Source organism: Saccharopolyspora taberi, assembly GCF_039534165.1.
Taxonomy (GTDB): domain Bacteria; phylum Actinomycetota; class Actinomycetes; order Mycobacteriales; family Pseudonocardiaceae; genus Saccharopolyspora_D; species Saccharopolyspora_D taberi.
This window is the reverse complement of record NZ_BAAAUX010000018.1, coordinates 1-45,024: the sequence shown is the minus strand read 5'-3', so window position 1 is coordinate 45,024 and position 45,024 is coordinate 1. Positions and strand designations below refer to the sequence as shown.

Annotated in this window: 44 protein-coding genes; 24 read left to right on the top strand and 20 right to left on the bottom strand. The window is 70.8% G+C overall.

Annotated elements, in window-relative coordinates:
• Together ABD691_RS21620 and ABD691_RS21615 are read right to left on the bottom strand one after the other, a co-directional pair.
• Window positions 1-424, bottom strand: a 424-nt coding sequence (locus ABD691_RS21620) for a DAK2 domain-containing protein (protein ID WP_344682510.1), incomplete at its 3' end; no start/stop codon positions are given.
• A gap of 20 nt (window positions 425-444) precedes the next feature.
• Complete coding sequence (locus tag ABD691_RS21615; RefSeq protein ID WP_344682508.1) at window positions 445-1,437, bottom strand: dihydroxyacetone kinase subunit DhaK; 993 nt, start codon at window positions 1,435-1,437, stop codon at window positions 445-447.
• Window positions 1,438-1,592: 155 nt separating this feature from the next.
• Between ABD691_RS21615 and ABD691_RS21610 the strand changes: the two genes are divergently transcribed.
• Both ABD691_RS21610 and ABD691_RS21605 read left to right on the top strand, forming a co-directional pair.
• Window positions 1,593-2,333 carry an IclR family transcriptional regulator gene (locus ABD691_RS21610; protein ID WP_344682506.1) on the top strand — a complete coding sequence of 247 codons (741 nt, stop codon included), beginning with the start codon at window positions 1,593-1,595 and terminating at the stop codon, window positions 2,331-2,333.
• Window positions 2,334-2,381: 48 nt separating this feature from the next.
• Window positions 2,382-5,297 carry an NACHT domain-containing protein gene (locus ABD691_RS21605; RefSeq protein ID WP_344682504.1) on the top strand — a complete coding sequence of 972 codons (2,916 nt, stop codon included), beginning with the start codon at window positions 2,382-2,384 and terminating at the stop codon, window positions 5,295-5,297.
• A 41-nt stretch (window positions 5,298-5,338) separates the two neighbouring features.
• Here ABD691_RS21605 and ABD691_RS21600 read toward each other — a convergent pair whose 3' ends face one another.
• Window positions 5,339-5,728 (bottom strand): RidA family protein, encoded by a 390-nt coding sequence (locus ABD691_RS21600; RefSeq protein WP_344682502.1) that lies wholly within the window; start codon window positions 5,726-5,728, stop codon window positions 5,339-5,341.
• Window positions 5,728-6,498, bottom strand: a complete 771-nt coding sequence (locus tag ABD691_RS21595) for an IclR family transcriptional regulator (protein WP_344682499.1) — start codon at window positions 6,496-6,498, stop codon at window positions 5,728-5,730. The genes ABD691_RS21600 and ABD691_RS21595 overlap by 1 nt, the downstream gene beginning before the upstream one ends.
• A 79-nt stretch (window positions 6,499-6,577) precedes the next feature.
• Between ABD691_RS21595 and ABD691_RS21590 the strand changes: the two genes are divergently transcribed.
• From ABD691_RS21590 to ABD691_RS21535, 12 genes are all read left to right on the top strand, one after another.
• Window positions 6,578-7,888: an amino acid deaminase gene (locus tag ABD691_RS21590; RefSeq protein ID WP_344682497.1), complete on the top strand. Its 1,311-nt coding sequence runs from the start codon at window positions 6,578-6,580 to the stop codon at window positions 7,886-7,888.
• Window positions 7,889-7,905: 17 nt separating this feature from the next.
• Entirely contained in the window at window positions 7,906-9,516 is a 1,611-nt protein-coding gene (locus tag ABD691_RS21585; protein ID WP_344682495.1) for an N-acyl-D-amino-acid deacylase family protein, read from the top strand.
• A 13-nt stretch (window positions 9,517-9,529) separates the two neighbouring features.
• Window positions 9,530-10,921, top strand: coding sequence for a GntP family permease (locus ABD691_RS21580; RefSeq protein WP_344682493.1), 1,392 nt, complete (start codon window positions 9,530-9,532; stop codon window positions 10,919-10,921).
• 131 nt (window positions 10,922-11,052) lie between these two features.
• Complete coding sequence (locus tag ABD691_RS21575) at window positions 11,053-12,216, top strand: lactonase family protein (RefSeq protein ID WP_344682491.1); 1,164 nt, start codon at window positions 11,053-11,055, stop codon at window positions 12,214-12,216.
• Between the two features lie 98 nt (window positions 12,217-12,314).
• Window positions 12,315-13,607, top strand: coding sequence for an extracellular solute-binding protein (locus ABD691_RS21570; RefSeq protein ID WP_344682489.1), 1,293 nt, complete (start codon window positions 12,315-12,317; stop codon window positions 13,605-13,607).
• Window positions 13,608-14,489, top strand: coding sequence for a carbohydrate ABC transporter permease (locus ABD691_RS21565; protein ID WP_344682487.1), 882 nt, complete (start codon window positions 13,608-13,610; stop codon window positions 14,487-14,489). It abuts the gene before it with no gap.
• The gene (locus ABD691_RS21560) at window positions 14,486-15,328 is read left to right on the top strand and encodes a carbohydrate ABC transporter permease (protein ID WP_344682485.1); all 843 of its coding nucleotides are present in this window, start codon (window positions 14,486-14,488) and stop codon (window positions 15,326-15,328) included. Before ABD691_RS21565 ends, ABD691_RS21560 begins: the two co-directional genes overlap by 4 nt.
• Complete coding sequence (locus tag ABD691_RS21555) at window positions 15,325-16,845, top strand: beta-N-acetylhexosaminidase (protein ID WP_344682483.1); 1,521 nt, start codon at window positions 15,325-15,327, stop codon at window positions 16,843-16,845. Before ABD691_RS21560 ends, ABD691_RS21555 begins: the two co-directional genes overlap by 4 nt.
• Before the next feature lie 82 nt (window positions 16,846-16,927).
• On the top strand, window positions 16,928-17,875 hold the full coding sequence (locus tag ABD691_RS21550) for a pentapeptide repeat-containing protein (protein WP_344682481.1): 948 nt from the start codon (window positions 16,928-16,930) through the stop codon (window positions 17,873-17,875).
• A gap of 206 nt (window positions 17,876-18,081) precedes the next feature.
• A complete protein-coding gene (locus ABD691_RS21545; protein ID WP_344682479.1) occupies window positions 18,082-18,351 on the top strand; it encodes a hypothetical protein in 270 nt (89 codons plus the stop codon).
• Complete coding sequence (locus ABD691_RS21540) at window positions 18,344-18,955, top strand: DUF6879 family protein (protein ID WP_344682477.1); 612 nt, start codon at window positions 18,344-18,346, stop codon at window positions 18,953-18,955. Before ABD691_RS21545 ends, ABD691_RS21540 begins: the two co-directional genes overlap by 8 nt.
• Window positions 18,956-18,965: 10 nt before the next feature.
• On the top strand, window positions 18,966-21,278 hold the full coding sequence (locus tag ABD691_RS21535) for an ATP-binding protein (RefSeq protein WP_344682475.1): 2,313 nt from the start codon (window positions 18,966-18,968) through the stop codon (window positions 21,276-21,278).
• Between the two features lie 2 nt (window positions 21,279-21,280).
• Here ABD691_RS21535 and ABD691_RS21530 read toward each other — a convergent pair whose 3' ends face one another.
• From ABD691_RS21530 to pqqA, 12 genes are all read right to left on the bottom strand, one after another.
• Entirely contained in the window at window positions 21,281-22,129 is an 849-nt protein-coding gene (locus ABD691_RS21530; RefSeq protein WP_344682473.1) for an ABC transporter permease, read from the bottom strand.
• Window positions 22,126-23,115, bottom strand: coding sequence for an ATP-binding cassette domain-containing protein (locus tag ABD691_RS21525; RefSeq protein WP_344682471.1), 990 nt, complete (start codon window positions 23,113-23,115; stop codon window positions 22,126-22,128). Before ABD691_RS21525 ends, ABD691_RS21530 begins: the two co-directional genes overlap by 4 nt.
• Before the next feature lie 5 nt (window positions 23,116-23,120).
• Entirely contained in the window at window positions 23,121-24,023 is a 903-nt protein-coding gene (locus tag ABD691_RS21520; RefSeq protein ID WP_344682469.1) for a Nif11-like leader peptide family natural product precursor, read from the bottom strand.
• A 48-nt stretch (window positions 24,024-24,071) separates the two neighbouring features.
• Complete coding sequence (locus tag ABD691_RS21515; protein WP_344682467.1) at window positions 24,072-27,248, bottom strand: type 2 lanthipeptide synthetase LanM family protein; 3,177 nt, start codon at window positions 27,246-27,248, stop codon at window positions 24,072-24,074.
• 114 nt (window positions 27,249-27,362) lie between these two features.
• Window positions 27,363-27,599, bottom strand: coding sequence for a cinnamycin family lantibiotic (locus ABD691_RS21510; protein WP_344682465.1), 237 nt, complete (start codon window positions 27,597-27,599; stop codon window positions 27,363-27,365).
• 32 nt (window positions 27,600-27,631) lie between these two features.
• Window positions 27,632-27,982, bottom strand: coding sequence for a DurN family substrate-assisted peptide maturase (locus ABD691_RS21505; protein ID WP_344682463.1), 351 nt, complete (start codon window positions 27,980-27,982; stop codon window positions 27,632-27,634).
• Between the two features lie 66 nt (window positions 27,983-28,048).
• Complete coding sequence (locus ABD691_RS21500; RefSeq protein ID WP_344682461.1) at window positions 28,049-28,870, bottom strand: AfsR/SARP family transcriptional regulator; 822 nt, start codon at window positions 28,868-28,870, stop codon at window positions 28,049-28,051.
• A 143-nt stretch (window positions 28,871-29,013) separates the two neighbouring features.
• Window positions 29,014-29,901 (bottom strand): pyrroloquinoline quinone biosynthesis protein PqqB, encoded by an 888-nt coding sequence (pqqB, locus tag ABD691_RS21495; RefSeq protein ID WP_344682459.1) that lies wholly within the window; start codon window positions 29,899-29,901, stop codon window positions 29,014-29,016.
• Window positions 29,898-30,959, bottom strand: a complete 1,062-nt coding sequence (gene pqqE / locus ABD691_RS21490) for a pyrroloquinoline quinone biosynthesis protein PqqE (protein ID WP_344682457.1) — start codon at window positions 30,957-30,959, stop codon at window positions 29,898-29,900. The genes pqqB and pqqE overlap by 4 nt, the downstream gene beginning before the upstream one ends.
• Entirely contained in the window at window positions 30,956-31,210 is a 255-nt protein-coding gene (gene pqqD, locus ABD691_RS21485) for a pyrroloquinoline quinone biosynthesis peptide chaperone PqqD (RefSeq protein ID WP_344682455.1), read from the bottom strand. Before pqqD ends, pqqE begins: the two co-directional genes overlap by 4 nt.
• Complete coding sequence (gene pqqC, locus ABD691_RS21480) at window positions 31,207-31,896, bottom strand: pyrroloquinoline-quinone synthase PqqC (protein ID WP_344682453.1); 690 nt, start codon at window positions 31,894-31,896, stop codon at window positions 31,207-31,209. The genes pqqD and pqqC overlap by 4 nt, the downstream gene beginning before the upstream one ends.
• Complete coding sequence (gene pqqA, locus ABD691_RS21475; protein WP_344682451.1) at window positions 31,897-31,986, bottom strand: pyrroloquinoline quinone precursor peptide PqqA; 90 nt, start codon at window positions 31,984-31,986, stop codon at window positions 31,897-31,899.
• A gap of 196 nt (window positions 31,987-32,182) precedes the next feature.
• On the opposite strand from pqqA, the gene ABD691_RS21470 reads away from it, so the two are divergent.
• Both ABD691_RS21470 and ABD691_RS21465 read left to right on the top strand, forming a co-directional pair.
• Entirely contained in the window at window positions 32,183-33,217 is a 1,035-nt protein-coding gene (locus ABD691_RS21470) for a PQQ-dependent sugar dehydrogenase (protein ID WP_344682449.1), read from the top strand.
• A gap of 25 nt (window positions 33,218-33,242) precedes the next feature.
• Window positions 33,243-33,617 (top strand): MmcQ/YjbR family DNA-binding protein, encoded by a 375-nt coding sequence (locus tag ABD691_RS21465; RefSeq protein WP_344682447.1) that lies wholly within the window; start codon window positions 33,243-33,245, stop codon window positions 33,615-33,617.
• Between the two features lie 297 nt (window positions 33,618-33,914).
• On the opposite strand, the gene ABD691_RS21460 is transcribed toward ABD691_RS21465, so the two are convergent.
• Both ABD691_RS21460 and uvrA read right to left on the bottom strand, forming a co-directional pair.
• Window positions 33,915-34,358 (bottom strand): SRPBCC family protein, encoded by a 444-nt coding sequence (locus ABD691_RS21460; protein WP_344682445.1) that lies wholly within the window; start codon window positions 34,356-34,358, stop codon window positions 33,915-33,917.
• Between the two features lie 122 nt (window positions 34,359-34,480).
• Window positions 34,481-37,333, bottom strand: a complete 2,853-nt coding sequence (gene uvrA, locus ABD691_RS21455; RefSeq protein ID WP_344682443.1) for an excinuclease ABC subunit UvrA — start codon at window positions 37,331-37,333, stop codon at window positions 34,481-34,483.
• 515 nt (window positions 37,334-37,848) lie between these two features.
• On the opposite strand from uvrA, the gene ABD691_RS21450 reads away from it, so the two are divergent.
• Genes ABD691_RS21450 through ABD691_RS21440 form a run of 3 tightly spaced genes read left to right on the top strand, consistent with a single transcriptional unit; the run spans window position 37,849 to window position 39,739 of the window.
• Entirely contained in the window at window positions 37,849-38,631 is a 783-nt protein-coding gene (locus ABD691_RS21450; RefSeq protein WP_344682441.1) for a maleylpyruvate isomerase family mycothiol-dependent enzyme, read from the top strand.
• A gap of 56 nt (window positions 38,632-38,687) precedes the next feature.
• A complete protein-coding gene (locus ABD691_RS21445; protein WP_344682439.1) occupies window positions 38,688-39,356 on the top strand; it encodes an MBL fold metallo-hydrolase in 669 nt (222 codons plus the stop codon).
• Complete coding sequence (locus ABD691_RS21440) at window positions 39,335-39,739, top strand: DUF4440 domain-containing protein (RefSeq protein ID WP_344682437.1); 405 nt, start codon at window positions 39,335-39,337, stop codon at window positions 39,737-39,739. The genes ABD691_RS21445 and ABD691_RS21440 overlap by 22 nt, the downstream gene beginning before the upstream one ends.
• A 24-nt stretch (window positions 39,740-39,763) precedes the next feature.
• Here ABD691_RS21440 and ABD691_RS21435 read toward each other — a convergent pair whose 3' ends face one another.
• On the bottom strand, window positions 39,764-40,405 hold the full coding sequence (locus ABD691_RS21435; RefSeq protein ID WP_344682435.1) for a M15 family metallopeptidase: 642 nt from the start codon (window positions 40,403-40,405) through the stop codon (window positions 39,764-39,766).
• A gap of 84 nt (window positions 40,406-40,489) precedes the next feature.
• Here ABD691_RS21435 and ligD point away from each other — a divergent pair, with 84 nt between their 5' ends.
• The 4 genes from ligD (at window position 40,490) to ABD691_RS21415 (ending at window position 44,110) form a co-directional block, all read left to right on the top strand.
• Window positions 40,490-41,494, top strand: a complete 1,005-nt coding sequence (gene ligD, locus ABD691_RS21430; RefSeq protein ID WP_344682433.1) for a non-homologous end-joining DNA ligase — start codon at window positions 40,490-40,492, stop codon at window positions 41,492-41,494.
• Between the two features lie 386 nt (window positions 41,495-41,880).
• Window positions 41,881-42,324, top strand: coding sequence for a YciI family protein (locus ABD691_RS21425; RefSeq protein WP_344682431.1), 444 nt, complete (start codon window positions 41,881-41,883; stop codon window positions 42,322-42,324).
• Window positions 42,321-43,532: an RNA polymerase sigma factor gene (locus ABD691_RS21420; protein WP_344682429.1), complete on the top strand. Its 1,212-nt coding sequence runs from the start codon at window positions 42,321-42,323 to the stop codon at window positions 43,530-43,532. The genes ABD691_RS21425 and ABD691_RS21420 overlap by 4 nt, the downstream gene beginning before the upstream one ends.
• Window positions 43,533-43,633: 101 nt before the next feature.
• Window positions 43,634-44,110: a hypothetical protein gene (locus ABD691_RS21415; RefSeq protein ID WP_344682427.1), complete on the top strand. Its 477-nt coding sequence runs from the start codon at window positions 43,634-43,636 to the stop codon at window positions 44,108-44,110.
• A 42-nt stretch (window positions 44,111-44,152) separates the two neighbouring features.
• Here the strand turns inward: ABD691_RS21415 and ABD691_RS21410 are convergent, their stop codons facing one another.
• Window positions 44,153-44,656: a hypothetical protein gene (locus ABD691_RS21410; protein WP_344682425.1), complete on the bottom strand. Its 504-nt coding sequence runs from the start codon at window positions 44,654-44,656 to the stop codon at window positions 44,153-44,155.
• A gap of 161 nt (window positions 44,657-44,817) precedes the next feature.
• Between ABD691_RS21410 and ABD691_RS21405 the strand changes: the two genes are divergently transcribed.
• Window positions 44,818-45,024: hypothetical protein (locus tag ABD691_RS21405; RefSeq protein ID WP_344682423.1), on the top strand; the 207-nt coding region annotated here is incomplete at its 3' end.

Below are 45,024 nucleotides of genomic sequence, written 5' to 3'. Positions count from 1 at the left end.
CGTCGCTCAGCGCCGCGGCGGCGGGGACCATCGCGTCGACCATCGTCTTGTGCCCGACCTCGGCTTTGCCGAGGCGCTGGACGACGGCGGCGGCGTTGGTCGCCGCTTCGCTCAGGGCCTCGGTCCCCGCTCCCGAGGTCACCGCCTTGGCGAACTCGCGGAACCACATGCCGAACAGCGGGCCGCTGGTGCCGCCGGTGTTGAGGAAACCGTTGGACACCGCGGTGAACACCGCTTCCGGGGTGTCGGTCGGGCCGGTTTCCAGGTTGGCTGTCGCGCGGCGCAGGGCCGAGCGGAGGTTGGTGCCGTAGTCGCCGTCGCCCGCGCGGCGGTCGAGTTCGGTGAGTTCGGCGAAGCGCTGCTCGACGGTCGTGGTGAACCGGTCGATCCAGGCCCTGGTGCCTGCTGCGGTGAAGGTCTGCACTGCTCTGCTCCGTTCGTGGGTCACCAGGTGAGGGCGGGGGTGCGGACCGGGGCGTCCCACAGGTCCAGCAGTTCGTCGTCGGCGCGCACCAGCGTGATCGACAGGCCGCGCATGTCCAGCGCCGTGACGTACGGGCCGACCAGCGAGCGGGCCAGGTCGATGCCGAGGCCCTCCAGCAGCTCGGCCAGTTCGCGGTGCGCCACCGACAGTTCCAGGGCGTGCGTCGAGCCCAGGCCGTTGACCAGGGCGATCACCTTCTCGCCCCGGACCAGCCCGAGTTCGGCGACCAGCGGCGTGGTCAGCTCGGTGACCAGTTCGCGCGCCGGGCCGAACGGGCGGCGGCCGACGCCGTGCTCGCCGTGGATGCCGACGCCGAACTCGACCTCGTCGGCGGCGAGGTCGAACGACGGCCGGGTCTGGCCGGGGTGGGTGCACGACTGGAGCGCGAGCGCGAGGGTGCGGGCGGAGCCGACGACGCGGCGGCCCAGGTCGGCGAGCTCGCTCAGCTTGGCGCCCTGCTCGGCGGCGGCGCCGCAGATCTTCTCCACCGCGACCACCGCCGCGGTGCCGCGCCGCCCCGGACCGTCGTCGCTTTCGGTGGCGAGGTCGTCGTCGACCAGGACGATCTCGACCTCGATCCCGTCCTCGCGGGCGAGTTCGGCGGCGATGGTGAAGTTCAGGACGTCGCCGGTGTAGTTCTTGACGATCAGCAGCACGCCGCGGCCCTGGTCGGCGGCCCCGATCGCGGCCCGGATCTGGAACGCCGTGGGGCTGGCGAACACCGCGCCCGGCACCGCCGCGTCGAGCATGCCCGCGCCGACGAACCCGGTGTGCAGCGGCTCGTGCCCGGACCCGCCGCCGGAGACCAGCGCGACCTTCGGCGTCGGCTCGGCGCGCACCACGTAGGCGGGATCGGGATTGCATCGGACGAGCGCGGGATGTGCGAGCTGGAGCCCGCGCAGCGCTTCGGCGACGAAGTCGTCGGGGTCGTTGATGAACTGCCGCACCGACATCCAGCGCACTCCTCACGGGTTCGGGCGCGCCGTCGCGCCCGCCGTATCGTCGAACTCCATTCGACATGGTCGAATGTTTTGCGCACCATACGACGTGGTTTCCCTGCTGTAAAGTGCCCGCCAGCAGCAGGCCCACCAGCAGCGAAGAGGACGTGATGATCCAGTCCGTGGACCGGGCGATCCGCGTCCTGAGCGTGCTCCAGGGCGCCCGGCGGCTGAGCCTGTCGGAGATCGCCGCGCGGCTGGAGCTGCCGCCCTCGACGGTGCACGGGATCATCAAGACCCTGCTCGCGCACGGGATGGTCGTCCAGGACCGCGGCACCGCCCGCTACCGGCTCGGCCCGGCCGTGCTCAAGCTCGGCAACGTCTACCTCGACACCCTCGAACTGCGCTCGCACACGCTGTCCTGGTCGTCCGAGCTGGCCCGCCGCACCGGCCACGCCGTGCGCACCGGCGTCGCGCTGGCCGACGAGGTGATGATCATCCACCACGAGCCGCGGCCGGACGGCTCCCGCCAGATGCCCGAGGTCGGCATCGTCATCCCGATCCACGCCGGCGCGCTGGGCAAGGCGATGCTGGCCTACTCCCCCGAGCTGCTCGACGCGGTCGGCGACCTGCGCAGCATGACCGGCGACACCATCACCGACCGCGACGCCCTGCGCGCCCAGCTCGCCGAGGTCCGCGCCGCGGCCCTGGCCACCGAGCAGGAGGAGGCGGTGCTCGGCGAATGCGGCCTGGCCGCACCGATCTTCGACTCCTCCGGGACGGTCGCGGGCGCGATCGGCGTGGTCGTGCCGATGCTGGAGTGGCCCGCGCCGGACACCGCCGCGACCGCCGTGCGGGAGGCGGCCCGCAACATCTCCCGCGAACTCGGCGCCGCGCGCTGGCCTTCCTGACATCGATAACACATCAGAACTTCAGGCTGTTTTGCCATACTCGGGTTCGTGCCCGATCCGATCACCGCCTCGCTGGTCGCCCTGCTGGAGGCGTCCTTCGAAGGTCTCGTCGGCAACCTGCTCACGCTCATCGGCAAGCACGGCCACAACCGGCACAACCGCCGGGCCCTGACCGATCCGGAATCCGCCGTGCGCGGCGCCGAGCACAAGCTCGCCGAGCTGCGCCGGACCGAGCTGGCGGGCATGGACGAGGGCGAGTGGAACGCCGCCGCGCACGCGGTGCGGGACTCCTTCCAGGCCGTCACGCCGATCGACCTCGACCGCGTCGGGGTCCTCGTCGCGCTCGACGCCGGACGGCTCCGCGACCACGTGGCGGGCTCGTCGCGCGACATCGTGCGAGCGGCGGCGCTGTCCCGGGCCGGTCTCGTCGCCTACGACCGGCTGCTGGCGCTGAGCTGCGAGCACATCGTGGAGCGCGCCCGCCATGTCCGCGAGCTCGCGCCGCTGTTCCGCCGCGACGTCCTTCTGCAGCTGGAGGAACTGGCCGCCAACGACCGGCGCGTGATCGAACTGCTCACCCGCCTGGTGCGCGGATCGGCGGCGGAGCTGACCGCGGGCGACGAGTTCGGCCGCCGCTACCGGGAGCAGGTCCGGCGGGTGCTCGGCGGTTTCGAGCTGTTCGGCGTGACCAGGGGCAGGCTGCCCAAGCGGCAGTCGTTCACCCGCTCCTACGTGCCGCTCGCGGTGGCGCGGGCCGGTCTCGACCGGGAGAACGGGGTGGAGCTCAGCGGCGCCGGGGTCGGCGCCGCACGGGCGCTGGCAGGCAGCGCGCGGGTGCTGCTGCGCGGCGGCGCGGGCGCGGGCAAGACGACGTTCCTGCGCTGGATGATCTCCCGCACCGGGGAGTCCGAACAGGACGGTTCGCTGCCGTTCTTCGTGCCGCTGCGGCAGTTCGCCGACCGGGACTTCCCGGCGCCGAGCGAGATGGTCGCGGTGGTGGCCGGGGTGCTCAGCGACGAGATGCCGTCCGGCTGGGCGGCGGCGCAGTTCCGGCAGGGCCGGGCGCTGCTGCTGGTCGACGGCATCGACGAGCTGGTGCACGAGCGCCGCGCCGCCGCCCGCGAGTGGCTGGCCGAGCTGGTCACCGCGTATCCGGACGTGCGCTGCTTCGTGACGACCCGGCCCGCCGCGGTCGGCGAGGACTGGCTGGCCGAGTTCGGCTTCGACACCTACGACCTGCTCCAGATGAGCAACGACGGCGTCCGCCGCTACCTCGCGAGCTGGCACGAGGCCGCGCGCGAGGACAACGCCGACGACCCGGAAACCCAGGCATGGCTCGACGAATGCGAGCAGAAGCTCGCCAGGGCCGTCGAGGAGCGCGAGGACCTGCGGCGGCTGGCGTCGAGCCCGCTGCTGTGCGGGCTGCTGTGCCTGCTGCACCGCGACCGCGACGCCGACCTGCCGCGCGACCGCCACCGCCTGTTCGACGAGGCGCTGGACCTGCTGCTGCGGCGCTGGGACGAGCAGCGCGGGGTGCGGCGCGAGTCGGATCGCTGGCTGGGTTCGGAAGAGCAGACCGTGCTGTTGCAGCGGCTGGCCTATTCCTTCGTCCGCAACCGGGAAATCCTGATCCCGCGCGAGCAGGCCGCGCAGCGGCTCGGGCACGCGCTGCACGGGATGCGCGCGCAGGTCGACTCCGACACGCTGCTGCAACACCTGCTTGAGCGCACCGGAGTCCTGCGCGAGCCCAGCCCCGGGCACGTGCAGTTCGTGCACCGCACGTTCCGCGACTACCTGGCCGCGCACGAGGTCGTCAGCGCGGGCGATCTGGGGCTGCTGCTCGCCAACGCCCACCACGACGAGTGGCTGGACGTGGTGGTCATGGCGGTGACGCTGGCCCGCCCGCGCGAGCGCGCCCGGATCCTGCAGGGCCTGCTGGACGGCAACGACGACGCCCGGCGCGATCCGCGGGTGGCCGACCGGCTGCGGCTGCTGGCGGTGGCGTGCCTGGAGCAGGCCAGCGTCATCGAACCGGACGAGGTCCGGGACAAGGTCCGCGCCGCGGCGGCCGACCTGATCCCGCCGGACAGCCCGCAGTCGGCGGAACTGCTCGCCGAGGCGGGCACCTTCGTGCTCGACCTGCTGCCCGGCCCGGCCGAACTGTCCGAACAGGACGCGGCGAACGTCATCCGCACCGCGGCGCTGATCGGCGGGCCCGCGGCGGTCCGCAAGATCGGCGAGTTCACCTCGGTCGACCAGACCCTGGTCATCGACGAGCTGCTGCGGGCGTGGCGCTACGCGCAGAACCCCGAGGACTACGCCAGGACCGTGCTGGCCGATGTCGACTTCGGCGACCGGCAGGTGGACATGGGCAGCTGGCGGCGCATCCAGCACGTCCGGCACCTGACCAAGCTGCGGTCGATCCGATGCCGAGGCAGCGTGGACGCGCTGGAGGCGCTGGTCGCCGCGCCCCGGCTGCGGCACCTGGAGTTCATGCAGAACGAGATCCTGCGCGACCTCGGACCGCTGCGGAAGTGCGAGACCCTGCGCAGCCTGGTGCTGACCCAGTGCACCGGGCTGCGGGATCTGTCGCCGTTGCGCGACACCCGGATCGAGGAGCTGTCGCTGCACTTCGGCGCGGCGGACCTGGCCAGCCTCCAGGGCGCGCCGATCCGCAAGCTCTCGATCCGCCACCGCGGGCTCGACGGCGGTCTGCACCCGCTGCCCGAGGACCTGCCGCTGGAGGAGCTGGTGCTGGACAGCCGGTTCGACCGCCGCGTCCTGGACGGGATCCAGCGGTGGAGCGGGCTGCGCCGGGTGCGGCTGCACGGCGAGCCGACGGAGGCGGAAACCCGCCTGCTGCGGGAACTTCCACAGCTCGCGCAGTTGCACGTCTACGCGCCGGGCTCGGCCGAGCGGATGGCCGCCGTCCGCGAGGAACTCCCCGGCGTCGAGGTCGTCTGACGGGGCTCGCGCGGAACCCGGGTCCCGCGCGAGCCGCGGGGTCAGTCGCCGATGACGGCCAGGGCGTCGATCTCGACCAGCAGCCCGGCGGGCAGGCCGACGTAGACGGTGGTCCGCGCGGGGAAGGGCTCGCCGACGACGCGCGCGTAGGTCTCGTTCATCTCGGCGAACTGCGAGACGTCGGTCAGGTAGACGCGCAGCATCAGCACGTCCTCCAGCGATCCGCCGCCCGCCTCCAGCACCGCGATGACGTTGCGCAGGCACTGCTCGGTCTGCTCCGCGACGCCGCCCTCGACGAGCTTGCCGGTCTCCGGGTTCACCGCGGTCTGCCCCGAGACCTGCAGGATGTTGCCCTTGCGGATCCCCTGCGACAGCGGGATGCTCGCCGGCGGCGTGGGGGCGTTGTTCGTGCTGACCACGGTCCTGGCCATCAGACTTCCTTCCTGTTCGTTGCGGTTTCCCGCCTGCACCCCAGTTCGGCGGAGATCCGCCCGGCGGTGCGCAGCAGGTCGTCGACGAGCCCCAGCAGGCCGTCGAAGTCGAGCAGCATGTCGGGCACCGACAGCGACACCGCGGCGACTACCTCGTCCCGGTCGTCCCGGACGGGCGCGCCGATGCAGTGGATGAAGTCCTCGTGCTCGTTGCGGTCCACCGCGTAGCCCTGTTCGCGGACCCGGTCGAGCTCGGCCAGGTAGCGCTGCACCGAGGTGATCGTGTTCGCCGTCATCGCCGGATAGCCGATCCGCCCGGCGATCTCGCGGCGCTGCGCGGCGGGCCGCCCGGCCACCAGGACCTTGCCGACCGCGGTGCAGTGCAGCGGCGCGCGCTTGCCGATCCGGGAGTACATCCGGACCGCGTGGCGGCTGTCCACCTTGTCGATGTAGACGACCTGGTCGCCGTCGAGGGTGGCCAGGTGGACCGTGTGCCCGCTGATGCCGCCGAGCTCGACCAGGTGCGGCCGGGCCACGGCGCGCACGTCCAGGTCCTCCAGCGCGAGGTGCGCGAGCTCGAACAGCGTGCTGCCCAGCCGGTAGTGGTGCACGCCGTCCCGGCGGACGAAGCCGGCGGACTCCATCGTGCGGACGAGCCGGAGCACGGTGGACTTGTGCACGCCCAGCCGCTCGGCGAGCCGGTCCAGGGTCTGCGGACCGTCGGCCAGCGCGGTCAGCACGGTCAGACCGCGTTCGAGGCTCTGGCTCATCCACCTCTCCTTCGTTGACGTGCTGCCGAGCGGATGCTACACACCCCAGGAGCATTTTGCGCAACCAGCGTTGCACTACATGCAATGGGAGGCCGCGGTGGCGGTAGCGGGGATCGACGGAGCCGCAGTGCGGGCGCTGCGCGACGAGCGGATCGACTGGCGCTTCAAGGGGATGCCGTCCACGGCGTTCGGCCGCACCGTCGGGGAGTTCCTGGCGCAGCGGCCGAGGATCTTCGAGTCCGGTTTCGTGGGGCCGCTGCTGGTGCTCGACCACCACGCGCTGGAGCACAACCTGCGGACCATGGCCGGGTGGTGCGCCGAGCACGGCCTGCACATCGCACCGCACGGCAAGACCACGATGGCTCCGCAGCTGTTCCAGCGGCACTTCGTGCACGGCGCCTGGGGCATGACCGCCGCCAACATCAGCCAGCTGCGGGTCTATCGCGCGTTCGGCGTCCGCCGGGTGCTGCTGGCCAACGAGCTCGTCGACCCGAACGGGCTGGCGTGGCTCGCCGGTGAGCTGGGCGAGGACTTCTCGGTGGCGTGCTGGGTCGACTCGGTCCGGGGCGTGGAGCTGATGACCGCCGCTCTTGCCGGTGCCGCACGCCCGCTGGACGTGCTGGTCGAGCTCGGCGACGCCAACGGCCGCACCGGAGCCCGCACCGTCGAGCAGGCCGTGGAGGTCGCCCGCGCGGTGGCCGCCAGCCCGGCCCTGCGGCTGGTCGGTGTCGCGGGCTACGAAGCCGCCTCCGCGCACGACCTGACCGAACACGATCTGTCCATCGTGGACTCCTACCTGGGCCGGGTGCGCGAACTGGTCGCGGCGCTGGACCGGCAGGGGTACTTCGCGGACCTGGACCAGGTGATCGTGACCTCGGGCGGCAGCTCCTACTTCGACCAGGTCGCCGAAGCGCTGACCAAGCCGTGGGAGATCAGCCGCCCGGTGGTCCCGGTGCTGCGCAGCGGCGGCTACCTGACCCACGACGACGGCCTCTACCGCAAGATGTCGCCGTTCGGCCGCGCGCACCGGCTCACCGGGCGGGAACCGGCGTTCCGGTCCGCGCTGCGGATCTGGGGGCAGGTCGTCTCCCGGCCCGAACCCGATCTCGCGCTGCTGACGATGGGCCGCCGCGATGTCTCGTTCGACCAGCACCTGCCCGAGCCGCAGGTCATCCGCGCCGAGGACGGCTCGGTCCGGCCGGTCGACTGGGAGGTCACCGAACTCGCCGACCAGCACGCGTTCCTGCGCGTCGGCACCGGTGCGCGGCCCGCGGTCGGCGACTGGGTCGGGTTCGGCCTGTCCCACCCCTGCACGGTCTTCGACAAGTGGACGCTGATCCCGGTGGTCGACGGGGACGAGGTCGTCGACCTGGTCCGCACCTTCTTCTGATACCGGAGGAGTCCACGATGGACATCGCAGTGCGCGGCGCGTGGCTGGTCGACGGGGACGGCGGTCCGCGCCGCCGCGCCGACGTCGGCATCGAGGGCGACCGGATCGCCGCGATCGGCGAGCCGGGGACGCTCGGCGGGAAGCGGGTGCTCGACGCCGACGGACTCGTCCTCTCCCCCGGTTTCATCGACATGCACGCCCATTCCGACCTCCGGCTGCTGGCCGATCCGCCGCACCTGGCCAAGGTCTCCCAGGGCGTGACGCTGGAGGTGATCGGCCAGGACGGCCTGTCCTACGCGCCGGTCGACGACGACACCCTGGCCGCCCTGCGCGCGCAGCTGACCGGGTGGAACGGCGATCCGCCGGGATTCGACTGGAACTGGCGCAGCGTGGCCGAATACCTCGACCGCCTCGACCGGGGCATCGCCACCAACGCCGCCTACCTGGTGCCGCAGGGCACGCTGCGGATGCTCTGCGTCGGGCACGACGACCGGCCCGCCACCGACGCAGAGCTGGACCGGATGCGCGAAGTCCTCGCCCGCTCGCTGGACGAAGGCGCGTTCGGCATGTCCTCGGGCCTGACCTACACGCCCGGGATGTACGCGAGCACGGACGAACTGCGGGAGCTGTGCGAGGTCGTCGCCGCGAAGGGCGGGTTCTACAGCCCCCACCACCGCAGCTACGGCGCGGGCGCCCTGGACGCCTACGCCGAGATGATCGAGGTGTGCCGGAGCGCGGGCTGCGCCCTGCACCTCGCCCACGCCACCATGAACTTCGAGGTGAACCGGGGACGCGCGGCCGAACTGCTGTCCATTTTGGACCAGGCGTTGGACGAGGGCTGCGACATCACCCTGGACACCTACCCGTACCTGCCCGGATCGACCTCCCTGCACGCCCTGCTGCCCAGCTGGGCCGCCGAAGGCGGCGTCGGGGCGACGCTGGAGCGGCTGCGGGATCCCGTGCAGCGGCAGCGGATCCGCGAGGTCATGGAGATCGACGGCGCCGACGGCTGCCACGGCGTTCCGGTCGACTGGGACGCCATCGAGATCAACGGCGTGCGCCGCCCGGAGCAGAACGGGCACCTCGTGGGCAGGACGGTCGCCGAATCCGCCCGCAGCGCGGGGAAACCGCCCGCCGAGCTCTACTTCGACGTGCTGCTCTCGGAAGAACTGGGCACCTCCTGCCTGATGCACGTCGGCCACGAGGAGAACGTGCGGGCGATCATGCGGCACCGGGTGCACACGGCCGGAAGCGACGGCCTGCTCGTCGGCGAGCGCCCGCACCCGCGCGCGTGGGGCACCTTCCCCCGCTACCTGGCGCATTACGTCCGGGAACTCGGCGTTCTCGGCCTGGAGGAATGCGTCGCGCACATGACCGGCCGGGCCGCCGACCGCCTCGGGCTGACCGACCGCGGGCGCGTCCGCGAGGGCTACGCCGCCGATCTCGTGCTCTTCGACCCGGACACCGTGACCGACACCGCGACGTTTGACGAACCCCGCAGGCAGGCCACCGGAATTCCGCACGTGTTCGTCAACGGCGTGGCCGTCATCTCCGACGGCCGCCGCACGGACGACCTCCCCGGCCGCGCGTTGCGCAAGCGCTCAACACCATTAGGCCAGACACCATGACGCTGGAGCCGCAGTGGACGCTTTCCTGAACTGGCTGCACCACGACACCGCCGGCCTGCTCACGCTGTGCGCGGCGGGGATCGCGGTGCTGTTGCTGATGATCATCCGGCTGCGGATCGAACCGTTCATCGCGCTGATCATCACCGGGCTGCTGATCGCGCTGGCCGCGGGGCTCCCGGTGTCCGAGATCGTCGGGTCCGCGCAGTCCAGCAGCGACTCGCTGCTGGAGGGCGGGTTCGCCTCGATCCTCGGGCACATCACCGCGATCGTCGGTCTCGGCACGATCCTGGGTGCGCTGCTGGAGTCCTCGGGCGGCGCGCAGCTGCTCACCCGCAAGCTGCTCGCGGCGTTCGGGGAGAACCGCGCACCGCTGGCGATGGGGCTGTCCGGCCTGGTGTTCGGCGTCCCGGTCTTCTTCGACATCGGCATCTTCGTGCTCGCGCCGCTGGTCTACGTCGCCGCGCGCCAGGGCGGGCGGTCGATCCTGCTCTACTGCCTGCCGCTGGTGGCCGGGCTGTCGATGACGCACGCCTTCCTGCCACCGCACCCCGGGCCGGTGGTCGCGGCCGGGCTGCTCGGTGTCGACCTGGGCTGGCTGATCCTGATGGGCGCGGCGTGCGGGATTCCCGCGTTCGTCGTCAGCGGTCTGCTCTTCCCCGCCTGGATCGGCAAGCGCATCCACCTGCCGGTCCCGGACGAGATCCCGGCCACGAGCGACGAACCGGACGAGGACGCACCGCGGCTGGCCACGGTCGCCCTGGTCATCGCGGTTCCGCTGGTGCTGATCCTCGGTGCCACCTTCGGCAGCATCCTGCTCCCGAAGGAGAGCGGGCTGTTGCAGGTGCTCACGTTCATCGGCAACCCGACCGTCGCGCTGACCGTCGCCGTGCTGCTGGCCTACTGGCTGCTCGGGCTGCGGCGCGGCAAGAGAGGCCGCGAGCTGTCCGCGCTGACCGCGAACGCGCTGCGTCCACTGGGGATGATCCTGCTCGTGGTCGGCGCGGGCGGGTTCTTCGGCAAGGTGCTGTCGGCCACCGGCGTCGGCGACGCGCTCGCGACCTCGTTGCAGGCCGGCGGGCTGCCGATCCTGGTGTCGGCGTACGTGATCAGCAGCGGGCTGCGGATCGCGCAGGGTTCGGCGACCGTCGCGATCGTGACCACCGGCGGGATCATCGCGCCGCTGGTCGCCGGAGCCGGTTACTCCCAGCCGGAGCTGGCGCTGATCGCGGTCGCGATCGCCTCCGGGTCGATCATCGCCTCGCACGTCAACGACGGCGGTTTCTGGATCATCTCGCGCTACTTCGGCATCCCGGTCAAGGAGATGCTCAAGACCTGGACGGTGCTGGAGACGATCCTGTCGCTGACCGGGTTCGGCATGGCCGCCCTGCTCACCGCACTGGTGTAGTCCGACCGCAGCAGCGGGTGCTGATCCGATCCGCCGAACACGGCGGTGTCCGGCAAGACTGCTCCATTTTGGTCTAGTCCAATCGGGAAAACCGGGGCACACTGGCCGAAACCCAACGAAGGGAGCCGACCTTGCCGGAGAACTCGTTGCAGCGCCGCACGTTCCTCACCGGACTCGCCGCTGCCGGAACCGCCGCCTTCCTCGCGCCGCAGGCGGCCTGCGCGTCGCAGGCGCCCGCGCACCCGGCACCCGCGCACCCGACTCCCGCCCATGCAGCGCACGCGGCGATGCTGATGGCGCTCATCGGCAGCTACACCTCGTCCACCCCGGCGGGCCACGGCCTGGAGGTCGCCCACCGCGCCGACTCCGGCGCACTGGAACCGTCCGGCGTCGTCGAGGGCGTGCCGGACGCGTCCTGGCTCGCCTGGTCCCCGGACCACCAGTACCTCTACGTCACCAACGAGGTCCCGCAGGGCACCGTGACCGCGGTCGACCTCACCTCGCACACGCCGAAGGTGATCAACACCCAGCCCACCGGCGGCGCCGGGACCACGCACGCCTCGGTGCACCCGGACGGGAAGTTCCTGTTCACCGCCAACTACTCCGACGGCACGGTCTCGGTGCACCGCCGCAACGACGACGGCAGCATCGGCGAGGCCACCGACCTGGTCAAGCACCCCGGCGACCAGCCGCACGCCCACCAGGTGCTGGTCGACATCAGCAAGCGCTGGGTGATCGCGGTCGACCTCGGCGCGGACTCGGTGTTCGTCTACGCGCTCGACCCCGCGACTGGGAAGCTGACGCAGAACCAGCAGCTCGCGCTGCCGCCCGGAACCGGTCCCCGGCACCTGGACTTCGACGGCGCCACCCGCGCCTACCTGCTCGCGGAGCTGAACTCCACGATCACGGTGCTCGACTTCGACCCCGAGGGCGGCAAGTTCACCGCGGGCGAGGTCATCAGCAGCCGCGCGCCGGAGGCGACCGGCGAGAACTTCCCGTCGGAGATCGCGGTGACCCGCGACGGCAAGTTCGTCTACGCCGCGAACCGCGGTGACAACAACATCGCCGCCTTCGCGATCGAGGGCTCGGCGCTGAAGTTCCTCGGCGCCACGCCGACCGGCGGCGACTGGCCCCGGCACTTCGCGCTCGACCCGGAGCAGACCTCGCTGTACGTGTCCAACCAGCGCTCCGGCACGATCACCCGCCTCACCCGCGACGCGCAGAGCGGGCTGCTGAGCCCGGCACCGGAGGTGCTGGAGATCCCCTCCGTCGCCGTCGTCACCTTCCACGGCTGAGAAGCGGTACCAGAAGCGGCGAAGCCGCTTAGCCCACCCCAGCAACCGGCACCGCCGCGCAAAACGAGCTCGAAAAAAGAAACAACGGAGAACCGCACATGAAGGCATGGAAACCAGTCGTGCTCGCCGCCGCCTGCGCGCTGCTCGCGGCGTGCGGCCCGCCGCAGGTCGACAGCTCGGCCCCGGCCGCCGACGAACGCACCGGCACGCTGCGGGTGTGGCTGTTCGACGAGGCCGATCGCAACCCCAAGCAGGCCACTGTGGACGATGCGGTGCGCGAGTTCGAGGCGACCCACCAGGGCGTCGAGGTCGACGTGCAGTACATCTCCGTCGACACCCGGTCGCAGCGGTTCACCGGCGCGTTCAACGACCCGGCCAGCGCCCCCGACGTCGCCGAGTACGGCAACAGCGACCTCGCCAGCTACGTGGCCGCGGGCGGGTTCGCCGACCTCGGCCAGGACCTGGCGAGCTGGCCGGAGGCCGCCGACCTGTCGCCTTCGGTGCTGGAGACCGCCACGATCGACGGCAAGGTCTACGGCGTGCCCTGGTACACCGGCATCCGCGCGCTGTACTACCGGACCGACGTGTTCGCCGAGCTCGGCCTCCAGCCGCCGCGCTCGACCGCCGAGCTGATCGACACCGCGGCGAGGATCCGGACCGCCCGGCCCGACCTCTACGGCATCTCCGTCGGCGGCAAGTACCACTACGCGATGATGCCGTTCCTGTGGACCGCGGGCGGCGAGCTGGCCAGGCAGGAGGGCGGCGGCTGGAAGTCCACTGTCGACAGTCCGCAGGCGCAGAAGGGCATCGCCGACTACGCCTCGCTGATCTCCCCCGGCATCTGCCCGCCGGAGCAGTGCGCGGACATGACCGGCACCCAGAGCGTGCAGACCTTCGCCTCCGGCAAGGCGGCCATGACCATCGGCGGCGACTTCAACCGCTCCGCGGTCGACGACCCCGGCGCGGCTGCCGCCGGGAAGTACTCGGTGGTCCCGCTCCCCGGCGCCGCGCCGGGCTCGATCGCCCCGGCCTTCGCCGGCGGCAACCTGCTCGGGGTGCTCAAGTCCTCGCAGCGGGCGACGCTGGCCAAGGAGTTCGTCCACCTGCTGGCGGGCAAGCAGTACCAGCGCCGGATGTTCGACGCGATGGGCAACCTGCCGACGTTCACCGACGTGCAGCAGCAGATCGCGGCCGAGGAGCCCGCGATCAAGCCGTTCGTCGACAGCCTGCGGGCCGGCACCAGGTTCGTCCCGGCCAGCCCGGCCTGGGCCGAGATCGACGCGCAGGGCGTGCTGCCGACGATGGTCCAGCAGATCGTCACCGGCACCCCCGTCGCGGAGGCGACCCGCGCGGCGGCCGACAAGATGAACACGACCTTCGAAGGCCGATAGATGGGTGCGCTGCTCTACCTGGCCCCCGCCGCGATCGTCCTGCTGGCGATCATGGCCTACCCGCTGTTCCAGCTCGTGCAGATCTCGCTGTACGACTACGGGCAGGAGCAGGCCAGCGGCGGGGCTCCGCTGGAGTTCCTCGGGCTGGGCAACTACGCGAAGCTGCTCGGCGACGACAAGTTCTGGACCATCCTCGGCCAGACCTGCGCGTTCGCCGCCGTGTGCGTGATCGGCAGCCTGGTCGTCGGCATCGCGCTCGCGGTGCTGGCGACCAGGATCCGCGCGGTGCCGCGGATGCTGCTGTTCCTGGCGGCCCTGGGCGCGTGGGCGACCCCGGCGGTCGCGGGCTCGACGGTGTGGCTGTTCCTGTTCGACCAGGACTTCGGCCTGGTCAACGAGGTCCTGGTCGGCCTCGGGCTCACCGGCATGGAGGGGTTCTCCTGGACCTACGACCGCTACCTCGCCTTCGGCCTGGTCGCCGGTGAGGTCATCTGGTGCTCGTTCCCGTTCGTGCTGATCACCATGTACGCGGGAATCAAGGCGATTCCGACCGAGGTGATGGAGGCCGCGGCGCTCGACGGCGCCTCGACCTGGCGCACCGCGCGCAGCGTGATCCTGCCGATGCTCCGGCCGCTGCTGGTCATCGCGACCATCCAGTCGGTCATCTGGGACTTCAAGATCTTCACCCAGATCTACGTGATGACCAACGGCGGCGGCGTCGCGGGCGGCAACCTGGTGCTCAACGTCTACGCCTACCAGGAGGCGTTCGCCGGTTCCAACTACGGCCTCGGCTCCGCGATCGGCGTGATCATGACCGTGCTCCTGCTGCTCATCACGGTGGTGTACCTGCGGGCGCAGCGCAAGGAGGAGGAGTTCGCATGACGAGGCCGGGAAGGGCGGTCGCCGAGGTGGTGGCCGTTGTCGTCGCGGTGGTGGTCGCGTTCCCGCTGTACTGGATGGCGCTGGCCGCGTTCAAACCGCAGGCCGAGATCCAGTCCACCGACCCGCGGCCGTGGACCACGGCCCCGACGCTGGACAACTTCCGCCGGGTGTTCACATTGGACGGTCTCGGCGGGTACTTCGTCAACAGCGTGATCGTCGCGGTGATCGTGGTGCTGGTGTCGATGCTGCTGTCGTTCCTGGCCGCGGTGGCGCTGACCCGGTTCCGGTTCCGCGGGCGCACGGTGCTGCTGGTGATGCTGCTGGTGGCGCAGATGGTTCCGGTGGAGGCGCTGACGATCCCGCTGTTCTTCCTGATGCGCCAGGTCGGCACCGCCGTGCCGGAGTTCGGGCTCAACCACCTCGGGTCGCTGGTGCTGGTGCACCTGGCGTTCAGCCTGCCGCTGGCGATCTGGATGCTGCGCGGGTTCGTCGCGGCCGTCCCGGTGGAGCTGGAGGAGGCGGCGACGCTGGACGGCGCGAGCCGGGCGCGGTTCGTGTGGCAGGTGCTGTTCCCGCTGGTGGCGCCGGGCCTGGTCTCGGCGAGCGTGCTGGCGTTCATCCACGCGTGGAACGACTTCCTGTTCGCCAAGACGTTCATCATCTCCGCGACCGAGAACCAGACGCTTCCGATGGCGATCCTGGTGTTCTTCACCCCCGAGGGCAACGACTGGGGAGCGATCATGGCAGGTTCGGTGATCATGACCATTCCGGTGCTGGTCTTCTTCGTCATCGTGCAGCGCAGGCTCGTGTCCGGGCTGGCGGGGGCGGTGAAGGGATGAGCTTCGACGCGCTCCTGCCCAAGCCGCTGCACGTGGAGCCCGGCGACGGCGTGCACGTGCTGGGCCCCGGCACCACCGTCGGCGGAGAGCCGGGCGTGGTGGCCTGGTTCCGCAGGAACATCGGCGCCGCAACGGGATTCGCCTTCGGCCCTGGCGTTCCCGCGGCGATCGAGTTCCGCGTCGGCGGGGTACCGGAGGGCTACCGGATCGACATCGGCCGGGAGCGCGTCTCGGTCCTCGCCCACGACGCGGCGGCAGCGCACCACGCCGCGCAGACCCTGCGCCAGCTGCTCGGCCCGGACGCCCACCGCACCGCCCCGATCCACAGTGCGGCGTGGACGCTGCCGTGCGGCGTGGTCACCGACCGCCCGCGCTTCGGCTGGCGCGGCTGCCACCTCGACGTCGCCCGGCACTTCCTGCCCAAGCGCGAGGTCTTCCGGTTCGTCGAGCTGATGGCCGCGCACAAGCTCAACGTGCTGCACCTGCACCTGACCGACGACCAGGGGTGGCGGATCGAGGTCCCCCGTTATCCGAAGCTGACCGAGATCGGCGCCTGGCGGTGGCGCTCGATGGTCGGCCGCGGCGAGGTCGACGCCTTCGACGACCGCCCGCACGGCGGGTATTACACCACCGACGACCTCCGCGAGATCGTCGCGCACGCCGCGGCGCACCACATCACGGTCGTCCCGGAGGTCGACGTGCCCGGGCACAGCCAGGCGGCCATCGCCGCCTACCCGGAGCTCGGTCCCGGCCCGCGGCTGGAGGTGTGGGACCGCTGGGGCGTCAACGAGACGGTGCTCAACGCCCAACCGGCCACAGTGGACTTCTACCGCGACGTCCTGGACCACGTGATGGACGTCTTCCCGTCCCCGGTCATCTGCGTCGGCGGTGACGAAGTCCCGACCGCGCAGTGGGAACGCGACTCCGCGGACCGAGCGGCCGAACTCGGCCTCGCGCATCCGGCGCACCTGCACGGCTGGTTCCTGCGCCAGGTCATCGAGCACGTGCACGCCAACGGGCGGCAGGCCCTGGGCTGGGACGAGATCCTGGACGCCGGCGGCCCGCTCCCGGCGGGCACGATCGTCGCGTCCTGGCGCGGCGAGGAGGGCGCGCTGCGGGCGATCGAGGCCGGGCACCAGGCCGTGCTGTGCCCGGAACAGCACCTGTACTTCGACCACCGCCAGTCCGACCACCCCGACGAGCCGATCCCGGTCGGCTTCCTGCGGACCCTGGACGACGTCCACGGCTACGAACCGCCCGCCGCCGACGAGGTCCTCGGCGTGCAGGCGCAGGTGTGGACCGAACACCTGGACACGCCGCGCCGGGTGGACTACGCGGTGTTCCCCCGACTCGCGGCCTTCGCCGAAGTCGCCTGGACCGAGGACCGGCACACCGGTTTCCGGGACCGCTTGGAGCACCACCTGGCACGGCTGGCGGCCCTCGGCGTGGAGTACCGGCCGCTGGACGGGCCGCTGCCTTGGCAGACCCGGCCCAGGGTCGCGGGCAGGCCGCGGTAGGGGGTGTCGCAGGATGTGGGATTCTCCGGACAGCTGACCGAACCGCGCCCATCGATGCCGGGTCGGTGGCACCCTGATCACCATGCAGGGACGCGAAGCCGCCGGTGAACCGGACCTTCCTGCGGAAGAGGCTGCGCCACGCCCGAAAGAGGTGGCGAAGCCACGTTCCTTCGAATGGCTGGGGCAGCTGGGGAATCTCATCACGGGGTTGGCCACAGCGGCCGCCCTGATCTTCACCGCGATCTCGGTAGCGGCGACGCGGGACCAGATCACGATCACGCGAGAACAGGCTGCGACAGCGCAGGAAGGGCAGCTCACCGACCGGTTCACCAAAGCCGTTGAGCAGCTCGGAGCGGAGAAACTCGAAGTACGCGTCGGTGGCGTCTACGCTCTGGAGCGAATAGCGCGGGACTCGCCCCGCGATCATCCCGCCGTCATGGACGTCCTGACCGCGTTCATCCGCGAGCATCCCCCTGCGAGCCCGTTCGTGACCAACGAATACGGCTCTTATCCTTTGATCGCCGCGGATCTACGAGCGGCGTCCGTGGTCATCGGCCGCCGCGAGGCCACGCACGACTCGGAATCAGGCCTCCTTCTCTTAGGAGCACCACTGGCCGGTACTGACTTCAACTCGGCCCAACTCGCGTACGTCTCCCTCATCGACGCGGATCTCACTTCCGCCACCATCGTCGGCACCGACCTCACCAACGCGGATCTCACGGGCGCCGATCTGACCAACGCGGATCTCAGCAACACGGACCTCAGCAATGCCAATCTCACCAGCGCCGACCTCACGGGTGCCAACCTCACCGACGCCAAGCTCAACCTCGCCTCACTGGCCGGCGCCAACCTCGAAGGCGCCAGACTGGAACGGGCCGACCTCACCAGCGCCGACATGACCAATGCCAATCTCACCAACGCCGACTTCTGGTCCGCGTACCTCAGAGGCGCCGATTTCACCGGCACGAACCGCACCGGCACGAATCTCGACGGCGCCAACATCACGGGTGCGATTGGCCTCCCCCGCTGACAATGCGCGGAATATTCCGAAAACCCGCCCCCGGATCAGCCCGAGCCGACTGATCGCATGAACCTGTGCCCCGGCCTGCCTCCCCCTCCGGTCCGTCCGGGTGAAAGCGGCGAAAGCGGAAATGCGCGTTACGGCGAACCGATAGCATCGGTTGCTCAAGGTGCCCAACGAAGCACTCCCCGTGTTCATCCTCCGGAGGAGCTGAGATGCCTAGACCCTGGGAAGCCGACCCGAAGGCGTCGTTCCAACGCCGCCTTGGCAAGTCCGCCCTCGAGACCGGTGACACGAACGTAGATCCGTCGTGCCCGGACATCTGGGAACTCGACAACGGCGACGTAGCCGTGATCGGCCGCGATCTGACCGACAACTACGCGCCCCGGCTGCCCGAAGGCGTGAGCGTGGGCAGGGACGAGCGGCTGGTCATCATTCCCGGCCGGATGCTGCGAGCAGCGAAGGTTGATATTCCCGATGAGTGAGCTCACCACCGCGATCACTGGCGATCGGCTGGCCGTGGACGAGTACCTCGAAGACTTCGGCCTGCGCTTCTGGCGCACCGGCGCGGAAGGCTGCTGGAAGCTCGAACGCCGCCAGACTTTCATCGAACCCAACGATGAAAGCTGGCAGGCGTTCCACCGGGGTGACTGGGAACGGGCGCTGGAACTGATCGAGCAACGACGTCCTGGCCTGCGCAGTTACCACGAGCGCATCGCGCGCAACGGTTTCGAGGTCCGGCGGGTCCGGGTGGTGGAGAAGCCCGTCAGCCCCTACCTGATCTGGGAGCTGAACTCCCTGCTGGTGCGCTCCCAGTCCGGCGGGAAGATCAACGTCGTCGGCCCCGAGACCGTCGAGCCGTTCGAGAACGACGGTCCGCTGCCCGAGATCTTCGTCATTGGCAGCGAGTGCGTGTACGAGGTGCTTTACGGCGACGACGGTGGCGTCACCGGAGCGATCCGCTCCCTGGACACCGCCATAGTCGGCCAGTGGGCCGATTTCGCGCGAAACCTCTTCGAGCAGGGCGAGCCGCTGGAGGCGTACTTCCGCCGCGAGATCGCCGGGCTGCGACCGCCGAACGCGGCCTGAGGCGAGCACCATGAGCGAGGATTCGCGCAACGATCTTTCCGGTTCGGCCAGGGATTTCGTCCAGGCTCGCGAGGTCAGCGGTGGCGTGCACTTCCACGGCCGGGAACCGGTCGCCGGACCGCCGCCGCGACAGCTCCCTGGCGACGTCCGGGGTTTCGTCAACCGGGCGCAGGAACTGGAGCGGCTCGACCTGATCCTGGCCGACCGCGGCCGGGGCCGGAACGCGATCGCCACCTGCGTGGTGGTGGGCACGGCCGGTGTCGGCAAGACCTCGCTGGCGGTGCACTGGGCGCACCAGGTCGCCGACCGCTTCCCCGACGGGCAGCTCTACGTGAACCTGCACGGCTACGACCCGGGCGCCCCGATCACCGCGGACCAGGCCCTGGAACGTTTCCTGCTCGCGATGGGCGTCCCGGCCGATGCCGTTCCGGCCGACCTGGAGTCGCGGGCCGCGCTCTACCGCTCGCGGCTGGCGGGCCGCCGCGTGCTGGTCGTGCTGGACAACGCCGCGACCGCCGGCCAGGTCCGGCCGCTGCTGCCCGGTGTCGCGGGGTGCCTGGTGCTGGTCACCAGCCGCAGCAGGCTGTCCGGTCTGGTCGCGCGGGACGGGGCCTACCGCGTCACGCTCGGGGTGCTCCACGACAGCGAGGCGGTGGAGCTGCTGCGCGGAGCGACCGAGGGCTACCGCCTTCCCGACGAGGTCTCCGAACTCACCGAGCTGGCCCGGCTGTGCGCCCGCCTGCCGCTGGCGCTGCGGATCGCCGCCGAGCGCGCGATCAGCCGTCCGCACATGCCGCTGCACGACCTGATCGCGGAACTGCGGGACGAGTCGGCGCTGTGGGAGGCGCTGACCGCGGGCGACGACGACGAGTCCGACGCGGTGCGCACGGTGTTCGCCTGGTCCTACCGGGCGCTGCCCGCCGAAGCCGGTCGGCTTTTCCGGTTGCTGGGCCTGCATCCGGGCGCCGCGTTCAGCTCGACCGCCGCCGCGGCGCTGGCCGACCTGCCCGCGGCGCGGACCCGTCGGCTGCTGGACGACCTCGTCGGTGCGCACCTGCTCGAACAGCCCCAGCCGAACCGCTACGAGTTCCACGACCTGCTCCGCGCGTACGCCACCAACCAGGCCAGGGCCGAGGAAACCGCCGAGACGACCGACGCGGCGGTGCGGCGGGTGCTGCTCTGGTACCTGCGCACGGCAGAGGAAGCCGTGCAGGTGCTCAACGGTTCGGAAAGCCCGATGTTCGCCGGCTACCAGCAGGCGAACGACTGGTACGAGCAGGAACGGCCGAACCTGGTGGCCGCGACCCGGGTCGCGGAGGAGACCGGGATGCGCGATCTCGCCGCGCGGATTCCGGCGGTGCTGCGAGGGATCTACGCCAACCGCAACCACTTCGACGACTGGTTCGCCACCGCCACGCTCGCGCTCGGTGCGGTGCGCGGACTGGGCGATCGGGCAGGCGAGGCCGACGTCCTGGAGAGCCTGGGCAAAGCGCACACCCAGTCGTCGAACCCGGCCGAGGCGATCAGGTTCCAGCAGGCCGCGCTGGCCATCCGGGCCGAACTCGGGGACACCGCGGGCGAAATCGGCCCGACCAACGCCATCGGCCTGACGCACCTGCGCACCCGCGCGCTTCCGGAGGCCCGCGAGTGGTTCGAGCGCGCCGCGGAGATCGCCGCCGAACTCGACGACGAGTACTGGACGGCGACCGCGTGGAACAACGCCGCCAACGTCGATCTCGAACTGGAGCGGTTCGCCGAGGCCGCCGAGCGGCTCCGGCAGGCGCTCGCGGTCTTCCGGCGGCTGGGCGCGCGGGATCGCGTCGGCGACGCGCTGCGCGGGCTCAGCCACGCCCATCGCGGGCTGGGCGAGCTCGATGCGGCGAGCACCGCGATCGAGGAGGCGGTGGTGATCGCCGAGGAGATCCAGAACCGGGCGCGCGAGGCGTTCTGGCTCCTCGAACGCGGCCGGGTCCAGCTCGCGCTGGGCGAGCCGCACAACGCGCTCGATTCCTTGCAGCGAGCGGCGATGCTGCAACGCCGGCTGGGCGACCGAGCGCGGGAGGCCATGACGTTCGACGCGACCGGCGAGGCGTACCAGCAGGCGGGGCAACCGGCCGAGGCGATCGGCTTCCACCGCCTGGCGGTCACGGCGTTCCGCGAGCTCGGCGACCGCTGGCAGCTCGCCCTCGCGCTGGACCACCTCGGCGCCGCGCTGCACGCCACCGGCGCCGCGGACGACGCCGACAGCTGCCGGGAAGAGGCCGCCGGGTTGTTCGCCGCGTTCCCCGACCCGCGCGCCACCAGGCTCCGCGCCCGGCGCTGACCTCAGTCCGGCCGGGAGAACCGCCGGGCGGCAGCGGCCAGCAGGGCCACCGAGAACGCCGCGACGAGCGCGATCTCCAGCGGCGCGGGCACCGCCCAGCCGAACCACGCGACCGGGCTCGCCAACGCCGTCCCCGGGGCTTCGGCGGTGAACCACTCGACCGTACCGCGCATCGCGTCCACTGCGTAGGTCAGCGGGTTGGCGAGCGCGAGGACCTCCATCCACCGGGGCATCGCGCTGATCGGGAACATCATCCCGGACAGGAACAGCATCGGGGTCACCATCACCGACAGCATCGTGTTGTACGTCTTCAACCGGCGGATCGACACCGCGACCACGGCGGCGAACACCGTCATGGACAGCGCCGCCAGCGAGAGCTCGGCCAGCAGGACGGCGAACAGGTCGACGCGGTACGGGATGCCGACGAGTCCGGCGCTGACCAGCACGACAGCGCCCTGGCAGGTCGCGACCGTCGCCCCGCCCAGGCACTTGCCCACCAGCAGCGTGCTGCGCCGGACCGGCGCGACCAGCATCTCGCGGAGGAAACCGGTCTGCCGGTCCCACACGATCGACGCCCCGACCGCGAGCGCGGGTGCCTGGGCGGCCATGACGAGCACTCCCGGGAACAGGAACGCCAGGTAGGAGTCGGCCGAGGCCTGGCCGCCCGAGGCGAACAGCCGGGACAGGCCGACCCCGAGGATGTAGAGGAACAGCATCGGCTGGAGCAAGGCGACCACCGCGGTGGCCGGAGTGCGCAGGAAGTGGACCAGTTCCCGGCGCCAGACCATGGTTCCCGCGCGCACTTCGGAAGTCCACCCGCGACTGTCCACATCGAACATGGTGCTGGTCATGGCTGTTCTCCGGTGGGGGTGAGCACCGCGTCGTCCGGGTCGGCGTCGCCGATCCCGTGGCCGGTGTAGTGCAGGTAGACGTCGTCGAGGCTGGGGCGGGTGACAGTCACCTCGTAGACCGCGGTGTCGAGTCCCGCGCAAAGCCGCGGCACCGCCCGCGCCCCGTCCTCCACCCGCACCTGGATCCCGGTGGGACCGACCGTGGACGGCAGCCCGAACCGCTCCCGCAACCGGGCCGCCGCGACCTGGTCGTCAGCCGTCCGCAGGGTGACCCGGTCTGCTCCGAGCACCGCTTTCAGCTCCTCCGGCGGGCCCTCGACTACGATGCGGCCGCGGTCCAGGATCGCGATGCGGTCGCAGCGGTCGGCCTCGTCGAGGTAGTGCGTGGTGAGGAACATCGTGGTCTCCTCGTTCTCCCGCACCCCGTGCAGGTAGGTCCACACCTCCGCGCGGGTCGCCGGGTCGAGGCCGATCGTCGGCTCGTCCAGGAAGAGCACCCGGGGGCGGTGCAGCAGACCCCGGGCGATCTCCAGCCTGCGCCGCATGCCGCCGGAGAAGGTGCGGACCAGCGAACCGGCGCGCTCCCGCAACCCGACGAGGTCCAGCATCTCGGCGATGCGAACGGGCAGGGACGCCAGCGGCATCGCGTAGAGATCGGCGTGGAACCGCAGGTTCTCCCGCGCCGTCAGGTCCGCGTCCAGGGTGCTCTCCTGGAAGACCAGGCCGAGCCTGCGGCGCACCTCGTGCGGGTCGAGCACCGCGTCGTACCCGGCGACCGCGATGCGGCCCGCCGTGGGGCGGGCCAGCGTGCACAGCATCGCGATCATGGTGGTCTTCCCGGCCCCGTTGGGGCCGAGGAAGCCGAACAGCTCGCCCTGCGCGACGGTCAGGTCCACGCCCCGGACCGCTTCCACCGCGCCGAACTCCTTGCGCACCCCGGTCGCCCGGATCGCCGGGACCTCGGCCCCCTCCTCCCCCCGCGTCACGCGCATCAGCGCACGCGCTCGATGCGTTCGGCCCAGTTCTCCGGGACCGCGAAGCCGAAGCTCCAGCGGTGCCGCTTCGTCGGGTTGACGATGCAGTGCCAGAACAGCTTGTCCGCCTCCTGCTCCACCTTGAAGAACCGCACGATCCTCGGCCGCTCCCGGAGCGTGACGATCTCCTCGGTGTCGGGGTTCATGTACCGGAAGAACGACGTGTGCGCCGGGTCGTCGAACGGCTCGTCGAGGTCGACCACGTACATCCGCCAGCCGGGCTGGGTCTCGTTGGTGTGCCAGAGCCGGTAGCTCGACGGCGGGTACCACATCGAACCGGAGAACCGCACGTCGCTGCCGAACAGCTCCTCCAGCGCCCCGATCACCCGGCTCTTGGCCTCGAAGTAGCGCGGGTAGCCGGGGTGGTCGATGTGCTCGTCGAGGTTGACCAGGTGGAAGTCGCGGCGCGGTGCGTCGGGCCGGACCGGGTTGCGCCAGTGCGTCCGCATCATCTGCTCGTACCAGTCGCGGAACTCCGGTGCGGCCGGCGACATCGAGGTCGAACGCAGGTCCTCTTCCCGGAAGTCCTCGTCGAAGCGCGCGAGATCGACCGACGGCGGCTGCACCTTGAGCTGGTCCAGCTCCTCGGCGACGACCTCGAAGCCCGGGAGTTCGGACAGCTCGAACTCGTGGTGGTAGAAGCCGCTGGACTCGCTCGGCGCGGGCGGTTCGGGTTTCGGCGCGCGGGTCGGCGTGTACGACGCCGAGCCCTTCAGCAGGTCCTCCGGGCCGAAGGCGAAGCCGTGCCGCCCGGCGAGCGCGATGACCTCCCGGATCCCGGTCGTGGCCTTGAGCTGCTGCGCGAGATCCGCACGGGTCTCGGTGGCGTGCAGGAACTCCTTGCAGGATTCGACGGACATGTTCGTTCTCCACTCCTCATCGGGACGGGGATCATGAGGACCGCGGTGTCATCGGGACGGCGGGGAATCCAGCAGCAGGACGGACGGCACCCGGTCCGGATGGGCCAGGCGCAGCAGGTGCATCCCGAACCCGGAGATGCCCAGCATCAGGCCGGGGAAGAAGCTCGCGCTGGCCTCCCCGTTGCCCAGTTCGGCGTCGTCCAAGCTGCGCCACAGGTCCTGGACCTGCACGTTGGCTTCGAGCTGGAAGGCCGGTTCGCTGTTCAGCAGCGCGAACCTGAGCAGCAGTTCGGCGTTGCCCGACATGCCGTGGCACAGCGTGTGGTTGCGCAGCTGCGGGAAGTTGCGCACCGTCGCCGACAGTGCCTGCCTGGCCTCGCGCATCAGGAGTTCGTCGGTCCTGCCCAGCGCCGCCCAGCTCGCTATCCGGCTCAGGCCGATGCCCGCCGCGCCGTTGCACCAGGCGTTGGCGAAGTGGCGCTGCCTGCGGACGAATCCGCCGGGGCTGCGGCGCAGGTCGTACCAGTCCTGCTCATCGGTGTCGAAGTGCAGCGCTTCGTAGGCGAACGCCTTGCGCCCGGCTTCGACGTAGTCGGGGCGGCCGGTCCGCGCACCGAGGGAGATCAGCGCCCAGCCGATTCCCGCCGCACCGTGGGAAAAACCGGTCAGGTTGCTATCGACTTCCTCCGGAGTGGACGATGGCCAGCTGAGCGTGCCGTCGCGTTCTTCCCCGTGCCGCAACAGATGTTCGGCGCACCGGTGGGCGAGGTCCAGACCGCGATCGCCGGGCAGGCCCAGCATGACCGGGATGATGCCCGCGACGCCGTGGAAGACGTCGAAGTGGCGGTCCCGCTCGATCTCGGGCGCCAGGGCATCGGTCAGCCGCACGGCCTCGGCGAGCAGGTCGTGCTCTCGCCACAGGTGGTGCAGGTGCGTCAGCAGGTAGATCAGGCCCCCGCGCCCGGCGTAGGCGCCGATCCGGTCCGCGCCACGCCCGGTCAACGCGTGGTCGAGGGCGCGCTGCGCGGCCCGCCGGAACTCCCGCCGGGGCTCGATGTGGTCGAGATAGGCCAGGAACAGGCCGATTCCGGCCGATCCCAGGAACAGGTCCGTTTCGACGTCGGCCTCCTCCAGCCCGTTCGCCCCGAGCTGGAAGGAGGTCCACGGGCTGGCGGCGGTCGGCTCGCGCAGCAGTTCGCACAGCCGGGAGCCGATCTTGTCCGCATAGCTCACCGAGGTTGACACGAACGCCGGGCTGCTGATCTCCCCCGCCGAAAGGCTCGCGGCCACGTACTGGCTCTGCTGCGCCCTGTTCTGCTCGGAGAGCCGTTTGATGCGCTCCGCCGCGTGGTCGATCGGCGAGCTCGCCAGGAACGCACGGGTCTGGTCGCGGTGGTCGCTGATGAGCAGGGTTCCGTGCGCGTCCGCGGTGAAGATGGGGACGTCGAGCCGCCACATCGCCTCGACCTCCTGCTCCGCGAGCACACCTTCGTTGTCCCACGTGCGCGGGAACGTCCGCACGGTGTTGGTCAGCAGGTCGACCTCCATCGGGTCCATCAGGCACCTCGGGTGCTGCGCGGAGGCCAGCAGCTGGGTGTAGATCTGGGTTCCCCAGTTGATGAACCGCGCAGATGCGCCCTCGAAGATCGCCGACAGGTACTCGACCGCGTCGTCCTGCTGCCGCTGGAACCACTCGTAGACCCGGCCGAAGCCCGCCATGATCGCCTCGGCGTGCTCCTGGGGCTGCACGAGCCGTCCATTGTGGAAGACCCGGTTCCCGCCGCCGGGCTCCACCCGGATTCCGGACTCGTGCACCACGGATGCTTCGAAGCTCGCGCCGGCGCGCACCCGCGGTACCGGAACCGGCATCTCGTACTTCTCGCCGCCGGAATAGCCGCTGATCCGCATCTGCTCGTCCGCTCCGTCAGCGCGCGGCCATTCGAGCAACCCGGTCCGGAACACCGAGTCGATCAGCGTGCCCTCGGAGCGGGTGCGCCCCTGCGGGGCGACTCCGAGCACGGTCTCCAAATCGCAGATGAACGCGTGGCCGTCGGCGACCAGGATGTTTTCGAAGTGCAGGTCGCCGCCGCCGAGCACGTAGAAGATCGCCAGGTACCCGCCGAGTTCGCGGTAGATCGCCTCGGCTTGCTCGATCGTGCCGACTTCGTTGCGCCCGCTGGGAATCGCGGCTTCGTAACCGTAGCCGTCCCGGGGCAGCACGGACCTCGTGGCGAACCCGACCACCTGCTCGCGGGCCAGGCGGCCGAGCAGGTGCTGCAACGCATCGGCCGAGCGGATGCAGCGCGGCTTGTAGTAGAAGGTTCCCGTGCTGCCGTCGGCGAGCGCGGCCTCCACCCGCACGACGCTGCGGGCACCGGCGTGGAAGTCGGACAGACCTGGCTCAACCGAGCGGAACTCCTCGATCGTCTGGCCGAAGAACCGCTGCCCCACTTCGGCGGCGTCGGCGGCGAGGCGGCGGAGGAACAGCTGCCCGAAGTCGACGAGCAACGCCGTGACGTGCGCGAGCCAGCGGCCCAGCACCGGGAACTTCAGGTAGAACCGGTGGTAGGACATGCCGTCGGCGAACGTGGAATCCAGGTATTCCAGGTATTCCTCGCGGGACGCGGTTGCCTGGTCGATCCCCTCCCGCGCGCAGTGCACCTTCGCGTCCGCCTCGGTCGCCCACGCCAGCGCCAGCCCGAACCTGCGGTGCAGGTGCCGTTGCAGATCGTCGACCACCCGCGGGCTGACGATCGGCTCGCGGACCTCTTCGAGCCTGCGGCCCAGCTCCACCAGGAACGGTTCGCACACCTTGGCGAGCCGTCCGCAGTAGACGTCGAACTCCCGCCAGCTCGCGCCATCGGCGGACGCGGGTTCGAAGCGGTCCAGCGCCGCGCGGTAGGTCGGAAGCCATGCGCTGTGCATGTCCGCGACGAACGCGGCCGTCTCCTCGTCACCTCCCACGTGCCCGAGTTCGTGGTGCCGCGCAAGGGAAAGGACGTCGACAAGCTCCTGCCTCGTGTACCGCGCGGGAGCCGACCGGTGCGCGGCCTCCTGGAGGAACTTGTCGGCGAGGCGGTCCGCGAGGCGGCCGATCCGCCAGGTGTCCACCGGGTCGAGCGATCCGTCCGGCGGCGCCGCGCCCTGCAGGACCGGCATCGTCCGGAGCCGTTCGGCGAGGTTGCTCGCGTGCACGGCGATGTCCAGCGGGTAGAGGTGGGTCACGGTGGGAAGCTCCTGTGGTCGCGGCGGGCTGGGCGGATGGCGGGAGCGGGTAGCGGGACGCGGTGAGCTGGGCCAGCTCACCGCGCCGCACCGGGCCCGGCGGCCCGGAATCACTTACTTCGTGGTGCCGTCGCAGACGACCGTGAACGGGCCGAAGCTGCAGGTCGACTCGCACGCGTAGATCTCGACAGCGGAGATCCCCTCGGTCCAGAAGTCCAGGGACTCCTGGTCGGGCTGCTCAACCGGAGCCGGCAGCGCGTCGGCGGCCACGCCGAAGGCCGCGGGGTCGGCCAGCAGGGCACTCCGGAACTCACCATCGACGACCGCGCGCTGGAGCAGGGTTGGCGACATGACTTACCTCCTGGATTGATTGATCGATTACCTCACTCGGCGCCGATCTTGACGCCGAGCTGCTTTTCGATGTTCCGCAATTCCTGGATGGCGGCATTCATGTTCTCGCTGGTGTTCTGCCAGGCGACCAGTTCCTTCTCCTCCGCGCTGGCACCCTCCCGGAGCCACAGCGACTCCAGCCAGGTCTTGGTCGCGAACGGGTGCTGGTCGGTGATCGGGGTCAGCCTGGCGAGCAGGGGTTCCTCGTGGACCTTGAGCGCGAGTTCGAGCAGTTCCCGCAGTTTGCCGTCCGGCGGCAGCAGCGCGCAGACGACCGCGAGGTGCTGGATCCGGCGGATTTCCTCGACGCCCGGGTAGATCGTCGGTTCTTTCGCGCTTTTCATTGCGATATCCCATCCTCTCTCGAACCCGTGGAACCCACGCTACGAAGGGGCTGTTTCACTCCGCTTTCACTTCGCCCGCGCGACCGCGCCGCCGGGCTGTCCGCGCGGTCCGGGCACCTCGTCGCGCAGCATCGCCAGGTGCAGGTGGCGGACCTCGGCGCACGGGTCGACGCCCAGGTCCTCCCGCAGCCGGTTGCCCATCTCGGCGTAGGCGGCCAGCGCCTCCCCGCGCCGCCCGGACCGGTACAGCGCGAGCATCAGGTGCTGCCAGAGCCGCTCGTGGAACGGGTACTTCAACGTCAGCACCCGCAGCGACCCGACCAGTTCCTCGTGCCGCCCGAGCGCGAGGCCGGAGTCGCAGTAGCGCTCGGTCGCCCGCACCCAGTCCTCGGTGATCCTGGGGACCACGTCGCGGTGCAGCGACTCCGACTGCACGTCCGGGAGCACCGGCCCGCGCCACAGCGCCAGCGCCTCGGCCAGGTGCACCGACTCGGTCGCGCGATCTCCCCGCCCGGCGGCGGAGTTCGCGTTGCCGAGCAGCGTCCGGAACCGGGTCAGGTCGAGCTGGTCCGGCGGGATCTCGATCAGGTACCCCGCGCCGGAGGTGTGGATCAGCCGGGCGAGCCCGGCGCCCTGCCTGGCCAGCGTGTGCCGCAGCCGGGTCAGGTAGGTGTGCAGGGCCCGGCGGGGCCGGTGCGGCAGCTCGTCACCCCAGATGTGCTCCACCAGCTCGTCGACCGGAACGACCTCGTTGGCGTGCAGCAGGAGCGCCCCCAGCAGGGTCCGCTGCTTGCCACCCGGTATCGGAAGCGATCTGTTGTCGACCAGAACGGACAGGGGTCCCAGGACCCGGAAGGACAGCGACCGACTCGTACAGACGCCTTTCAAACTCACACCCCTTGGCACGCGGCGGAATTCACCAGGACCGGAACGGACCCATCCGTACTACCGAAGGGGAGATCAGCTCGCAGCGCCAAACACTCAGCTGGTCGACAGTCACACGAACGTGCGCGCTCGGGGGCGAGAGGCGATCACAGGTCCAGCTCGGCCCCGTCCAGCAGCACCTCGACACCGGCCGCGACCAGCTCGGTCCGCTCCGGGGTCGTGATGTCCAGCAGCGGGTTGGTGTTGTTCAGATGCGTGTAGACGCGGCGGACGCCCCGGTGCGCGGCGAGCCGTTCGAGGCTCCCGCCTCCCCCGCTGATCGGCAGGTGGCCCATGCGCTTCTGCGTCCGCGTGCCGGTGGCCGACCGCATCTCGCCGGCGCTCCAGAAGGTGCCGTCCAGCAGCGCGCAGTCCGCACCGGCGACGACCTCGTCCAGGTGCGGAGGCCACTGCGCCAGGCAGGGCGCGTAGAGCAGGACTCCCCCTGTGACCAGGTCCTCGACCCGGTAGCCGACGACCCAGGTCCCCTCCGCGGGAGTCGCGTACTTCGGCGTCTTCGCGCTCAGCGGGATCGCGGTCACCGCCAGGTGGTCATCCACGGTGAACTCTTTGCCCGGTGTCACCCGGCACCAGTCCGCGCCGTGGTAGCGGTCCAGGGTTGCGCGCAGCGGGAGGTCCTCGCGCAGCGCGCCGAGCACCGGTTCCGTTGCCCACACCCGGATTCCGGCGCCTTCGCGGAGCATGAACAGGCCCAGGGAGTGGTCCAGCTCGGCGTCGGTCAGCAGCACTCCCCGGATCGGCGTCCAGCGACCCGGACCCGGTGCGAGCGCGGGACATCCGGTGATCTGCGCCCGGATGTCCGGTGACGCGTTGAGCAGGTACCAGTGCTCGCCGTCGCCGCTGACCGCGACGCAGTCCTGCGTTCTCGGCGCCACTCCGGGGAATCCGGCGCGGGCCAGCCCGCACAGGTGGCATCCGCAGTTCCACTGCGGGAATCCGCCGCCCGCCGCGGTTCCCAGCAGCACCACCTTCATCGCCGCTCCCGGCGGGGAACCGCCACCGGGATCTCACCGGTGGATTCGAGGAGTTCGTCGACGACGTGCCGGTGCGGCGACAGCCCGCACACCGGGTCGGTCGCCGCGGCGTCGCCGGTGAGCGCGTAGGACTGGCAGCGGCAGCCGCCGAAGTCGACGTCCCGCAGGGCGCAGCTGCGGCACGGCTCGCGCATCCAATCCGTGCCGCGGAAGGCGTTGAACGCCGCCGAGGAGTACCAGATCTCGGCCAGCGGCCGGGCAAGCACGTTCTCGGCCGGGAGGTCCGCGATCACCCCGGCGACCGGGCACGGCAGGACGCGCCCGTCCGGGGCGACCGTGAGCTGCCTGCTCGCCCAGCCCTGCATGCACGGCTTCGGCCGGTCCTCGTAGTAGTCGGAGGTCACGTAGACGATGTCCATCGGGCCGCCGCGCGCCTCCTCGACCACCTCGGCGGCCCGGTCGAGCTGGGCCCGGGTGGGCAGGAGCGCTCGCCGGTTCAGCGCGGCCCAGCCGTAGTACTGCGTGTTGGCCAGTTCCAGCCGGTCCGCGCCGAGCTGCTCGGCGAGCGCGATGATCTCGCCGACGCGGTCTAGATTTCCCTTGTGCAGCACCACGTTCACCGTCAGTGCCAGGCCCAGTTCCCGCACCACGGAGGCCGCCCGGAGCTTGAGCTGGTGCCCGCGCGTGCCCGCGACGGCGTTCGCCTCGTCGGCACGGGAGTCCTGAATGGACAGCTGCACGTGGTCGAGTCCGCGCGCGGCGAGGTCTTCGGCGACTTCGGCGGTCAGCGCCAGGCCGCTGGTGACGAGGTTCAGGTAGCAGCCGATCCGGTGCGCGTGCGAGACCAGCTCCGGCAGGTCGCGACGGGACAGGGGTTCGCCACCGGACAGGTGCACCTGGAGCACGCCCAGTTCGCGCGCCTGGTCCAGCACGTCGATCCACTGGCCGGTGCCGAGTTCTTCGGTCCGCCGCGTCAGTTCCACCGGGTTGGAGCAGTAGCTGCAGTGCAGCGGGCAGCGGTGGGTCAGCTCCGCCAGCAGGCCCAGCGGGCGGTTCACGGCACCATCTCCAGCAGCCCCCGCTGACGCATCCGCTCCACCACGGCGTCTACGTCCTGCTGCCGCACCCCTCGGTAGATCTCGCCCAGCGCCGCCGCGATCCCGGCCGCGGTCGTGCGGCCGTCGCAGCGTTCGAGCACCGCGAGCGCGGTTTCGTTCGGCATGACAACGCCTTCCGGGTGCAGCACCACCGTCCGCTGCCGGACGTGGTCGTAGGACAGCCGGACTCCGCGCCTCAGCCGGGGTTTCACCGCTTCCCCACCTCGTAGTCCACCGCGTCCAGCACCGCGTGCAGCACGTCGCACTTGAACGCGAGTGCGGCGAGGGCCGCGTCCTGCTGGTCCCGGGTGGTGCAGTGCTCCAGCACCAGGGCCAGCGTCGACCGGCCCTCGCCCCGGGTCGCCTCGATGCGGTTGTGGAAGTAGCCGAACCCGCTCTCGGCGATCCACGGGTAGTGCTCGCGCATCGCCTCGACGCGGCGGCGCATCAGGCCCGGCGCGAACATCTCGGTGAGCCCGGAAGCCACGCCCTCGATCCACGGACGGCTGCGGGCGAAGTTGACGTAGGCGTCGACGGCGAACCGGACTCCAGGCAGCAGGTGGCGTTCGTCGACCACCTCCTCGCGCGGCATCCCCAGCGCCTCGGCCAGCTGGAGCCAGCGCTGCGCGCCGCCGTCCGCGGCGGTCCGGCCGTCGTGGTAGGCGATGCGCTCCAGCCAGGTGCGCCGCACCCGCGGCAGCGGGCAGTTCGCGATGATCGCGGCGTCCTTCTGCGGCAGGCAGCGCTGGTAGTACCAGCGGTTCGCCGCCCACAGCCGCAGTTCCCGCGCGTCGAGCTTGCCCCGGTGCAGCCGCTGGTGGAACGGGTGGTCGTGCCAGTAGCGGGTTTCGAGCGCGCGCAGCGCGCGTTCGAACTCCCCGGCGTCGCGCGGGGTCATTCAGCGCGCGACGTAGGCGGTGACCTCGGGGGCGACGTCGTACTCGTCCAGTTCCGGCGCGACCCATTCCGGAGCGGCGTTGTCGGCCATGACTTCCTCCTCTGGTCGTGGGGAATTCCACGGTAGGAGGCTTTCCGGTCCCCCGTCGAGATGCGGTCGGGGGCAATTCCGATGCCTCCCAGCGGCGGTACGGGGGCTTCCGTCTCGCGTGCTTCGATCTGTCGCGTTCCGCGCGGAAGTCGGTCCGGCCGGGCGCGGAATTCCCGCACCGACACCGGAGGCCAGCATGAAGGTTCGCCGCAGCGCAGTTCTCACGTTCGCCACCGCGCTCGCACTCGGGTGCGGCAGCGGTCCGGCCGTCGCCGCGCCGGCGGAGGTCACCCCGATCGCCACCGGGCTGGAGATCCCGTGGGGACTGGCGTTCCTGCCGGACGGCTCCGGCCTTTTCACCCAGCGCGAGACCGGTCAGATCATGTCCATAAAGGACGGACAGGTCACCGAGGTGCAGCGGGTGACCGATTCCCGGCCGACCGACGGCGAGGGCGGGCTGATGGGCATCGCGGTGTCGCCGGACTACGCCGACGACCAGACGGTGTTCGTCTTCTACACCACCGCCGAGGACAACCGGATCGCCAAGCTCAAGCTCGGCGAGCAGCCGCAGCCGATCGTCACCGGCATCGCCAAGAACCGCTTCCACAACGGCGGGCGGCTGGCCTTCGGCCCGGACGGCATGCTCTACGCCACCACCGGCGACGCCCAGAACCCCGACAGCTCGCAGGACGCGAAGTCGCTCAACGGCAAGATCCTGCGGATGACCCCGGACGGCCGGCCTGCCCCGGACAACCCGTTCGGCGACTCGCTGGTCTACTCGCTGGGCCACCGCAACCCGCAGGGCCTGTCGTGGGACGAGAAGGGCGGGCTGCACGCGGCCGAGCCGGGTCAGAACACCTGGGACGAGGTCAACCGGGTCGAGCCGGGCAAGAACTACGGGTGGCCGAAGTGCGAGGGCCCGTGCGACGACGAAGCCTACGTCGACCCGCTGGTGACCTGGCCGACCTCGGAGGCTTCGCCGAGCGGGCTGGAGGTCCACAACGGCGCGATCTACGTCGCGGCCATGCGCGGCCAGCGGCTGTGGCAGGTGCCGCTCAACGCCGACGGGACGGTCGGCGAACCGAAGGCGCTGTTCCAGGGCGATTACGGTCGGCTGCGCGCGGTGGAGAACGCGCCCGACGGGAGCCTGTGGGTGACCACGACCAACCGGGACCAGAACGGCGACCCGGCGCCCGAGGACGACCGGATCCTGCGCGTGGCCGGGCTGTGACGGGGGCCGGGATTACCCTGCTGGGGTGACTCCGAAGCAGCTCAGGGACGCCTGCCTGGCCCTCACCGGCGCGGGCGAGGAGTTCCCGTTCGACGAGAGCAACAGCGTGTTCAAGGTCGCCGGGAAGATGTTCGCGATCAGCAGGCTCGACGGCACGCCGCTGCGGGTGAGCCTCAAGTGCGACCCGGACTTCGCGGTGCAGCTGCGGATGACCTACCCGGCGATCACAGCGGGGTACCACCTGAACAAGCGGCACTGGAACACCGTCGTCCTCGACGGGTCGGTGCCGGACGACCTGGTGCTCGACCTGATCGAGGACTCGTATGACCTCGTCGTGGCGAAGCTTCCCAGGCGGGAGCGGGAGAAGTTGCAGTGGCGGGGCGTTCGGGAGCGGGGGTAGGGGGGTTCTGTTGCGTGGGTGGTTTCCGGGGCTCTCGCCGACCCCGGACCCCCGGCAGGTCTCCGGGATGAGTCCTCGTTGTTCGCTGCGGTTCGGTTGGGGTGGTTCTCATCCCGTCGACCTCCACAAGGGCTATCAGACCGCGTCAAGGGGGCCGTTTGTGTTGGCGCGCTGCGGTTTTGCTGGTCTGTGCCCCCTTGACACGGTCTGATCGGGCTGCGCCAGGTCGACGGGATGAGAACCAAACCCCTCCCTTGTAGGTGGAGGCTTTGTCTCCGCCTCGTGGGGGAACGTCCTTTACTCCCCGCCTTCGACGTGGGACTTGAGGCGGTGCAGGGTGTTCTTGATCGCCCTGAGGTTGTTGGTGGCCATCGGGGACCGGCCGATGATCGCGGGCAGCGGCATCCGTGAGTAGTCGAAGGTCTCGGTCACCCTGGTGCCGCCTTCGACCGGTTCCAGGCGGTAGCGCCAGCGGTGCGGGGAGAAGTGCTTCCAGGCGATCAGCCGGTTCGGCTCGAACTCGACCACCGTGTTGCGGATCCGGTAGCCCAGGCCGATCTTCATCCGCATTCCGAACTTCGAGCCGAGCACCAGGCGGTCCGGTCCGCTGATGCCCTCGCGGACCGTGCCGGAACCGTCGATCAGCGGGTGCTTGCGCGGATCGCTGAGGATCTCGAAGATCGCTTCCGGTGTCGCCGCGACGATCACGGAGCTGGAGACGAAGTGCTCGCTGTTCGCCATGGCGGCGACATTACCGGCGGGTTGCTCCCAAGAGCGAGAGATTGCCGCCCGGCTTACGAACCGAGATCACGCATGCGCGGCGAGCCCGGAGGCCCGCCGCGCTTCGGCGCTGGAAACGCCCGTCACAGCATCGGCGCGAGGAACCGTCCCGTGTAGCTCTCCTCGATCCCGGCGACCTGTTCCGGGGTGCCCGACGCGATCAGCGTGCCGCCGCCGGAACCGCCTTCCGGTCCCATGTCCAGCACCCAGTCCGAGGTCTTGATGACGTCGAGGTTGTGCTCGATGACGATCACCGTGTTCCCCTTGTCCACCAAGCCGTTCACCACGCCGAGCAGCTTGCGGATGTCCTCGAAGTGCAGGCCCGTCGTGGGCTCGTCGAGGATGTAGACCGTCTTGCCCGTCGAGCGCTTCTGCAGCTCGCTGGCCAGCTTCACCCGCTGCGCCTCACCACCGGACAGCGTCGGCGCGGGCTGGCCCAGCCGGACGTAGCCGAGGCCGACGTCGACCAGCGTCCGCAGGTGCCGGTGGATCGCGTTGATCGGCTTGAAGAACTCCGCGGCCTCCTCGATCGGCAGGTCCAGGACCTCCGCGATCGTCTTGCCCTTGTAGTGCACCTCCAGCGTCTCCCGGTTGTACCGGGCGCCCTTGCACACCTCGCAGGGCACGTAGACGTCGGGCAGGAAGTTCATCTCGATCTTCAGCGTGCCGTCTCCCGCGCACGCCTCGCAGCGCCCGCCCTTGACGTTGAAGGAGAACCGCCCCGGCTGGTAGCCGCGGACCTTGGCCTCGGTGGTCGCCGCGAACAGCTTGCGGATGTGGTCGAAGACCCCGGTGTAGGTGGCCGGGTTCGACCGCGGGGTGCGGCCGATCGGCGACTGGTCGACCTGCACCAGCTTGTCCACGTGCTCCAGGCCCTTGATCCGGGTGTGCCTGCCCGGGACCTGGCGGGCGCCGTTGAGCTTGTTCGCCAGCACCGACGCCAGGATGTCGTTGACCAGCGTGGACTTGCCCGACCCGGACACCCCGGTCACCGAGACCAGGCAGCCCAGCGGGAACGACACGTCGATCTTGCGCAGGTTGTGCTCCCGCGCGCCGACCACGGTCAGCTGCCGCTTCGCGTCCCGCGGGCGCCTGATCTCCGGGACCGGGATCTCCTTGCGCCGCGCCAGGTAGTCCCCGGTGAGCGACTTCTTGTTCTCCAGCAGCTTCTTGTACGGACCGCTGTGCACGACCTGGCCGCCGTGCTCACCGGCGCCCGGCCCGATGTCGACGATCCAGTCCGCGCTGCGCACGGTGTCCTCGTCGTGCTCGACCACGATCAGCGTGTTGCCCAGGTCGCGCAGCCTGCTCAGCGTCTCCAGCAGCCGGTGGTTGTCGCGCTGGTGCAGGCCGATCGACGGCTCGTCGAGCACGTAGAGCACCCCGACCAGACCGGAACCGATCTGGGTGGCCAGCCGGATGCGCTGCGCCTCGCCACCGGACAGCGTGCCCGCCGCGCGATCCAGCGACAGGTAGTCGAGGCCGACGTCGAGCAGGAACCCCAGCCGCGCCTGGACCTCCTTGAGCACCCGGCCCGCGATCATCTCCTCGCGGTGCCCCAGGACCAGCCCGTGCAGGAACGCCGCGCACTCGCGGACGCTGAGCGCGCTGACCTCGGCGATCGACAGCTCGCCGAGCTCCTGGTTCTCCATGGTCACCGCGAGGATCTCGGGCTTGAGGCGGGTGCCCTCGCACGCCGGGCACGGCACGTCCCGCATGTAGCCCTCGTACTTCTCGCGGGCGTAGTCGGACTCGGTCTGCTCCAGCCTGCGCTCCAGGAACGGGATGACGCCCTCGTAGTTGGCGTAGTAGGAGCGGGTGCGGCCGTAGCGGTTCCGGTAGCGGACGTGGACCTGGTCGGTGGTCCCGTGCAGGACCGCCTTCTTGACCTTGGTCGGCAGCTTGGCCCACGGCGTGTCCATCCGGAAGCCGATGGCCTCCGACAGCGAGGTCAGCAGCCGGGTGAAGTACTCGGCGGTGTGCCCTCCCGCCCACGGTGCGATCGCGCCCTCGCCCAGCGACAGCTCCTCGTCGGGCACGACCAGCTCCGGGTCGACCTCCTTGCGGATGCCCAGGCCCGCGCAGTCCGGGCACGCGCCGTAGGGCGAGTTGAACGAGAACGACCGGGGCTCCAGCTCGTCCACGCCCAGCGGGTGACCGTTGGGGCAGGCCAGGTTCTCGGAGAACCTGCGCTCGCGGGCCGGGTCGCCCTCCTCGGCGTCGACGAACTCCAGCACCACCAGGCCGTCGGCCAGCCGCAGCGCGGTCTCGACCGAGTCGGTCAGCCGCTGCTTGGCGCCGGCCTTGACCGTGAGCCGGTCGATGACCACGTCGATGTCGTGCTTCTCCTGCTTCTTCAGCTTCGGCGGGTCGTCCAGCGGGTGGACGACGCCGTCGACGCGGGCACGCGCGTAGCCCTGCGCCTGGAGCTTCTCGAACAGGTCGACGTACTCGCCCTTGCGGCTGCGCACGACCGGCGCGAGCACCTGGAACTTGGTGCGCTCGGGCATCGCGAGCACCTGGTCGACGATCTGCTGCGGCGTCTGCTTGCTAATCGCCTCCCCGCAGGCCGGGCAGTGCGGTTTGCCCGCGCGCGCGTAGAGCAGCCGGAGGTAGTCGTAGACCTCGGTGATGGTGCCCACCGTCGACCGCGGGTTGCGGCTGGTGGACTTCTGGTCGATCGACACCGCGGGCGAGAGGCCCTCGATGAAGTCGACGTCGGGCTTGTCCATCTGGCCGAGGAACTGCCGGGCGTAGGCGGACAGCGACTCGACGTAACGTCGCTGCCCCTCGGCGAAGATCGTGTCGAAAGCCAGGCTCGACTTGCCGGAACCGGACAGCCCGGTGAACACGATCAGGCTGTCTCGGGGCAGGTCGAGGTCGATCCCGCGCAGGTTGTGCTCACGGGCGCCGCGGACGACGAGGCGGTCAGCCACTGTGATCCCTTCGAAAGTTCTCGCCGGTTCGGTGCTCGCCCGGCGGCCGGATGGCCGGGCTGCGATGCCGGTCCTGGGTGGCAGGCGTCGCCGTCGGCGCGCGCGGGAACCGTGCCGGGAGTTCAAACCCGCTGTCCCGTCCCCCACTGGCGCATCCCCTGCCGGGTGCATCCGGAAGGTTGCATCCCCGCTGCCGGGCAAGCCCGGTGTCTGCCGGACAAGCCCGGTTTGGGGAATTCCAGTGGCGAGGAATCCCGCTGGCGCGCGAACGGCGGTCGACGCCGCGTCCATGCTATTCGGGGGGACTGACAGTCCCGGACCCACCGGCTGGCACCCCGCTGCCGACCGACCGACTGCTTCACCCGATCGAGTGAGGCCCGGTCGCTCCCAGGAGGCAATTCGACGATACGCAAAATTACCCCGGAATGGGCACTGTCGAGCCGGCCGCCCGCGCACTTACGCTCTAGGTCTCACCGGCGTGCACCGGCAATCCCCCTGTCAAGCGAGGACGACCTATGGCTGACATCGCTCTCGGGGCCGGCGACCGAAGCAGCACCGACAACTCCGCCGTCGCGCAGTTGGCCCACCGGACAAGTGTCGCACTGGCCGCCGTCGAACAGGCCACCGTGCGTCTGCTGGACACCGTTTCCCAACTCGACGAGCTGGGGGTCCACGGCCCCAGCCTGCTGCCCGGCTGGACCCGGGCGCACGTCATCTCCCACCTGGCCCGCAACGCCGACGGGTGCCTGAACCTGCTGCGCTGGGCGCGCACCGGGGTCGAGCACCCGATGTACGCCAGCGCCGCCGACCGCGACGCCGACATCGAGGAGGGCGCGATCCGGGGTCACCGGCTGCTGCTGGAGGACCTGGACTGCTCCTGCGAGCGGCTGCACGAGGCCGCTCGCGCGCTGCCGGTGCGGGCGTGGGAGAACGAGGTCTACAGCGGGCCGGGCAAACCGGTCCCGGCGCACGAGGTGCTGCGCCAGCGCCTGCTGGAGGTCTGGGTGCACCTGGCCGACCTCGACCTCGGGTTCGGCTTCGACGACATCCCCCAGCCCGATGTCGAGGAGATCCTGGAAGACGTCGTGCAGCAGTTCGGCGGCCGTCCGGACGTGCCCGCGCTGACCGTGGTCGTCGACTTCGACGGGCGGGAGCGAAGCTGGGAACTCCGCGGCACCACCTCCAGGCCGAGCCGGGTGCACGGCTATCCCGGCGAGATGCTCGGCTGGCTGCTCGGCCGCACCAGCGGCGCCGGGCTGGGCGGCGACCCGCTGCCCGCGCTGCCCGTCTGGCTGTGACGGCGGCGGCGAGTGCGGCCCGGGGCCCGGTCCCGACCGGCCGCTAGGCTCGGCGTGTGGAGCCTTACACCGGACATGTCGAGCCCGGCGGCGAGCCGTCGCGGCGGGAACTGGACGCGCTGACCATCACCAAGGTGTCGGTCGGCCCGATGGACAACAACGCCTACCTGCTGGTGTGCCGCCGCACCGGGGACGCCCTGCTGATCGACGCCGCCAACGACTCGGACCGGCTCGCCGACCTGCTCGGCCACGACGACCAGCGGCCCCGGCTGCGCACCATCGTCACCACCCACCAGCACGCCGACCACTGGCAGGCGCTGGGGTCGGTCGCCGGGCAGACCGGCTGCTTCACGGTGGCCCACCCGGCCGACGCCGAGGCGCTGCCGGTGCCGCCGGACCGGCTGGTCGAGCACGGCGAGAGCATCCAGGTCGGCGAGTCGGCGCTGGAGGTCATCCACCTGCGCGGGCACACGCCGGGCTCGATCGCCCTGCTCTACCGCGACCCGGTGGGCCACCCGCACCTGTTCACCGGTGACTCGCTGTTCCCTGGCGGCGTCGGCAAGACGACCTCGCCCGCGAACTTCCGCTCCCTGATCGACGACGTCGAGCAGCGGGTCTTCGCGGTGCTGCCCGACGACACCTGGTTCTACCCCGGCCACGGCGACGACTCGACGCTGGGCGCGGAGCGCCCCAAGCTCACCGAGTGGCGCGAGCGCGGCTGGTGACCACCGACCCGATCGCGGCCGAGGTCGAGCGGCTGCACCGGCTGCTCGCCGAATGGCTGGGCACGGAGTGCGCACCCGCGGTGCTGGCGGCGCTGCGGGCCGCGCACGCCGAGGAGTTCTCGATCATCACCGTCGACGGCGCCGTGCTGCCGCGGGCCGCGCTGTTCGACGCGCTGTCCGGGGCCCGCAACGCCGCGCCGGGCCTGGAGATCGACGTCGACGAGATCGAAGTCGTTGCCGCGGCGGGAGATTCGGTCGTGGTGCGGTTCCGCGAGACGCACCGCCACGGCGACGGCACCACGCGGCGCCGGACGACCGCCGTGCTGCGGCGCGGTTCCGGCGGGTACCTCTGGCAGCACGTGCACGAGACGGCGGTGGCCTGACCGGTCTTTTCCGGGAGCAGGCGGTCAGGGAAGTTCGAAGTGCTGGTAGTCGATCGGGTCCTGCCAGTGCCCACCCCACGTCCAGCCGCGGTCGGTGAACACGCGCACCGCCGGGTCGCCGTCGTGCAGCAGGCCGGGGTCGCGGCGGGCGCGGTCCAGGTAGGCCGCCGCGTTGCCCGGTTCGAAGCCGTCCCGCTCGACGTAGGGGTTCAGCTTCGGGTTGACGTCGATCGCGCGGCCGTGCGCGTGCTGGGACCAGGCGCCGGAGTCGGGGATGTCGCGGCAGCTGAAGGCCGAGGTGTTGTTGTCTCGCATCGACAGCTCGTCCCGCGCGCCCGGATATCCGCTCGGCGGGTGCATCTTCTCGATCGGGAACTTCAGGTCGTAGAGCTGCTGGAAGACCTCGATCACCTGGGGCACCCGGTCCTGGTTGACGACCAGGTCGCCGTTGCGGGTGCCGCCGTCGAAGTCGACGTGCGACAGGTGCACGCGGCGCAGCTGCTCGGGCGGCACCGGGCAGCCGGGGTGCCAGCTCGGGCCGAGCTCTTCCGCGCTGACCGGGTGCACGGTCGCGCTGAACCGCGCCGGCGGCGCCGCGCACTCCGCCGACACCCCGCCGACCGCGATCACCGCCGCCAGCAGGGCGGGCACCCGCAGCCTTCTCACCAGCACCAACCCTACGCCGGTCGCCCGGTCGCAACGCCTCGGAAGTCCTACGCTGGGGTCCCGCGTACGCCGAGGAGGAGTGCGATGGACGCCGTCACGATCGATGTGGGCGGAACGGAAATCGCCGTTTCGCACCCCGGCAAGGTCTACTTCGCCGAGCGCGGGGAGACCAAGCTCGACCTCGTCCGCTACTACCAGTCGGTCGCCGGGCCGCTGCTGGCGACGCTGGCGGACCGGCCGCTGCTGCTGGAGCGCTACCCGGACGGCGCGGGCGGGAAGTCGTGGTTCCAGAAGCGGGTGCCCAAGTCCGCGCCGCCGTGGCTGACCACGACCGTCGTGGCCACGCCCAACGGCACCACCAGCGACGCGCTCGTGGCCGCCGACCTCGCGCACGTGCTGTGGGCGGTCAACCTGGGTTGCCTGGGATTCCACGTGTGGCCGATCCGCGCGCACTCGCCCGAGATCACCGACGAGCTGCGCGTCGATCTCGACCCGTCCCCGGGCGTGCGGTTCCCGCAGGTGCGGGAGGCCGCAGCGCGCTGCCGGGACCTGCTCGCCGAGCTCGGCATCGAGCCGCACCTGAAGACCTCCGGTTCGCGCGGCCTGCACCTCTACGTGATGTTGCAGCCGCGCTGGAACAGCTACGAGGTGCGGGCCGCCGCGGTGGCGCTCGCGCGCGAGCTGGAGCGCCGGCATCCGGACCTGATCACCGCGAAGTGGTGGAAGGAGGAGCGCGGCGCGCGGGTCTTCGTCGACTTCAACCAGAACGCACCGCACAAGACGGTGTTCGGGGCGTGGTGCGTGCGGCCGAGGGCCGGCGCGCAGGTGTCGGCGCCGATCGGATGGGACGAGCTGGAGACCGTCGAGCCCGACGCGCTGACGATCGCCACCGTGCCCGCGCGGGTCGCCGAGCGCGGCGACCCCTGGGCCGGCGCGCAGGAGCGGGCGCAGTCCTTGGAGCCGTTGCTCGAGATGTCCCGCCGGGACCTCGCCGCCGGGCTCGGGGATGCGCCTTGGCCGCCGGTTTATCCGAAGCAGCCCGGGGAGCCTCCTCGGGTCGCTCCCAGCCGGGCTCGGAAGGAGAGCTGAGGGTGGGGGTTTGGGGGCGCTCGCTGGTTTCAGGTCCCCGGCAGGTCTCCGGGACCGAAGCGGCTCTGCCGGTTCGGGTTCTTTTCAGCTCGTGGTTTCTGGGGCTCTCGCCGACCCCAGACCCCCGGCAGGTCTCCGGGATGAGTCCTCGTTGTTCGCTGCGGTTCGGTTGGGGTGGTTCTCATCCCGTCGACCTCCACGGAGGGCTATCAGACCGCGTCAAGGGGGCCGTTTTGCTTGGGCGCTGCGGTTTGTGCGTTGGTGCCCCCTTGACACGGCCTGATCGGGCTGGCGCCAGGTCGACGGGATGAGAACCAAACCCCTCCCTTGTAGGTGGGGGCTTTCTTGCTCGGCGTTTTGGGTCGCGTGGTGTCGAGAATGGTTCGGTGGTTCCGACGTATCGGCTGAACGCCACCACGATCAGCGTGAAGGAGACCACCGTGAAGTACCTGCTGGCCATCTACAGCAATCCGCGGAACTGGGCGCATCCCACGTTCCGTCACCAGGCCGGGGTCGGCGACGACGACGTGGCCGCGATGCAGGTTCAGTTCGACGAACTGCTGGCCGAGATCACCGGGTCCGGGGAGCTGGTCGAGGGCGTGCCGCTCGCCGATCCGGCGCTGGCGCGGACCATTCGGGTCCGCGAGGGCGTGGCGGCCAGCACCGACGGTCCGTACGCCGAGGCCAAGGAGCAGATCGCGGGTTACTTCCTGATCGACTGCGAAAGCCCCGAGCGCGCCGCCGAGATCGCGGCGCGGTTCCCGGACGCGCGGTTCGGGGCGGTCGAGGTGCGGCCGGTGATGGACCTGTCCGGCGGGCTGGAGATGTGAGCGGCGAGCCCCGCGTCGAGGACCTGCTGCGCGAGTTGGCGCCGCAGGTCCTCGGCGCGGTCGTGCGCCACCGCAGGGATTTCGAGCTCGCCGAGGAGGCGGTGCAGGAGGCGTTGCTCGCCGCCGCCGTCCAGTGGCCGGAGCGCGGCGTTCCGGACAAGCCGCGCGGCTGGCTGATCCGGGTCGCCGACCGGCGGATGACCGATCTCCTGCGCAGCGAGCTGGCGCGGCAGGAGCGGGAGCTGACGGCCGCGCGGCTGGCCGTGCCCGGTGCGGCCGTCGACTCCGACGACACGCTCGTGCTGCTGATGCTGTGCTGCCACCCCGCGCTGTCCCCGGCATCGCGGATCGCGCTGACGCTGCGGGCGGTCGGCGGGCTGACCACCGCGCAGATCGCGCAGGCGTTCCTGGTGCCGGAATCCACGATGGCGCAACGGATAAGCCGCGCGAAAAAGACCATCAGGGCGGAGGGCGCGCGCTTCCGGCTGCCACCGCGCGATGAGTTCCGGGAACGGCTCGACGCCGTCCTGCACGTGCTGTACCTGATCTTCAACGAGGGCTACACCGCCAGCGGCGGCCCGCAGCTGCAGCGGACCGAGCTCGCCGACGAGGCGATCCGGCTGACCAGGCAGGTGCACGCGCTGCTGCCCGAAGACGGCGAGATCGCCGGGCTGCTCGCACTCATGCTGCTCACGGACGCCCGCCGCCCGGCGCGCACCGGACCGGACGGCGCGCTCATCCCGCTCGCCGAACAGGACCGAACCCGTTGGAACCAGGGGGAAATCGCCGAGGGGGTGGAGCTGATCACCCGCACGCTCGCGGCCGCACCCGTCGGCCCGTACCAGTTGCAGGCCGCCATCGCGGCCGTCCACGACGAGGCGCCCACCGCCGAGGACACCGACTGGCCGCAGATCCTCGCGCTCTACGGCCTGCTGTCTCGGCACGCGCCGAACCCGGTGGTCACGCTCAACCACGCGGTGGCGGTGGCGATGGTGCACGGTCCTCAGGCCGGGCTGGAGATGGTCGACGAGTTGGCGGCCGAGGGATCGATCCGCGAGCACCACCGGACCCACGCCGTGCGCGCCCACCTCGCGGAAATGGCCGGAGACCGGAGGAAAGCCCGCGTCGAGTACCGCCGCGCGGCGAGCTTGACCACCAGCGATCCCGAGCAGCGCTACCTCCTGGAACGCGCCGCGCGGTTGGACTGAGCGTCCACTGTGGAGCCGCCGAATGCGTGATTGTGGAACGGCGTCGCACTCCCGAAACTCGGTAGATGGTGTTGGGTTTGCCCGTGGGGCAGTTCTTGCTCTTGTTCACGCTGCTGGTGCTCTTGGCGATCGGCGCCAGAGTGGTGGTGCCCGAGAACGATGAGCTCGGAGCCGTGGTGCCCGACATGGCGCTTCTGGCGGTCATGCTGATCGGTTTGGGCATGGGCACCGCGTATGCGTTGCAGGGCTCGGCCGAGGCGCTGTTCCTGCTCCTGCCCAGCGGGGTGCTGGGGTACAAGAGCCACTCGAAGCGCGATGAGATCGCGCGGAGCAGAACTTTCTGGGCGGTCTGGGGTGTAGCGCTGGTCGTAGTGGTAGCCGTCGGGGCAGGACTGTGGGACCTCGGAAGCTCTTCCGACACGGGAGGGGGCGCGGCCATGATCAGCTTCGTCACGCTGATGGCCCTGCTGTTCACCACACCGGGCCGATCCGGCAGCGGCGGTGACAGCGGCAGCGGCGGTGACAGCGGCGACGGTGGTGGTGGTGGTGGTGGTGGTGACGGTGGCGGCGGTGAGTGATCACCCCGGGCGGGGCCGCTGGTCACGACCCCGCCCGGCGGGTCAGCGGCCCCGGAGCGCCCTGGCGACCAGCTTGCCGACCACCAGGTACACGACGGCGGCCAGCCCGTAGTTGAGCACCAGGCCGATCGTCGCGTCATCGGGGGTGAACACGTCGCCGAAACCGAGCACGAAGACCTTGGCCGTGCCGTACACGAACGAGACGAACCCGCTGTCCTGGTTCGCGCCGAAGAGCACGAACACGATGTGCAGCACGAAGACCAGGGCGACACCGCCGGTGACCAGGCGGATCACCATGCCGAGGGTCGCCGCGCGGTCGGCTCGGCGGGCGCGCCGTTCTTCGTAGGAGGGTTCCGGGTCCCGGTCGTAGCGGGGTTCCGGCGGGCGGCGGTCGTCGTACCGGTCGTATCGGTCCCTGTCGTACCGGTCGTAGTCGTAGCGGTCGTGATCGCGGTCGTAGCGGTCCCGGTCGTAGTCGTAGCGGTCGGGGTCCCGTTCGTAGTCGTACGGGTCCGGGTCGTAGTCGACCGGTTCCTGGGGCGGCATCGGCGGGCGCTCGTACTTCGCCGTCGCCTGGGGTTGTTGCGGCGGAGCCGGAGGCGGAGCTGCCGGGGGTTGTTGCTGCGGGGGTTGCTGCTGCGGCGGCTGTTGTGGCGGCGGAGTTTGCTGCTGCGGCGGCGGAGCCGGCTGCTGGTGCGGCGGAGCTGGTGGTTGTTGCGGAGCTGGTGGCGGCGGAGCCGCCGGAGGCGGAGCTTGGGGCGGCGGAGCCTGGGGAGGCGGAGCCGCCGGAGGAGGCCCCTGCCGAGGCGGAGCCGGAGGCGGGCCGCCGGGTTGCGGAGGCGGGCCGGGCTGCGGAGCAGGCCCGGGAGGAACCGGCCGCCCCGCCGGAGGCCGGCCCGGGGGCGGAGCCTGCT

Bases quoted from the DNA above. Each gene is read 5' to 3' on its own strand.
- ABD691_RS21615 (WP_344682508.1), bottom strand. From the start codon at position 1,437: ATGTCGGTGCGGCAGTTCATCAACGACCCCGACGACTTCGTCGCCGAA.
- ABD691_RS21610 (WP_344682506.1), top strand. From the start codon at position 1,593: ATGATCCAGTCCGTGGACCGGGCGATCCGCGTCCTGAGCGTGCTCCAG.
- ABD691_RS21600 (WP_344682502.1), bottom strand. From the start codon at position 5,728: ATGGCCAGGACCGTGGTCAGCACGAACAACGCCCCCACGCCGCCGGCG.
- ABD691_RS21595 (WP_344682499.1), bottom strand. From the start codon at position 6,498: ATGAGCCAGAGCCTCGAACGCGGTCTGACCGTGCTGACCGCGCTGGCC.
- ABD691_RS21590 (WP_344682497.1), top strand. From the start codon at position 6,578: ATGCAATGGGAGGCCGCGGTGGCGGTAGCGGGGATCGACGGAGCCGCA.
- ABD691_RS21585 (WP_344682495.1), top strand. From the start codon at position 7,906: ATGGACATCGCAGTGCGCGGCGCGTGGCTGGTCGACGGGGACGGCGGT.
- ABD691_RS21570 (WP_344682489.1), top strand. From the start codon at position 12,315: ATGAAGGCATGGAAACCAGTCGTGCTCGCCGCCGCCTGCGCGCTGCTC.
- ABD691_RS21565 (WP_344682487.1), top strand. From the start codon at position 13,608: ATGGGTGCGCTGCTCTACCTGGCCCCCGCCGCGATCGTCCTGCTGGCG.
- ABD691_RS21560 (WP_344682485.1), top strand. From the start codon at position 14,486: ATGACGAGGCCGGGAAGGGCGGTCGCCGAGGTGGTGGCCGTTGTCGTC.
- ABD691_RS21555 (WP_344682483.1), top strand. From the start codon at position 15,325: ATGAGCTTCGACGCGCTCCTGCCCAAGCCGCTGCACGTGGAGCCCGGC.
- ABD691_RS21550 (WP_344682481.1), top strand. From the start codon at position 16,928: ATGCAGGGACGCGAAGCCGCCGGTGAACCGGACCTTCCTGCGGAAGAG.
- ABD691_RS21545 (WP_344682479.1), top strand. From the start codon at position 18,082: ATGCCTAGACCCTGGGAAGCCGACCCGAAGGCGTCGTTCCAACGCCGC.
- ABD691_RS21540 (WP_344682477.1), top strand. From the start codon at position 18,344: ATGAGTGAGCTCACCACCGCGATCACTGGCGATCGGCTGGCCGTGGAC.
- ABD691_RS21535 (WP_344682475.1), top strand. From the start codon at position 18,966: ATGAGCGAGGATTCGCGCAACGATCTTTCCGGTTCGGCCAGGGATTTC.
- ABD691_RS21530 (WP_344682473.1), bottom strand. From the start codon at position 22,129: ATGACCAGCACCATGTTCGATGTGGACAGTCGCGGGTGGACTTCCGAA.
- ABD691_RS21520 (WP_344682469.1), bottom strand. From the start codon at position 24,023: ATGTCCGTCGAATCCTGCAAGGAGTTCCTGCACGCCACCGAGACCCGT.
- ABD691_RS21510 (WP_344682465.1), bottom strand. From the start codon at position 27,599: ATGTCGCCAACCCTGCTCCAGCGCGCGGTCGTCGATGGTGAGTTCCGG.
- ABD691_RS21505 (WP_344682463.1), bottom strand. From the start codon at position 27,982: ATGAAAAGCGCGAAAGAACCGACGATCTACCCGGGCGTCGAGGAAATC.
- pqqB (WP_344682459.1), bottom strand. From the start codon at position 29,901: ATGAAGGTGGTGCTGCTGGGAACCGCGGCGGGCGGCGGATTCCCGCAG.
- pqqC (WP_344682453.1), bottom strand. From the start codon at position 31,896: ATGACCCCGCGCGACGCCGGGGAGTTCGAACGCGCGCTGCGCGCGCTC.
- pqqA (WP_344682451.1), bottom strand. From the start codon at position 31,986: ATGGCCGACAACGCCGCTCCGGAATGGGTCGCGCCGGAACTGGACGAG.
- ABD691_RS21470 (WP_344682449.1), top strand. From the start codon at position 32,183: ATGAAGGTTCGCCGCAGCGCAGTTCTCACGTTCGCCACCGCGCTCGCA.
- ABD691_RS21460 (WP_344682445.1), bottom strand. From the start codon at position 34,358: ATGGCGAACAGCGAGCACTTCGTCTCCAGCTCCGTGATCGTCGCGGCG.
- ABD691_RS21450 (WP_344682441.1), top strand. From the start codon at position 37,849: ATGGCTGACATCGCTCTCGGGGCCGGCGACCGAAGCAGCACCGACAAC.
- ligD (WP_344682433.1), top strand. From the start codon at position 40,490: ATGGACGCCGTCACGATCGATGTGGGCGGAACGGAAATCGCCGTTTCG.
- ABD691_RS21410 (WP_344682425.1), bottom strand. From the start codon at position 44,656: ATGCCGCCCCAGGAACCGGTCGACTACGACCCGGACCCGTACGACTAC.